We start from the raw sequence: 52,111 nt of genomic DNA, 5'->3' as shown, positions 1-52,111 counted from the left end.
ACAACCGAGCGGCGCCCCCCCGTTCCGGGGGGCCCCGAATCTTCACTGTGGAGCTAAGGAGAATTGAACTCCTGACCTCCTGCATGCCATGCAGGCGCTCTACCAACTGAGCTATAGCCCCTTGTTTCTCTCTGCCGCCGGGCCCCTTCTCAGTTTCCCTTGCCGGTTCCCCCTGGCGACATCGAGAACATTACACGGCCCTGACCCAACTCCCAAAATCGGTTTCTCAGGGGTCGGTTTGTCCGTTTCAGCCCGTCAGGCGCGGGCGAACTGGTAGAACCGCTTGAGCGTGCAGTGCTCGTCGAGGAGCCGGCCGTAGATCGGCTCGCCCTCCAGCTCCCGGTACGTCTCGATCGGGTCGCCTTTTATGATCAGCGCCCGTGCGCATTCCTCGCACCAGTACTGGTAGTCGGCGTTGACCGGGTCCATGTCCCGCACGATCGGCGTGCCGTTGTTGCACCAGTCGCACCGCCGCCGGTGTGCACCCATCCGTCAGCGACTCCCTCCCGCGTCGGGCCGTCGACTCCCCCGCCGGCCGTCCGATTCTGCCACGCGGGTACGCGGCAGGTCAGCAAGCGCACGGGGATCAAACGTCAAGGATCCCGCCCCCTGTTGGGGACGGGATCCTGATTGTGGAGCTAAGGAGAATTGAACTCCTGACCTCCTGCATGCCATGCAGGCGCTCTACCAACTGAGCTATAGCCCCGCTCTCCGCCTCGCTCCCCCGTTTCCGGTGTTCTGCGCTGCGAACAAGAAGAACTCTAGCCTGTGACCGGCCCGAAAGCGAAATCCGGGTCCCGGCGGCCTCCGGACGTGGCCCGGCCGCAGCTCAGTCGTCGTCGCCGAGCACCGGTTCCGGCAGCGTGCCGGCGTTGTGCTCCAGCAGGCGCCAGCCGCGGGCGCCCTCGCCCAGGACGGACCAGCAGCAGTTGGAGAGCCCGCCCAGGCTCTCCCAGTCGTGCGCCGCGAGCCCGAGCAGCCGGCCGATGGTCGTACGGATCGTGCCGCCGTGGCTGACCACGACGAGCGTGCCGCCCTGCGGCAGCCGCCCGGCGTGCTCCAGCACCACCGGGGCGGCGCGGTCGGCCACCTCGGTCTCCAGCTCGCCGCCGCCGCGGCGGACGGGCTCACCGCGCTTCCACGCCGTGTACTGCTCGCCGTGCTTCTCCAGGATCTCGTCGTGCGTGAGTCCCTGCCACTCACCGGCGTACGTCTCCCGCAGCGCGGCCGTGTGCGCCACGGACAGGCCCGTGACGGCGGCCAGCTCCGCGGCGGTGGCGGAGGCGCGCTGGAGGTCGGAGGCCACGATGGCGTCCGGCTTCAGGGAGGCGAGCAGCCGGGCGGCGCGGCGCGCCTGCGCCACACCGGTCTCGGTCAGCGGGATGTCCGTGGAGCCCTGGAAGCGGCGCTCCAGGTTCCAGGAGGTCTGGCCGTGCCGCCACAGGACGACCTTCCGGCCGGTGCGGGCGGCCGGGGCCGCGCCCTCGCCCGTACGGGCGCTCGTGCTCGTGTCGGGGCTTGCGCTCAGAACAGATCACCGTCCAGGTCGTCGCCCTGCGCCTCGCGCAGCTTCGCGTACTCCTCCGCCTTGCCCTTGGTGAGCTTGGCGTCCTCGGGCAGCTCGATCTCGGGGCAGTCCTTCCACAGGCGCTCCAGCGCGTAGAAGACCCGCTCCTCGCTGTGCTGGACGTGGACGACGATGTCGACGTAGTCGAGCAGGATCCAGCGGGCGTCGCGGTCGCCCTCGCGGCGCACCGGCTTGGCGCCGAGCTCCTTGAGCAAGCGCTCCTCGATCTCGTCGACGATCGACTTGACCTGGCGGTCGTTGGGCGCCGAGGCGAGCAGGAAGGCGTCGGTGATCGACAGCACGTCGCTGACGTCGTACGCGATGATGTCGTGCGCGAGCCGGTCGGCCGCCGCCTGGGCGGCGGTGGTGATGAGCTCGATGGAGCGGTCCGTGGCGGTCACTGGCCATGCTTTCGGGTTGGCGGGCAGATCCCTACAAGGGTCTCATGTACCGCCGACGCCACCCGCGCGAACGTCCGGCGCGGGCGGCGGTACCACGGGCTCCCCTGCCGGAGCCCCGACCGGGACCGGGTCAGGACGGCTCGTAGTCCTTGCCCAGGGTCACCACGACGTCGGCGTTCACGGCGTTCTCGCCCTTCTTGACCACCGTCTCCGGCAGCCCCAGCGTCTTGGCGACCTCGACGGCCTTCGCGCGCTGCGCCTCGTCCTGGTACGTGATCTGCGTCGCCGGCTGGGTCGCGGCGGCCTTGCCGCCTTCGACGAACGTGTAGCCGCCGTTGATCAGCGCGGCCTTCGCCGCCGTCTGCGTCTTCTCGTCGCCGCTGGCGTCCCGCAGGCCGACGCGCGGGGCGGTGCCCGCCTGGGCGGCCGTGAAGCTGCCGCCGAGCACCTCCTTGACCACGTTCTTGTTGGCGTCGTCGGTGAGGGTGCCGTCCGGCTTCACGCCGAGCACGTCGGTGCGGTACCCGGAGGGGCCCTCCTTGGCGTGTTCGCCCAGCTTGGACAGCATGGTGCCGAGGGTCTGGGCGTTCAGCGACGGGTCGAGGATCTGACCCATGCTCTCGACCGTCAGCGTCGCCGACTTCGGATCGCCGGGGACCTTGCGGAGGGTGCCGTACAGCACCTTGCCGAGGCGCTCCAGCTGCTTGGCCTCCGGCTCGTTCTTCGCCCGGTGGGTGGCGTACGCGACGGCCATGGCGCCGCTGAGGTGCTGCTTGGCGCCCTGGGCGACGGCCGGGGCCTTGACGGCGTCGTCGGCCGGGACCGCGGTGTCGGTGTCGACGTCGATGCCGCCGACCAGCTCGACCAGGTTCTCCAGGAACGGGGTGTCCAGGCGCCAGGTGCCGCCGATGCGGGTGCCGAGCACCGAGTCGAGGGACTCGCGCACGCCGAGGCCGCCCTCCTCGACGGCCTTGCCGAGCGGGGTGCCCGTGCCGTCGTCCTTCGGGACGCCGAGCGTGTTGGGCAGCAGGACGGTGGCGCCCTTCTGCGTCGTCACGTTGTCGACCAGCAGGGCGGTGGAGGTGCCGCCCTTCTTGGTGTTGTGGACGTGCACGACGATCATGTCGCGCTTCTGCGGCCCGGCGGCGGCCACGGCGTCCTTCTGCCGGCCGGGGCCGTCGAGGAAGGGCAGCTTGCCCGCGTACCAGAGGTAGCCGATGCCGCCGATCACGAAGAGGACGAGGACGACGATCAGGGCGATCACCCGGTTGCGGCCGCGGCGGCGGGCCTCCTCGCGGCGCTCGGTGCGGCTCTCGGTGAACTTGAGCCAGTCGATGACGTCCTCGGAATCCTCGTCCGGCTGGTCGAGGAAGGCGAACTGCTCGGTGCGGTAGTCGGGAGCACCGTCGGCCCCGTCACCGTCACCGTCGCCGGCCCCGTCGTCGGCGCGGCGCGGCTCGGGGACCAGCGGGGTCCGGGACTGCCCCGGGGCGGCCGCGGGCACTTCGGGCTCCCGGTCGGCCTGCTGGGGGATCCACTGCTGGGCTTGGAGGGTCGGCTGCGGCTGCTGGGCCTGCGGGGCCGGGTGGGACTCGTAGCCGCCGTACCCGTCGTAGCCGCCTTGACCGCCGTACCCGTCGTACCCGCCGTGGCCGTCGTAGGTGCTCTGGCCCGGTGCCGGCGGCTGGTTCTGCGGGGCGGGCCGCGGTGGCTCGTAGTACTGCTGCTGCCCGCCGTAGGACGGGCCGCCGCCGGAGCCGTAGTCGTACGGCCGGCCGTACGCGTCGTACTGCGGCGCCTGCGGCGCCTGCGGCGCCTGCGGTGCGGCGGGCTGCGGGGGCGCCTGGCCGTACACGGGCCGCCCGTACGCGTCGTAGCCGATGAGCTGCTGCTCCTGGGAGGCGTACGGGTCGTACGGCTGCTGTCGATCGTTCACCGCGGGCCCCTATCTGTTCCGGAAGCTCAGGCTCCCCGATACAGCTCACGCTTGTCGATGTAGCGCACCACACCGTCGGGCACCAGATACCAGACCGGGTCGCCCTGTGCTACCCGGGTGCGACAGTCCGTGGACGAGATCGCCAGCGCGGGCACCTCCACGAGGGAGACCCCGCCCTCGGGCAGCCCGTCGTCGGTGAGGACGTGGCCCGGCCGGGTGACCCCGATGAAGTGGGCCAGGGAGAAGAGTTCGTCGGCGTTCCGCCAGGTCAGGATCTGCGCGAGGGCGTCGGCACCGGTGATGAAGAACAGGTCCGCGTCCGGGTTGAGCGCGCTGAGGTCCCGCAGGGTGTCGATCGTGTACGTCGGACCGGGGCGGTCGATGTCGATGCGGCTCACCGAGAACTGCGGGTTCGAAGCCGTCGCGATGACCGTCATCAGATAGCGGTCCTCGGCGGGGGACACGGCCCGCTGCGACTTCTGCCACGGCTGACCGGTCGGTACGAACACCACCTCGTCGAGGTGGAACAGGGCGGCCACCTCGCTGGCGGCCACCAGGTGTCCGTGGTGGATCGGGTCGAATGTCCCGCCCATCACGCCGAGCCGGCGCTTGACCGGACCGGTAGGCATCTCCTGCTCTCCCATGAGCGCAGAGCCTACTGGCCCGGCGGAGCGGTGCGGGCTCGCATTCGAGCGCGTGCGCGAGCGGGGCTCAGCGGTCGCGGTTCAGGCGCGTGGTCACCCAGAGCATCAGCAGCAGGATGACGAGGGCGCCACCGCCGGTCAGGTAGGGGTTCAGGCTGTCGTGGTTGCCGCCGTGCTGCTCGGCCCCCTCCGAGGCGAGGAGAACCAGGGAGTGGGCGGTGGACGTGAGGCTCATCAGGGAGATACCTATCGAGTCGGGGAGCGGGCGGAGACTTCGCTCACATCGTATGCGGGGGCCTGGGGCACGCTCGCGCCGACTCAGGCGTTGGAGAGGATAGACGCAAGTGAAGAGCTGGCCGATCAAGGGGGAGGCGTCATGAGCGGGACGGTTTTCGAGAAGGCACCGGCACGGGACCGCAGGAGGTTCCCCGGGATCTCCTCGCGGGCGTACGAGCACCCGGCGGACCGGTCCGCACTGGTGGCGCTGCGCAAGCTGAGCGGGTTCGACACCGTGTTCAAGGCCATGAGCGCGCTGCTGCCGGAGCGCAGCCTGCGGCTGCTGTTCCTGTCGGAGTCGGTGCGCGTGGGCGAGACGCAGTTCCCGCACCTGTACGAGATGCTGCGCGACGCCTGCTACATCCTGGACGTGGACAAGGTCCCGCAGATGTACGTGCAGCAGGATCCCAAGCCGAACGCGATGTGCATCGGGCTGGACGAGCCGATCATCGTGGTGACCACGGCTCTGGTGGAGCTGCTGGACGAGGAGGAGATGCGGGCGGTCGTGGGCCACGAGGTGGGCCACGCACTGTCGGGCCACGCCGTGTACCGCACGGTGCTGCTCTTCCTGACGAACCTGGCGCTGAAGGTGGCGTGGATCCCGCTGGGCAACGTGGCGATCACGGCGATAGTGACCGCGCTGCGGGAGTGGTTCCGCAAGTCGGAGCTGTCGGCGGACCGGGCGGGCCTGCTGGTCGGCCAGGACCCGCAGGCCTCGATGCGCGGGCTGATGAAGATCGCGGGCGGCAACCACCTGCACGAGATGAACGTGGACTCCTTCCTGGCCCAGGCCGAGGAGTACGAGCAGAGCGGCGACCTGCGCGACTCCGTGCTGAAGATCCTCAACATGCTGCCGCGGACGCACCCCTTCACCACCGTCCGGGCGGCCGAGCTGAAGAAGTGGTCGGAGAGCCGGGACTTCCAGCGGATCATGGACGGCCACTACCCGCGGCGGGAGGAGGACAAGGACGCCTCGGTCACGGACTCCTTCCGGCAGTCCGCCGCGCACTACGCGGACTCGGTGCGCACCAGCAAGGACCCGCTGATGAAGCTCGTGGGCGACATCGCCGGCGGGACGGCCGACCTCGGCGGACGGCTGCGCGACAGGTTCACCGGGGCGAACGGATCCGGGACCGGCTCGGGCTCCGCTGCCGCGGGCCAGGGAGGGGACGCTACCCCCCGGGACTAGCAGCGGTCGTCGCCGCCGGGGCCAGCACGCCGCAGAGGCCGGTGCTGCGCCGCGGGTGTCCGCTGGCGTAGGGGTCGCTCGCGGCGGGGCCGACCGTGGGCGGCCCGGCTCCGGCCGGCAACGGCCGGAAGCCCTCCGCGGGCTCGGGGGAGCAGGCCTGGGGTCCGGCCATGACGTAGGCGGAGACCAGCTCGACCCGCCGGGTCGCGAGGTCCTCCCGGTCGAAGCGCAGCCGCAGTTCGCGTCGGACGGTGAACAGCGAGGCCCCGTCCACGGCGGACGGTCCACCGGTGGCCGGCCGTACGGCGTACACGAAGGTGTGGTCGGTGGTCACCTCCAGCACGTCCGGGGAGACCTCCTCGAAGGCGAGGTTGCCGTTCACCCGGACGCGGGAGTCGGCGACGGCGGCGGTGCCGGGCTCGAAGCGGACCAGCCAGCCGGTGGCCGCGTGCCGCCCGTCGCCGGAGGGCGAAGCCATGCTGCGGTCGAACTGGTCCAGCTGGTCGGGGTCGACCAGGACGCGCACCGGCCGGGTGGCGGCGCCGGCCAGGACGTCCGGGTCGAGGGAGGACTGCACCAGGTAGTCCTTGGCGATGGACAGGGCCGTGACGACCTGGCCGTCGGTGAAGTGCCGGGTGCGGCGCACGGCGGGCAGGGCGATCCCGGCCGCCCCGACGCGGTAGTCGGCCGCCGGGCTCTTCGCGAACAGGTCGACGGGCCGCCCTCCGGGCACCGGGGCGGTGGGCGCCAGGGGGACGACCGTGCTGGTCAGTGGCTCGGTCCTGGTGTCGGGTGCGGACGCGGCGGGATTGCGCAGGCCCAGGTAGACGGCCGAGGCGAAGGCCAGGGCGATGAGCAGCACGAGCAGCAGCCCCTGCCGGGCGGATCGGCTGGGCGTGCCGTTTCCGGGGCGGGCGGAGCCGCCACCGGACCAGAGGGAACGGCTGCGCACGGCGCGGGCGTGCTCGCCCATCCGCTCCTGGGCGGAGAACTCCTGGAGGCGGGCCGCCCGGACGAAGTCCTCGTCGAACACCACGGACCGGTACTCGTACTCGTAGTCGTCCCGCCGGAACTCCTCGTCGCCCCCGCCGAGGCCGTCGGAGGTGCCGTCGGGTGGATCTGCTGGCACGGCCATTGCTTCTCCCGCTGGTCCCGCTTCAGAGAAGCCCCCTGCTCCGGTGAACGGGAGTGGGGTCGTACCTTCAGGGTTGGCGGCCGGCGGGGTCCATAAACGCCCCGACGCCGCTGACTTCCTTCAGCGGGGTGCTGGCGGGCGCGGGAGCGGGCTCGGACTTGCCGGAGGCGCTGCGGTAGACGGCGCTGAAGGCGAGGGCGACCATGCCGAGGCCCATCACGACGGCGAGGACCCAGGCGACCGGGCGCAGCCACGGCGAGCGGCCGCGGTAGGGGCGGAGGCTGCCCCCGTAGGCCCCGTACGGGGCGTCGGGGTGGCCGGGGCCGTAGCCGTACTCCCAGGCGGGGTCGTCCAGGCCGTGGCCGTCGGGGCGGCCGTAGCCGTAGCCCTCGGGGTCCTCGTCGGAGGTCCAGCCACCGGGCAGGGCACGCGCGGCCTCGGCCTCGGCGCGGGCCCGGTCGGCGGCGCGCTGGCGTTCCAGCGCGCTGGGTTCATGGATTTCGGCCCTCCGGACGAAGTCCTCGTCGAGCACCACGGAGGCGAAGTCGAAATCCGCGCCTCCGCGGTCGTCGTCGGGCTCCCCGTTGTCCGGGTGCTTGCCCCCCACGTCGTCCGGCACGGGACCAGCGTAGACCTGAGGGGCTCCCTTGGGCAGGCTGTCAGCCGAAATCCGGCCACACGGAGTTCAGGGGTCCGCTACCGGACGTGACCGTCGCCGGTGACGATGTACTTGGTGGAGGTGAGCTCGGGAAGGCCCATCGGGCCGCGGGCGTGCAGTTTCTGGGTGGAGATCCCGATCTCGGCGCCGAAGCCGAACTGGCCACCGTCCGTGAACCGGGTGGAGGCATTCACGGCGACGGTGGTCGAGTCGACCAGTTGGGTGAACCGGCGGGCGGCGGCCTGCGAGGTGGTGACGATCGCCTCGGTGTGCCCGGAGGTCCAGCGGCGGATGTGGGCGACGGCGTCGTCGAGGGAGTCCACGACGGCGGCTGCGATGTCGTACGAGAGGTACTCGGCCGCCCAGTCCTCGTCGCTGGCGCGCAGCGCGGTCACCTTGGAGTCGCGGGCGGCTTCGAGGACGCGGTCGTCGCCGTGGACGGTGACGCCGGCGTCGGCGAGCGCGTCGAGGGCGAGCGGCAGGAAGGCGTCCGCGATGTCGCGGTGGACGAGGAGGGTCTCGGCGGCGTTGCAGACGGAGGGCCGCTGGGCCTTGGAGTTGATGAGGATGTCCACGGCCGTGCCGAGGTCGGCCTGCGCGTCGACGTAGACGTGGCAGTTGCCGGTGCCGGTCTCGATGACCGGGACGGTGGACTCCTCCACCACGGTCTTGATGAGGGATGCGCCGCCGCGCGGGATGAGGACGTCGACGAGGCCGCGGGCGCGCATCAGCTCGCGGACGGAGTCACGGGACTCGCCGGGGACGAGCTGGATCGCGTCGGCGGGGATGCCCGTGCTCTCGACGGCGTCGCGCAGGATGCTGACGAGGGCGGTGTTGGAGGCGTACGCGGAGGAGCTGCCGCGCAGCAGGACCGCGTTGCCGGACTTCAGGCAGAGGGCGGCGGCGTCGACGGTGACGTTGGGGCGGGCCTCGTAGATGATGCCGACGACGCCGAGCGGGACGCGTACCTGGCGCAGGTCGATGCCGTTGGGGAGGGTCGAGCCGCGGACGACCTCGCCGACGGGGTCGGGGAGGGCGACGACGTCGCGCACGTCGGAGGCGATGGCGCGGACCCGCTCCGGGGTGAGGGTCAGGCGGTCGACGACCGTCTCGCTGGTGCCGGCCGCCCGGGCCTTGTCGGTGTCGACGGCGTTGGCGGCGACGATCTCGTCGGTACGGGCCTCCAGCGCGTCGGCGATGGCCAGGAGCGCGGTGTCCTTGGCGGACCGCGGCAGGGGGGCGAGGGCCGCGGCCGCGGTGCGGGCGCGGTGTGCGGTGGCGAGGACGGGGGAGGTCGTGGCATCGAGCGAGGTCATGCCGCCAGGGTAGTCCCCGGTTCCTCCCCGACCGACGCCCTTTCCACCCCCCGAGACACCCCCAGAGACACCCCACGAGACTCGGCCCGGGGCACGGCCCCGCGCCACGGGCCGGCCCGCCCCGACGGGGGCGGGCGGGCCACGGCGCACCGGCCCCGGGTACGGGGTCGGACCGGCGGCCCCGTCGGCGGTCGGCACGAGCGGCCCCAGGCCACGGGGCGGCACGGCCGGCCCCGGTCCGCGGGGTTGCGCCGGCGGCCCCGCGTCGGGCTGACCCCCGGCCGGGGGTCAGTACGGGTGCACGCCTACCGGGTGGGCCGGGGGCGGGCCGTAGCCCTCCGCCACGCGGAGGTGGTACGTCGCGCGGTCGATGACCTCCAGGCCGACGATCTCCCACGGCGGGAGCTGCGCCGAGGAGCGGTGCTCACCCCAGAGCCGCAGCGCGACCGCCGCCGCGTCGTGGAGGTCGCGTGCCTCCTCCCAGTACCGGATCTCGGCGTGGTCGTCGGCGTATCTGCTGGTCAGGAGGAAGGGATGGTCGTGGGCCAGCTGCTCCAGCCCACGCCGCACCTCCGACAGCGGCGCCGGCTTGCCGGAGACGCTCAGGGTGACGTGCCAGAGGCGGGAGGGTTCGTCGCGTTCGTCCCCGCCGCCGTTGATGCTGGTCAGCGCTCGTCTCACCAGCCGCCTCCTGTCTGCACCACTTCCTGCCGCCGGCATGTCCGCCCCTCACAGTTGACCAGTCCCGGGCCCGCCGCGCGGCGGTTTTGCCGAACCTCAGCCCTGGAGCAGGACCAGATCGTCCCGGTGGACGACCTCGCGTTCGTACTCGGGTCCGAGCTCGCGGGCCAGCTCGCGGGTGGAGCGGCCGAGGAGCTGCGGGAGTTCCCTCGCGTCGAAGTTGACCAGACCCCTGGCCACGGGGCGGCCGTCGGGCGCGCGCAGTTCCACCGGGTCGCCGGCGACGAACTCGCCCTCGACGGCGGCGATCCCGGCAGGCAGCAGGGAGCTGCCGCGTTCGGTGACCGCGGCGACGGCGCCCTCGTCCAGGACGAGGTGTCCCTGCGGGGTCGACGCGTGCTGGAGCCACAGCAACCGGTCCGCGGAGCGGCGGCCGGTGGCGTGGAAGTACGTGCCGGTCGTCCGCCCGGTGAGGGCGTCGGCGGCCTGGGTCGCCGAGGTGAGGACGACGGGGATACCGGCCGCGGCGGCGATCCTCGCGGCCTCCACCTTGGTGACCATGCCGCCGGTGCCGACGCCGGCCTTGCCGGCGCTGCCGATCGACACGTGTGCGATGTCGGCCGGTACGCGCACCTCGTCGATCCGGGTGGTGCCGGGGAGCGAGGGGTCGCCGTCGTACAGGCCGTCCACGTCGGAGAGGAGGACGAGCAGGTCCGCCCGGACCAGGTGGGCGACGAGGGCGGCGAGCCGGTCGTTGTCGCCGAAGCGGATCTCGTCCGTGGCAACGGTGTCGTTCTCGTTGACGACCGGGAGGGCGCCCATCGCGAGGAGCTGGTCGAGGGTGCGGTAGGCGTTGCGGTAGTGGGCGCGCCGGCTGGTGTCGTCCGTGGTCAGCAGGACCTGGCCGACGCGGACCCCGTACCGGGCGAAGGAGGCGGTGTAGCGGGCGACGAGCAGGCCCTGCCCGACGCTGGCGGCGGCCTGCTGGCGGGCCAGGTCGGTGGGGCGGCGGCGCAGGCCGAGCGGGGAGAGGCCGGCGGCGATGGCGCCGCTGGAGACGAGGACGATCTCCTTCTCGCCGCCGCTGCGGGCCTTGGCCAGTACGTCGACCAGGGCGTCCACCCGGTCCGCGTCGAGCCCGCCGGCCGCGGTGGTCAGGGACGAGGAGCCGACCTTGACCACGATCCTGCGGGCGTCCACGACACCTTGCCTAGCCGCTGACACGTCTGTCCCCTTGCCCCTTGCCGTGCTCGTACGTCTGCCACCTCAATCTACGGGGTGGGCGCGGATGGCCGCGCACCGGTTTCAGACCCTGGACGACCTCGGGTCGCCGGGTTCCCGCTCGGGCGCGGGGGCGTCCCCGGTCCGCTTCCGGCCGCCCGGGACGAGGATCTTGCGGGAGAGCAGGAAGGTGAACGGGATGGCGACGACGGCGGCGACGAGCGGCGCGATCCGGGTGTCCATGCCGGCCCAGGTGACGAGGGCGTAGAGGCCGGCGGACTGGATGACGTAGTTGGTGACGTTCGTCAGCGGGAAGAGGAAGAACTTCTTCCAGGTCGGCCGGGTGCGGTAGGTGAAGTAGGTGTTCATGAAGAACGAACCGACCATCGCCAGCAGGAAGGCGAGCGTGTAGGCGAGGAAGTACGGCATCCACGGGTGCAGCAGCAGGTAGATGCCGAAGAAGGTGCCGGTGTTGACGGCCCCGACGAGGCCGAAGCGGAAGATCTGGCCGAGCTGCTCCTTCATGGGTTCAGTGGGCCTCGTTCTTCGCCGGGACGGTCTCCTGGCTGGTCCCCGAGACCGCCAGGCCGCCGCGCTCGCGCTCGGCCGGCGCGTGCGCCGGGCCGTCCGGCTCGGCGCGGACCGCGGCCGGCCGGGCTTGCGGATCGGCGCCGTGCGCCTCCTTGACCAGGAAGTGCGGGCGGCGCTTGGTCTCGTAGTAGATGCGTCCGATGTACTCGCCGATCAGCCCCAGCATGATCATCTGAACGCCGCCGATGCCGACGATGATCGCCACGAGGGTGACGTAGCCGGGCACGTCGACGCCCTCGGTCATGGCCATGACCGCGATCCACACCGCGTACAGGGCGGTCAGCGCGACCAGCGACACGCCTGCCCAGATGCCGATGCGCAGCGGGCGGTTGTTGAAGGAGATCAGCCCGTCCATGGCGTAGTTCAGCAGCGAGCCGAACTTCCACTTGGTCTCGCCGGCCTCGCGCTGGGCATTGCGGTAGTCGAAGTGGACGGTGTCGAATCCGATCCAGGAGAAGAGGCCCTTGGAGAAGCGGTTGTACTCCGGCAGCGACAGCAGGGCGTCCACGGCCGGCCGCGACAGCATCCGGAAGTCGCCCACGCCGTCGGTGAGCTCGACGTCGACCCAGCGGTTGACGCCCCGGTAGTAGAGGCGACTGAGCGCGGAGCGGACCTTCTTGTCGCCCTCGCGGGTCCGGCGGGCGATGATCTGGTCGTGGCCCTGGCGGTAGTAGTCGAGCATGGTCGCGATGAGCTCCGGCGGGTGCTGGAGGTCCGCGTCCATGATCACGACTGCGTCGCCGGTGGCCTCGCGCAGGCCGGCGAGCATGCCGGCCTCCTTGCCGAAGTTGCGGCTGAAGGAGACGTAGCGCGTGTGGTCCCCGTGCTCGGCGGCGATCTTGCGGAGCTTTTCGAGGGTGCCGTCGCGGCTTCCGTCGTCGACATAGCAGACTTCGTAAGCGACGGGCAGGGAGTCCAGGACCCTGCGGATCTCCGCGTCGAAGCTGTCGATCACGGCTTCTTCGTTGTAGCAGGGGACAACTACGGACAGCTTCGTCATGAACACTTCCTGCGGAGTCCGAACGGGTGATTGTCGGCGACCGGACCCGCCACTCACCTCTTCCTCAGAAGTATGCACGCCGGGGTCGGCAGGCCGGATCCGAGCGCGGCACACGGTAGCTTTGACGGGTTAAGCGGAATGAAACGAAGGGATCGAGGTGCACGTGCCTGACGTCTCCGTGGTCGTCATCGTCTACAACGACGCAGAGCGCCTGCCGACAGCCGTGCGGTCGGTTCTGGACCAGACCCTGCACGGCGTCGAAGTCGTGATCGTGGACGACTGCAGCCAGGACCGGTCGTTCGCGGTCGCCCAGGAACTCGAAGCCGCGCACCCCGGGCGGGTGCGGGCCTTCCGGCTGCCCGAGAACAGCGGCGGCTGCGGCGCCCCGCGCAACCACGGCATCCGGCAGGCGACCGGCACGTACGTGATGTTCCTGGACAGCGACGACGTGCTGGAACGAAACGCCTGCCGGAACATGCTGGACGCCGCCGAGCGGACCGGCTCCGACCTGGTCTCCGGCATGTGCGTGCGCGTGCACCTCGACAACCGCTGGGGCAAGACCACCGAGTGGTACCCCTGGATCTACTCGCGCACCCGCACCCTGGAGTCGATCACCGAGGACCCCGACCTCCTGGTGTACGACACCCTCTCCACGAACAAGTGCTACCGGCGCGCGTTCCTGCTGGAGCAGGGCCTGGAGTTCCCGGTCGGCATCCACTATGAGGACCTGCTCTTCTCCGCCCAGGCGTACGTCGCCGCCCGCCGCATCACGCTGATCCCCAACCACGTCTACTACTGGAACGTGGTCGAGAAGGCCGCGACCAAGTCGATCAGCAACCGCCGCCACGAGATCGCGAACTTCGTCCACCGGATGGAGATCCACCGCCGCGTCGACGAGCTGCTGGCCGCCAAGGGCTTCACCGAGATCAAGACGGCCAAGGACGCCAAGTTCCTCAAGCACGACCTGGTGCTCCACCTGCGCGACCTACCGCTGCTCGGCGACGCGTACCGCCAGGAGTTCGCCCGCCTCGCCAACGGCTACCTCGCCGGCATCGACCCGGCTGCCTACGACAACGTCACGCACCTCCAGGCGATCTGCGCCTACCTCCTGGGCAAGGAGGACTGGGACAACCTGCTCCCGGCCGCCGACGCCATGATCAACAAGGGCCGGCTGACCTCGCCGCTCGCCGAGCGCGACGGGCGCGTCTACTGGTGCGCCGCGCACATCGACGACCCGGCCGACACCGAAGCCCGCCGGATACTGGACGTCACCGAGCAGGGCTTCCACACCACCCCGCTCTCCTCCCTCGCCCTCGGCAACCGCCTGACCTCGTACGAGGACGACGGCCGCGGCAGCGTGACCCTGGCCGGCTCCGTCGTGAACCCGCTCGGCCGGATCGCGCCGGAAGCGGAACTGAAGGCCAGCCTGGAGTTCCGGGCCCGCCGCCAGGTCGGCGTGCGGTCCTTCAGCTTCCCGGTGGAATCCGTCCGGCACACCGGTGACACGATCGAGTGGGAGGGCACCGCCGACATCGGCAGCACCGTGCGCCCCCTCGGCATCATCGACGCCGTCTGGGACGTCCGGCTGAAGCTGACCGCCGGCAGCGACCGCCTCACCACCCGCGTCTCCGTCGGCGGCCTCGACCTGGAGTCGGCGGCCCGGCTGCGCGTGCGCCCGCGGCTGACCCGGCTGGTCTCCGACCGCTTCGAGCCCGAGGTGACCAAGAAGGGCAACCTCTCCTACGTCCTGATCGCCGAGGGCCCCGCCGCCGTCCGCACCCAGGCCCTGATCAGCGGCGCCATGCACGGCAGAACCGCCGGCGTGGTCAAGAAGACCCTCCGCCGGGCCCTGCGCGCCCGCCGGAACCTCGGCTCGGGCGAGCAGAAGGTGAAGGTCTACCACGAGGTCTTCTCGAAGCTGCCCATCAAGAAGGGCACGGTCGTCTTCGAGAGCCACATGGGCAAGCAGTACAGCGACAGCCCGAAGGCGATCTACGAGGAGATGGTCCGCCAGGGCGTCGCCGTGGAGGCGATCTGGTCGTACGCGGGCGCCAAGCCCACCGGCTTCCCCAAGGAGGCCACCCTGGTCAAGCGCTGGAGCTGGCCCTACCTGCGGGCCCTGGCCCAGGCCGAGTTCTGGATCGACAACCAAGGCTTCCCGCTGGCGCTGGCCAAGCGCCCGGGGACGACGTACATCCAGACCTGGCACGGCTCCGCCCTCAAGCGGATGGGCTTCCACGAGCCCCGCACGAAGGCCCAGGGCCGCGCCGGCCAGGACCGCTTCCAGGCCGCAGTCAACCGCTTCGACCACTTCCTGGTCCGCTCCGAGCACGACGTGCGCACCCTGGCCAAGGGCTTCCGGCTGCGCGACGAGGTGCTGCTGCGCACCGGCTACCCGCGCAACGACGCCCTCGTCGAGGCACACCGCGCCGAGACCCAGAGCGGGGAGCGGGTCCGCGGACCACTCGCCGCCGAACTGGGCATCGACCCCGCGAAGAAGGTCCTGCTGTACGCCCCCACGTTCCGGGCGAACGCCGACGGCGCCGTGGAAGGCTTCGAGTTCCCCTTCGACGTGGAGGAGTTCGCCGACCGGCTCGGCGACCGCTTCACCCTGCTGGTGCGCACCCACTACCTGAACAGCGTCTCCCTGCCGCCGTCGGTCGGGGACCGGGTCGTCGACGTCTCCGGGCACCACGACATCACCCCGCTGCTGGCCCTCGCCGACGGGCTGATCACCGACTACTCGTCCGTGATGTTCGACTACGCGGTCCTGGACCGGCCGATGCTGTTCTTCGCCTACGACTACGACGCCTACGCGGGCGACATCCGCGGCACGTACTTCGACCTGAAGGAGAAGGCCCCGGGCCCGGTCGTGGCCACGGCGGACGAACTCTTCCAGGCCATCGCCGCCTTCGACGAGGCGGACGCCAAGTACGCGGAGGCGCGCCAGCGCTTCCTCACCGAGTTCGGCGAGTACGACCGCGGGGACGCGGCACGCCAGATCGTCGAGAAGTTCTTCACCAGGAGCGGCAAGTGAGCCAGCAGACCGCCGAGGCAGCCGAGGCCGCAGCGGCCACCGGGACCGCGACGGCCGCCGAAACGGCCGGCGGCCGTGACGTCTTCATCGTCTCCAACAGCGTCGACGAGCTCGGCGGCGTGACGACCTGGTCGCACCAGATGGCCCGGCTCTTCACCGACCGCGGCCACCGCGTGCACCTCGTCGGCATCGCCCCGGTCGCCGAGGAGATCCGGCAGAAGCTGCCGCAGGACCTGCCGTACACGATGACCACCCTGTACGACGCCCACCCGCCCAAGGCACGCCGCCTGCGCGGCATCAAGGGCCGCCTCAACGCCCCCGAGCGGCGCCGCCAGGCGGCCCGGCGGGCCCTGATGCGCGCCAAGGCGGAGGAGCTCAGCGCCCTGCTGCGCACGGCCCGCCCCGGCGGAGTCGTGATCGTCACCCAGGTCTGGGCGATGGAGTGGGTGGCGCTCGCGGACACCAAGGGCCACACCGTCATCGGCATGAGCCACGAATCGTACGAGGCCAGCCAGAAGTCCACCCGTGGCGACCGGGTCCGCCGCCACTACCGCGGGGTCGACCGGCTGCTGGTGCTGACCCCGGAGGACGCGGACCTGTGGATCCGCTCCGGCATGGAGAACGTCTCCAGCATGCCGAACCCGCTGCCGTTCATGCCGGACTCCCCCGCCCCGCGCACCGTGAAGGTCGTCGCGAGCGTCGGCCGCCTCGCCTTCGAAAAGGGCGTGGACCTGCTGCTGGACGCCTGGGCCGAGGCCGCCCCGCAGCACCCCGACTGGGTCCTCAGGATCTACGGCGCCGGTGTGGAGGAGGCCACGCTGCGGGCCCACTGCACCACGCTCGGCATCGACGACTCGGTGGAGTGGATGGGCAGCACGAACGACGTGCTGGGCGCGCTGCGCGGGGCATCGGTCTTCGCGCAGGCCTCCCGGGCCGAGGGCTTCCCGATCACCCTGCTGGAGGCGATGGCCGCGGGCGTCCCCGTCGCCGCGTTCGACTGCGCGCCGGGCGTGCGCGAGATCGTCTCGCACGGCGAGGACGGGCTGCTGGCCCGGCTCGGCAACACGATGGAGCTGGCCGGGCACCTGCGCGTGCTGATGGCGGACCGGGAGCTGCGCGACCGGCTCGGCGACCGGGCGTTCCGGTCCGTACAGCGGTTCTCCGAGACCGAGATCACCGACCGGTGGGAGGAGCTGTTCGCGTTCCTGGAGCGCTGAACGGCCCCCGCCCGGCCTCGGGCCGGCTCCCGGCCCGGACCCGGGCCCGGCCCCGCGGACGAAGCCGCCCGCCCCCTTCGCTACAGGGGGCGGGCGGCTTCGTCCGTGCGAAAAGACCCGGGGCGGCTGGTACTCAGCGCTCCGAGTGGTGCTGGGCGCCCTTGCGGTTGGCCTCCCAGCCCGCCCACGCCGAGGTGATCATCTCGCGGACGTCGTGCTTGGCCTTCCAGCCCAGCTCCGCGTGGATCCTGTCGGCCGAAGCCACGACCTTCGCCGGGTCGCCGGGCCGGCGGGGCACGACCACCGGATCGTGGTCGTGCCCGGTGCCCTCGTTCAGCAGCCGGGCCATCTCCCGCACGGAGACGCCCTCACCGCGGCCGATGTTGACCGTGAGGTCCCGGTACTCGCCCGCGGCCCCCCACTCGGCGAGCTTGCGCGCCGCGGCCACGTGGGCCTCGGCCAGGTCCTCGACGTGGATGTAGTCGCGGATGCAGGTGCCGTCCGGGGTCGGGTAGTCGTCGCCGAAGATCCGGGCGCCCTCGCCGGAGTCGAACCGCTGGAAGACCATCGGGACCAGGTTGAAGACGCCGGTGTCCGCGAGCTCGGGGCTGGCGGCGCCCGCCACGTTGAAGTAGCGCAGGCAGGCCGTCGAGATGCCGTGCGCCTTGCCGGCCGCGCGGACCAGCCACTCGCCCGCCAGCTTGGTCTCGCCGTACGGGCTCAGCGGCGCGCACGGGGTCTCCTCGGTGACGAGGTCCACGTCGGGCATGCCGTACACGGAGGCGGAGGAGGAGAAGAGGAAGTTCCGGACGCCGGCCTCGGCCACCGCACCCAGCAGGACCTGCAGGCCCTCCACGTTCTCGTGGTAGTAGTACAGCGGCTTCTCGACGGACTCGCCGACCTGCTTCTTGCCCGCCAGGTGCACCACACCCGTGATCTTGTGCTCACGGATGGTCTCGTCGAGGACCAGCCGGTCCAGGACCGAGCCGATCACCAGCGGGACGCCCTCCGGGACACGGTCCTCGTTGCCCGTGGACAGGTCGTCGAGGACGACGACCCGCTCCCCGGCCTGCTGCATCGCGCGGACGACATGCGAGCCGATGTAGCCGGCGCCACCGGTGATCAGAAAGGTCATGCGTTTCTCCCGAGTCCGTTTCCGTTGATCTGGGCGGCGGTCCGGAGGCCGCCTGCCGTCTTCACCCCGCCGCGCGGCCTGCCCGGGCCCGGTACAGACGGCTGCGTACGAGGCTCAGCGCGCCCGCAGCGCCCGGCGCGAGCCGCAGTGCCAGGGAACCCCCGGCCGTGCGGAACGGCTGCGCCAGCAGAACACCGTACCTGCTGCTGAGCAGCGCCCTGCGGCGGAGCAGACCGTCGAGGGGGCGCGGGGAGGTGACCAGGGAGCTCCCGTCGGCACAGTCCACGCCCACCTGCACGCTCCAGGCCTGCATCCCGCGCCGGCCCTGGCGGCGCCCGGCGGCGGCCACGGCCGTCAGGTGGAACGGCACCTCGCAGGTCCAGCCGTCGCCGTCGGCGGTGGGCCGCAGCTCCACCGGCCGGTCGAGCACCGGCTCACCGCCCGAGCGGGGCACGAAGCTCAGCCGGACGGTGCGCGGCCCGGCCTGCGCGAGGCGCCCGTACAGGTCGTGCACCCGCACCCGCAGCCGCAGACCGCTGCCGGCCGGTCCGGCGTCGACCGTGACGGGCAGGTCGGCGACCGGCAGCCCGTCCAGCCCGTCGAGGGGTACGGGGAGCTCCTCGCTCCACACCGGCCCGCCGTCGGGACCGGTCGCGTACGGGGGCAGCAGCCGCGGCGGCTCGGCGGCGAACCGGGTGAGCCGGGCGACGTCGGCGGGCGGCTCGGGCGTCGCCCGCAGCACGCGCACGATCCAGCGGGCGTGGGCCCCGGCGGCCTCGACGACGGCGTCGTCGAAGGAGTCCAGGTAGTCGCGGGTGAGGGTCCACCAGGCGGCCTGGTAGCCGGGGTCGGTGCCGAGTTCGCGCAGGTACATGCGCAGGTCGTACTCCAGGAACTTCACCTGGCAGGCCCGGCCCAGCTCCGGGGAGGAGTCGGCGAGGATCCGGTGCGCGGTGCGGTGGGCCTCGATCCGGGAACGCCAGTTGGAGACGTCCTTGCGGTCCAGGGAGATCGACACCTGGGCGGCGCTGCGGCGCACGTGCCACACGTAGACGAGGTCGCCGATGACCGCGATGCGGGGGGCGGCGGCCAGGACGCGCGCGGTGAAGGCGAAGTCCTCGTAGACGAACCGGCCGTCAGGGAAGCGGATCGCGTGCTTCTCCAGGAAGGACCGCTCGTACAGCTTGTTCACGCAGAGGGTGTCGCGGACCAGCTCGGGCCGGTCGGCCGGCCGGTCGATGACGTCGCCCGGGGTGTACAGCCCGGGCACCCAGGGCGTGTCGTGGTACTGCGGCAGCTCACGGCGTACGCAGGCGCCGACGGTCACGGGCGCGCGGTGCTCCTCGGCGGCCCGCAGGAGGGCCTCGGCCGCGCCGGGCGGCAGGACGTCGTCACTGTCGAGGAACAGGACGTACGGGGAGGTCGCGACCGCGATGCCGTCGTTGCGCGGGGTGCCGCACCCGCCGCTGTTCTCCGTGCGGTGCACGACCTTGAGGCGGGGGTGGACGGCGGCCAGCTCGTCGAGCACCCGGTCGGTGCCGTCGGACGAGGCGTCGTTGACGGCGATGACCTCGGCGACGACCGGGCCCTGGGCGAGTGCCGAGGTGACGGCCTCGCCCACGAGCTCGGCGTCGTTGTACGCGATCACGACGACGGAGACGCTGGGAGGAAGGGTGCTGCTCACCCGTGGATCCTAGGCGACCAGGGTAAACATCACCTCAATACCGGCGCCTCCGCCGACGGAACGGCGGGAAGCCAGGTCAGAAGGGACGGAATTCGTCGTACTCCTGCTGGGCGGAATCCTTGCGCTGGGCGTCCTTGTCCTTGCGGCGCTGCGCGGCCGGACGCGGGGCTTCCATGCGGTGGTCCTCGCCGCGGCGGCCGAGCATCTCGGCGCCGGCCATCATCGACGGCTCCCAGTCGAAGACGACCGCGTCCTCTTCGGAGCCGATGGCGACGCCGTCGCCGGCGCGGGCGCCGACCTTCAGCAGCTGGTCCTCGACGCCCAGGCGGTTGAGGCGGTCGGCCAGGTAGCCCACGGCCTCGTCGTTGTTGAAGTCGGTCTGGCGGACCCAGCGCTCCGGCTTCTCGCCGCGCACCCGGTACACGCCCTCGGCCTCGTCGAAGGTGACGGTGAAGCCGGTCTCGTCGACGGCCTTCGGGCGGATGACGATGCGGGTCGCCTCCTGCTTCGGCTTGCGGGCGCGCGCCTTCGCGACGACCTCCGCGAGGAAGTAGGACAGCTCCTTCAGGCCGGTGCGGGCGACCGCGGACACCTCGAAGACCTTGTAGCCGCGCGCCTCCAGGTCGGGGCGGATCATGTCGGCGAGGTCCTGGCCGTCCGGGATGTCGACCTTGTTGAGGACGACGAGGCGCGGCCGGGTCTCCAGGCCGCCGCCGTACTGCGTGAGCTCCTCCTCGATGACGTCGAGGTCGGAGACGGGGTCGCGGTCGGACTCCAGGGTGGCGGTGTCCAGGACGTGCACGAGGACCGAGCAGCGCTCGACGTGCCGCAGGAACTCCAGGCCGAGGCCCTTGCCCTGGCTGGCGCCCGGGATCAGGCCGGGGACGTCGGCGATCGTGTACACGGTCGAGCCGGCGGTGACGACGCCCAGGTTCGGGACGAGCGTGGTGAAGGGGTAGTCCGCAATCTTCGGCTTGGCGGCGGAGAGCACCGAGATCAGCGAGGACTTGCCGGCGCTGGGGAAGCCGACGAGGGCCACGTCGGCGACGGTCTTGAGCTCCAGCACGATGTCGCCGGTGGCGCCGGGGACACCGAGGAGCGCGAAGCCGGGCGCCTTGCGGCGGGCGGAGGCGAGCGCCGCGTTGCCGAGGCCGCCGCGACCGCCCTCGGCGGCGACGTAGGTGGTGCCCTGGCCGACGAGGTCGGCGAGGACGTTGCCCTGCTTGTCGAGGACGACGGTGCCGTCCGGGACCGGCAGGACGAGGTCCTGGCCGTCCTTGCCGGAGCGGTTGCCGCCCTCGCCGGGCTTGCCGTTGGTGGCCTTGCGGTGCGGGCTGTGGTGGTAGTCCAGCAGGGTGGTGACCGACTGGTCGACGACCAGGATCACGTCGCCGCCGCGTCCGCCGTTGCCGCCGTCGGGACCGCCGAGCGGCTTGAACTTCTCCCGGTGCACGGAGGCGCAGCCGTGGCCTCCGTTACCCGCGGCGACGTGCAGCTCGACGCGGTCCACGAAGGTGGTCATGGGTGTTCCTCCAGATACAGACGGGATGTCCCGGACAGACCTTGCTGTCCATTAAACGTGTCTACGTACAAACGCGCCGAGGGCGGACCTCTCTTCCCGGCATGGCGCCGGGAAGAGCTGGGATCCGCCCTCGGGACTTACGAACGCTTGATCAGCAGAAGCTGGATCAGGCGGCCGGAACGATGTTCACGACCTTGCGGCCACGGTGCGTGCCGAACTGCACGGCACCGGCCTGCAGCGCGAACAGCGTGTCGTCGCCACCACGGCCGACACCGGCGCCCGGGTGGAAGTGCGTGCCGCGCTGGCGGACGAGGATCTCACCAGCGGAAACGACCTGACCGCCGAAGCGCTTCACGCCGAGCCGCTGGGCATTGGAATCGCGACCGTTCCGGGTGGACGATGCGCCCTTCTTGTGTGCCATTGCTCAGTCCCTCTTTACTTCGCGGCCGACGGGATGGACGTGACCTTGATCGCCGTGTACTGCTGACGGTGACCCTGGCGACGGCGGTAGCCGGTCTTGTTCTTGTAGCGCAGGATGTCGATCTTGGCACCCTTGGTGTGGTCCACGACCTCGGCCTGGACCTTGATGCCCGCCAGGACCCACGGGTCGCTGGTCACGGCGTCGCCGTCGACCACGAGCAGGGTCGAGAGCTCGACCGTGTCGCCAGCCTTGGCAGTGGAAATCTTGTCAACCTCAACGATGTCGCCGACAGCAACCTTGTGCTGGCGGCCACCGCTGCGCACGATGGCGTACACGCGGATCTCTCTCTCGCTCGCAATGGAAGCCCCTGAAGCCAGCCGTTCCCCGCAGAACGCGATACGGCCTCCCCCGTGCCGCTCGCGGCCCGGGAGGTGAGGTGCTCAGTGGCTGGCGTGCACGTAGACACGCCGACGGTCAAGGTTACGGGGCCGGGTTTACGAGGTCAAACCGGGCCGTGCAGGCCCCGCGGGCGCCTCACGCGGTCGCGGTCCACTCACTGCCCCTCCCCCTCCGGGTCCGACACACCGGAGGTCCCGCCGGGCCGACCCACCGTCCACGTCCCGCTGTCGAAGCCCTCGACGAGGTACCGGCAGCCGGAGAAGTCGTCCTGCGCGAACCGCTGCGGGTCCGCGTCGGCAACCGCGTCGACCGCCACCAGCAGCACGTCGTTCACGTCCCACTGCACTGCGGCGAACGCCCGCGCCTCCGCCCAGGTCATGGGGATCCCGGTCGGCGAGGCCAGGACCAGCCCGCGGAAGTCTTCGGAGTCGAGGCCGCCGGGGACCTCGCCGATGCCGTCCCAGTCGAGCAGGAGCCACGTCCAGGTGTTGTCCGGGACGCGGGTGAGCACCTCGGCCAGGCCGATCTTCCGGCGCTTCCCGTCCCACATGCGGAACCGTTCCATGCCTACTGCGCCCCCCTTCGTTTCCTGCATGCGGATACGGGACCGCCCCGGCCCCCGTGCGGGGGTCGGGGCGGTCCCGATGACGCGGACGGATCAGGCGTCGGCGTCCGTGGCGGGCTCCGCCGCGGCGGCCTTCTTGGTCGCCTTCTTGGCCGTCGTCTTCTTCGCCGTCGTCTTCTTGGCGACGGCCTTCTTGGCCGTCGTCGTCTTCTTCGCGGCGGCCTTCTTCGCCGGGGCCTTCTTGGCCGCCGTCTTGCGGGCCGTCTTCTTGGCCGGGGCGACCTCCTCGGACGGAGCCTCCGCCTCGGTCTCGGACACCGCTGCCGGCTCCGCCTCGGCCGGGGCCGCCTCGACCACGACGACCGCAGCCTCCGCGCCCGCCGGAGATCCGGCCGGAGCGGTGGCCTTGCGGGTGGCGCGGCGCCGCGGACGGGCCGGAGCGGCCTCCACCGCCGGAGCCTCGGCGACCGGGGCCTCGGCAGCCGGGGCCTCGGCCTCGGCGACCTCCGCCGCGGGGGCCTCGACCGGCGCGGCCTCGACGGTCTCGACGGCCTCGGCAACCGGCTCGGGCTGCTGCTCCGGCTCGACCACGACGGCCGGCTCCGGCTCCACCGCCGGGGCGGTCGCCTTACGGGTGGCGCGGCGGCGCGTACGGCCCTTCGGCGCCGCAACCTCGGCCGCCGGAACGGGGGCGGCCTCGACCGTCTCCGCCGCGGCCACCGCCTCGGCGAGGGCCTCGGCAGCCGGCTCCAGCACCGTGTCGGCGGGCTCGGTGACCGGCTCGGCCTCGACCACCGGGGCCGGGGCCGCGGCCTCGACCGGGACGGCCTCCACCACGCGAGCGGCTGCGGCACGCGGGGCGCCCGCCGCAGCGGTCGCCTTGCGGGTGGCGCGGCGGCGGTTGCGGCGGCCGCTGATGCCGGCCGCGGCCTCCGCCTCGGCCGCGCTGCTGTACAGCTCCTCGTCCGGGGCGAACGCCGGCTCGGGCAGCGCCACCGGCGCGGCGAGCTCGGCGGCCACCTCGGCCTCGGTCTCCACCTCGGCACCCGCCTCGGGCGCCTCGGTCGCGGCGACCTCGACGGCCTCGACCTCGTGCTCGTGGCCGCGGCCGCCGCGGCGCTTGGCCCGCTTGCCGCCGTTGCCGGCCGTGGTGGCCGTGTCCATGTGCACGAGCACACCGCGCCCGTTGCAGTGGACGCAGGTCTCGGAGAAGGACTCCAGCAGGCCCTGGCCGACCCGCTTGCGGGTCATCTGGACCAGGCCCAGCGAGGTCACCTCGGCGACCTGGTGCTTCGTACGGTCACGGCCCAGGCACTCCAGCATCCGCCGCAGGACCAGGTCGCGGTTGGACTCCAGGACCATGTCGATGAAGTCGATGACGACGATGCCACCCAGGTCGCGCAGCCGCAGCTGGCGCACGATCTCCTCGGCCGCCTCCAGGTTGTTCCTGGTGACGGTCTCCTCCAGGTTGCCGCCCTGGCCGGTGAACTTGCCGGTGTTGACGTCGATGACGACCATCGCCTCGGTCTTGTCGATCACGAGGGAGCCGCCGGAGGGCAGCCACACCTTGCGGTCGAGCGCCTTGGCGAGCTGCTCGTCGATGCGGTACGTCGCGAAGACGTCGACCTCGGAGGTCCAGCGCTGCAGCCGGTCGGCCAGGTCCGGGGCCACGTGCGAGACGTAGCCGTGGATGGTCTCCCAGGCGCTGTCACCGCTGACGATGACCTTGGAGAAGTCCTCGTTGAAGATGTCGCGCACGACGCGGACGGTCATGTCCGGCTCGCCGTACAGCAGGCTCGGCGACGAGGTCGTGATCTGCTTCGACTTCTTCTGGATGTCCTCCCACTGCGCCTGCAGACGCTCGACGTCGCGGCGCAGCTCCTCCTCGCTCGCGCCCTCGGCGGCGGTGCGCACGATGACGCCCGCGTCCTCGGGGACGATCTTCTTGAGGATGCTCTTCAGGCGCGCGCGCTCGGTGTCGGGCAGCTTGCGGCTGATGCCGGTCATCGAGCCCTCGGGCACGTAGACCAGGTAGCGGCCGGGCAGCGAGACCTGCGAGGTCAGGCGGGCGCCCTTGTGGCCGATCGGGTCCTTGGTGACCTGGACGAGCACGGACTGGCCGGACTTCAGGGCGGACTCGATGCGGCGCGGCCCGTTGGCCAGGCCGAGCGCCTCGAAGTTGACCTCGCCGGCGTACAGGACCGCGTTGCGGCCCTTGCCGATGTCGATGAACGCGGCCTCCATGGACGGCAGCACGTTCTGGACCTTGCCCAGGTAGACGTTGCCGACGTACGAGGTGGCCTCTTCCTTGTTGACGTAGTGCTCGACGAGCACGTTGTCCTCGAGGACGCCGATCTGGGTGCGCTCGCCGGCCTGGCGGACGACCATCACGCGCTCGACGGCCTCACGGCGGGCCAGGAACTCGGCCTCGGTGATGATCGGCACGCGGCGGCGGCCCTGCTCGCGGCCCTCGCGGCGGCGCTGCTTCTTCGCCTCGAGGCGGGTCGAGCCCTTGATGGACTGCACCTCGTCGGTGGACTCGGCCTTCTCCCGGGCCGGGCGGGGCTCGCGGACCTTGACGACCGTGCGCACGCCGTCCTCTTCGGTGGCCTCGGTCTCCACGACCGCGTCACCGGAGCGGCGGCGACGGCGACGGCGACGACGGCTGGAGCTGGTGCCGAGGGCACCGGCCTCATCGGCCTCCGACTCGTCCTCGTCCTCTTCCTCCTCCGCCTCGGCGGCTTCGGCCTCTTCCTCGGCGGTCTCGTCGAGGTCGGCGGCCTCACCGCGGCGGCGGCGACGGCCACCACGGCGGCGGCGGCGCGAGGGGCGCTCGCCGGACTCGTCGGCCTCTTCCTCGTCGAAGTCGGCGGCCTCGGCCTCCGGCTCCTCCTCGGCGAGCTCCGCGGCCGGCGCCTGCGGCGCGGCCTCTTCGAAGTCGGCGGCCTCACCGCGGCGGCGGCGACGGCGACGGCCGGCCGGCCGCTCGGCGGGAGCCTGGACGGCCTCGGCCTCGACCTCGGCGGCGAGCTCCTCCTCTTCCTCGGCCTCCTCCTCGGCCAGGGCCTCGGCGCGGGCGGCCGCAGCGGCGAGGGCGGCGGTCTCCGGGGTCTGGAACATCGGCTCGGTGAAGACCGGGGCCTGGAACACGGGCACGGCGGGACGCGTGACGCGGCGGCCGCGGGCCGGGGCGGCGGGCTCTTCGGCCTCGGCCCGGGCCTCCGGCTCGGCGTGGGCGGCCGGCGCGGCGGCGCGGGTGGCCCGGCGGCGGCCGCGCTTCGGGGCGTCGACGGCGTCGGCGACGGTGAAGGTGGCGGTGGTGGCGGCCTTGGAAGCCTTGGGGGCGGCCTCCTCCTCGGCCACGGCCTCGGCGGCCGGGGTCTCGGCGGCAGCCGGGGTCTCGGCAGCCGGGGCGGACGCGGCACGGGTGGCGCGACGGCGGGTACGCGGCGCAGGAGCAGCGGGCTCCTCAGCGGCCGGAGCCTCAACCGGAGCGGCCTCGACAGCCGCGGGGACCTCGGCGGCCGGAGTCTCACCAGCCGCGGTCTCGGCAGCCGGGGCCGAGACGACACGGGTGGCGCGACGGCGGGTACGGGGCGCAGGAGCAGCGGGCTCCTCGGTAACCGGAACCTCAACCGCAGCGGCCTCGACGATCGCCGGGACCTCGGCGGCGGCTTCGGCCACCGGGGCGGAGACGGCACGGGTGGCACGGCGGCGGGTACGCGGCGCAGGAGCAGCGGGCTCCTCCGCGACCGGAACCTCAACGGCAGCAGCCTCCGCAGCGGCGGCTTCGGCCACCGGGGCGGAGACGGCACGGGTGGCACGGCGGCGGGTACGCGGCGCAGGAGCAGCGGGCTCCTCCGCGGCCGGAGCGGGCTCCGCAGCGGGGGCCTCCGCGGCGGCCGGGGCGACGGCCTCGGCCGGAACCTCGGCGGTGGGGGCGGAGACGGTGCGCGTCACACGGCGGCGCGGCCGGGCGGGGGCAGCGCTCGGGGCGGCTTCCGCAGCGGGAGCGGCGGCCGGAGCGGCCTCGGCGGGAACCTCGGCGGTGGCCTCGACGGCGGTCGCGCCGGGCGGACCGGCCGGACGTGACGCGGCACGGCGACGCCTGCGCGGAGGCAGGTTGTCGCTCGGGCTGCCGTTGTCGACGCCGCCGGTGGTGTTCTTGTTGTCGTTGTCGAGCATGCGGGCGGTTCTCCCGTCACGCTCCCGGGCGCCGCGGCTGACATCCGGTCCGGCACGGCTCCGCACGATCAGCGCGGAACCGGCCTCCGGGGCGCGTTCGCCACACGGGAGCTGTAGTCCATGGCCGCCGGTTCCGTACGCCTTGTCCGTACGGCCTGGCGGAAGTCTTCAGGTGGGTGCGCTGCCCGACCCAGGTGGCTCCCGAGTGCCAGGGCGGCGCGGCAACGGCGTTCCCTACGCGGCGGGACCTTCCGGCGCCTTCGCGTCGGCGGTCACGGCGGCCGTGGGTGAAGCGGCCGTGTCAGCCTCGCGGTCGGGCGCGAGCGGGTCGGTCACCGTGCCGGACTCCTCGTCGAAGAGCCCCTGCGCCAGCCTGGTCACCGCTGCGGGGACCGGCGGCGCCAGGTCGGCCACAGCTCGGAGACCGGACAGGACGTCGTCGGGTCGTACGGCAGGTGTCAGATGCCGAACAACCAGCCGCAGTATCGCACAGGCATTGTCCACCGGCCTATCAGCGGGGACCGGAAGGACCTCAATGGTCGCAACGGCCCCTCGGGTGTCGAAGGTGCGCATGCCGTTCTTGGTGCGGCGCTGCACCTCGACCGTGTCGGCGGCGAGGTAGGTCTCGACCGCGCGGGCGGCCTCGGCGGCGTCCACGCCGTCCAGTCGCAGCTCCCACACGGAGGCGGTGAGCCGGTCCGCGAGCCCGGAGGTGCGGGCCTCGACGGCGTCGATGATGTCGAGGCCGACCGGCATCGACTCGTCGAGCAGCTCACGGAGCTTCTCCGGGTCGCGGTGCTCGGTGAGCCCGATCTCCAGGTACTCGGCCTCGCTGCCGGTGCCGGTCGGGGCGGCGTTCGCGTACGAGACACGGGGGTGCGGGGTGAAGCCGGCCGAGTAGGCCATGGGCACCTCGGCGCGGCGCAGGGCGCGCTCGAAAGCGCGCTGGAAGTCCCGGTGGCTGGTGAACCGGAGGCGGCCGCGCTTGGTGTAGCGCAGTCGGATGCGCTGTGCCACCGGTGCGGGGGGCGGGCCTTCGGGCTGTCGCTTGCCCAGTGGTTCTTCTCCTTGTGCGGGGCGGCGCGGCTCGCGCGCAGCCCTGAGGTCCGGTGAGCCTGCGGGCGGTGCCGTGCCCTCCGGCTCACCCCTGCCGGGTGTGCAGGGAGCGCTCGGGGGCGGGCACGCGGCCCAGGCTGTCGTACTACCCAGAGTACGCGCCCGTGACCTCGCCGGTTCCCGGGCCGGTCACCCGAGGAGGGCTCGCCGCACCTCGGCGCGGACCTGCCGTACGGTCGCCCGGACCGTACGGCCGACGTCCCGCAGGACGTGCCCGACGGGGGTGAGGACGTACTGGTGGACCCGGGCGCAGGGCCACACGATCAGGACCCGCCACACCAGCGCGATCCCCCGCCCCACCGCCTTCACGATCCGCCCGGCCACATGCCAGGCCCAGAGGAAGAGCCGCCCGACCGGCGCGAGCAGGTACGCGTACACCCCGCGCCCCAGCCAGACGAACGCGGCGCCGACGGGAACGAACACCCACCTCCACACCGCCGCCCCGGTCCAGGCGACGCCCCGCCCCACCGGCACGAACACCCACCTCCACACCGCTGTCACGGTCCACACCACGGCCCGCCCCAACGGCAGCAGCAGCCACTGGTACGCGGCCCGGCCCAGCCATACGAGGCCCAGCCCGACCGGCCTGAGCAGGTACCGGTACACGGCGGTGACCAGCCATGCCGCGCCCAGGCCCACGGGCCGCAGCAGCCACCGGTACGCCACCGCGGCCAACCACCCCAGGCCGTGCCCGACCGGCACGAGCAGGTACGCGTACGCGCCCCGCGCCAGCCACGCCACCCCCTGTCCGACGGGCCGGAGCAGGTACCGCCACAACCCCACCCACGGCCAGACGAAGACCAGCTTGAACAGGACGGTCAGCACCCACCCGATTCCGCGCAGCAGTGGTTCGAGGACGTGGGTCCACAGCGGCCCGAGGACGTGCCGGCGCACGGACCGCCCGAACGCGGCGAGCAGGTCCCAGACCACCCGTACCGGGAGCACGATCAACACCGCGACCACCTTGGCGGGGACCCGCAGCACTCCCACGAGGCAGCCGTCGCCCTGCCCGGAGGGCCGTTCGTCGAGTTCCATGCAGGTAAGGACACGTGAAAGCCCCCCGCCGTTGCACCGGCGGGGGGCTTTCACGTACGGGCTGCTCCGGGCTACTTGACGACCGTCAGCGGCAGCAGCTTCTTGCCGGTGGGGCCGATCTGGATGTGCGTGTCCAGCTGGGGACAGATGGACACAGGGCCACATCCATACATACGCTCCGGCCCATGAAGACGTATGCCGTCGAGACGGAGTGGACTGCCTCAGACCTGGCCCTCTTGGAGGACCTGAAGAAGGCAGAGGCACTACTCCCTGCGGACGCTCCGCGCGCCCTGCTGTCCATCCGCCTGTCCGTTCTTACAGAGGACACGACGTCACCGGTACGGCAGGAGCTGGACCTCCGCCTCCTGGCCAGAGAGAAGGGGTGTCGCGTCGTCGGCATCGCCTCTGATCTCAACGTGTCGGCGACGAAGGTTCCGCCGTGGAAGCGGAAGGAGCTGGGCGAGTGGCTCAACAACCGGGCCCCGGAGTTCGATGTCCTGCTCTTCTGGAAGCTCGACAGGTTCATCCGCCGCATGTCGGATCTCTCGACCATGATCGAGTGGTGCGAGCGGTACGGGAAGAACCTCGTGTCGAAGAACGACAGCATCGACCTCGAATCGACCGTCGGCCGGATGATGGTCACGCTCATCGGTGGTATCGCCGAGATCGAGGCGGCGAACACGTCGACACGGGTCGCGTCGCTGTGGGACTACACGCGGACCCAGGACGCGTGGTTCGTCGGCAAGCCTGCGTACGGCTTCGTCACCACGAAGGCGAACGGCAAGCCGTCCCTTGTCATCGATCCGAACGCACACAAGGCGCTGCACTGGGCTCGCCGCATGGCCCTTCGGGGAGTGTCTGCCCGGCGCATGGCTCTCTGTCTCGTCCGCTCCGGACTCATGTCCCCAGGGCTCACTACGTCGACCCTCCTCCGGCGCCTCCGTAACCCGGCGCTCATGGGTTACCGAGTAGAGGAGAACAAGAACAAGGGTGTCCGCCGTTCGAAGCTGATACTCGGACACGACGGCAAGCCGATCAAGGTAGCCGAGCCGATCTTCACCAAGGAGGAGTACGAAGATCTCCAGGAGGCCATCGACAGGCGGGGCAAGAACCAGCCCCATCGCCAGACGCACGGCGCGACGCAGTTCCTGGGAGTCCTCACCTGTGCCGACTGCACGTCGAACATGGTCGTGCACGTCACGACCAACAAGTTCGGCCAGTACCGGTACCTCCGGTGCCAGAAGTGCAAGAGCGGCGGACTCGGCGCACCCGACCCACAGGGTGTGTACGACGTACTCGTCAATGACGTACTGCGAGTCCTCGGCGACTTCCCCGTACAGGTTCGGGAGTACGCGCAGGGGGCGGAGGCTCGGGCCGAGGTGAAGCGACTCGAAGAGGCCATCGCCTATTACATGGCGGGGCTTGAGCCAGGAGGCCGCTACACCAAGACGCGGTTCACTCAGGAGCAGGCGGAGAAGACACTCGACAAGCTGACCGACGAACTGAGCGCGATCGACCCCGAGACCACGCAGGACCGCTGGACGCTCGTCCACAACGGGAAGACGTTCCGCGAAGTGTGGGAGTCCGGCGGCATGGAAGCCATGGCCGAGGATCTGCGCCGCGTCGGCGTCACGTGCGAGGTGACTCGGACCAAGGTCAAGGGCGTGCGCGCTCCCTCCGTGCACCTGCGGCTGAAAATCCCTCGCGACGTGCAAGAGCGTCTCGTCATCAAGAGCGACGAGTTCGCCGCCAAGCTCTGACGGACCCATGCCCCTGCCTCGTCTCACCTGCCGCGAGACAAGCGGGGGCTCGGTCGATCAGGTTGACGACCGAACAACCTGCCGTGTAAGAAGATCCCCCGCTCCTTCGAGGAGCGGACACCGTAGCTCCCGCCGTGTGACGGCGGTAAAGCTGGCCACTCCGTGAGAGGCCGCCATCCAGAGGGCTGGCAGGGGAAGCAGGAGAGCACCCCGAGCGCGAACGGTACGCGCGACTTCCACTCACTCGCCGAGGCGTAGCCACGTGCTGCCCTGGGCCACCGCCAGGAGGTCGCACCCCTTGATCATCACGAGCGAAATCATCTGGACCTGTGAGGCGTGCGCATCGCCCCTCATCGACGGACAGGCGCACGCCTGTGGCACCACCAACACCCCTGCCTGAACCAGCCCTGCTCATCCTGACCGCCCCACAGACAGAAGGGAGGCACATGCGCCCGCCATCCCGGCGGGGGTCATCGGCGCACGCTGCGCCACACAGGAAGCAGGGAGGTAGGCAACCCCTTGGGTGCCATCAAGGACATGGGGCGACAGCTCCACCAGATCGAGCGTGTCCCCTACGAGGACGCGTTTCTCATCGGTGATCTCCTCACCACCCGGACCACCATCCTGTCCGGGGAACCGAAGGCCGGTAAGACCCTGCTCAGCGCGGGCATGGGTACAGCTCTACTCAACGGTGAGCCGACGTTCCTCGGGCAACCCGTGCTCCGGAAGCTTGATCACATCGTGTTCGGCTTGACCGACGACGGCGCGCCGGAGGAACTGAAGGAGCGGCTGCACGGGGCCGTGCCCGACGATGCGGTGACCATCTTCCCGGTCGAGGACCCTGGCGACCCCCGTTACTGGGCGGGCATCGCTACGGACCTGGCGGAGATGCGGCCGGGGCTGTTCGTCCTGGACAACGTCATCGGCGCACTCGCCCCGGGCGAGGACATCTCGTCCCCCGTCACGGCGCAGCGCATCATGCGGAGCGTGCGCCCGATCAGTGAGGCAGGCATCCCAACCCTGTTGGTTACGCACACCCCGAAGGGGGCGGCGGAGGGGATGAACGTCGCCTCCTCCCCGATCGGCGGACGCGCCATCGCTGCCGGTGCCCGTGGGCTGATCACGCTACGGAACTCCGGCAAGCACGGACGGCGCATCCAGACCGCGAGCAACCGGGCCAGGGAAGACCTGGACATCGCCGTCAGCGTGCGGCCCGCCGGCTCGCACAGCGAGGTATCCGTCTGGAAGCGGGCAGAGCCCGGACTCAAGCTCGTCAGTCTGCCGAAGGCAAAGCCGTGGGACGAAGACCTCGTTGCCCGCGTGGTCGAGGAGCAGCCGGAGGAGACGACGTACAAGGCTGTCGCGCAGCGGTACGCGCCCATCGTCGGGAGGAAGTGGGAGACGGTACGGCCGAAGCTCAGCGACGCCCTTGCACGCGAGGGCGGGCGCTGGGTGAGGAAGCCTGCCGACACAGCATCCCGGCATGACGTTCGAGGCGTAGACGCGAAAGGAGCGGGTCCGCTGGTACAGCGGGACAGTCTGCTCATGGATGCGCCGCATCCCGTCGCGATGGATCTGCCGCCACTCGACGTACATCGACTCTGCGTTTCGGGACGCAGCGATCAGATCGGCCGCGTGATCGTCAGCCCCGCAGGCAGCGCACCAGGCACGGATGTCAGCGTCCGAGGGTGGTGTCTTCCCCCGCGCGATCCGGGATGACTTCGGCTTGTGCCAGCCGCACCGAGCGGCCAGCTCATGCCCTGACAGGCCAGCGTCTTGCATGAGGCCCTGCAAGCGGGCAGCCACAGCGGCTCGTGCCGCTTGGGCGCTGGAGAGTGGAGAAGAAGGCATGAGCTGACCGGTAAGGAATCAGACGGCGTACTTCTCGTGCGGGATGGCTCGCTCCCACACCGCTTCGAACGCCGACGCGCACAGATCAACTGCGGCAGGGTCTTCCGTCTGGTCCGTGTGGACCCACCGGCCGACGCCATCGAAGACGTTGAACTGGACAAGGCGGCCGTCGAACAACCAGAAGTCGTTGCCCGGCAGGGCAAGGCCCGAGGCGTTGCGACGGGGCAGCCAACGGATCTGCTCCCCGGCAGCCACGTTCGTGAAGGTGCCCGAGTGCTCGAAGGCGATGTAATCACTGACGGGCTCCGAGACGATGCGGGCACGTCGGATGACAACACCGTTGGCCGTGACCTCCTGAACGAGGTCGAGCCACGGACGCCACCACGAACCCCGGTCCTCCGGGTCGAGTCGGCGCCCTTGCTTCCACGCGGCGAAGCCTTCGATCTCGTTCTCAACGCCGTACGTGTCGCGCATCTCAAGATGCACGGCTGACTCCTGCACTGACCTGATGAGGTCAGAGAAGTCAGTCAGACTCTGCGACACGGAGCGCCTCCCTGAGAAGCGGGATCATCCGCTTCGGAACCCTGATCACCGACTCATGCCCGGGGATCGGCACATCCCGCGAGCTCTCGCCCGTGGTCCGCTCGTCTGCCGTCCACCCCTGGATCACAAGATCCTTCGACTCCTGGTCCACCCACACAGCGGGTGATCCGTGATCTCCGGACTCGGGATCTTTACCGACGAACCGTAAGGCCATGGTGTCCCTCCCTGTCGAGCGCGTTGCGCCTGGTTGCACGACCTTCACTCTGTCGGAACCTGCGGGTCAAGAGGGCATGTTCACCCCGATCCGACCCGATGCTGTTCATCGGCGCCACGCAGAAGGCGCCCGGACCTTTACGGCCCGGACGCCTCTTTTCAGCTACACCCACTCGACCGCCGAGACGATGCCCGGATCTTGCCGAGGAGCAGGGAGCGGCGTGCGCCGCACAGGGCGGGAAGCCTGCTCGCGCTCCTTCGTCCCGAGTCCTCGAAGGATCTCGGTACGCTCCGCCTCGCTCATGCCAGCGAGCGTCTCAGCCATCCTCTGGACGGCACCGCCGCTGGTCACGGCTACTTCTTGACCTCAAGCGGGAGCAGCTTCTTACCGGTCGGTCCTACTTGTGGCCATGTGTCGAACTGAGGGCAGACGCCGCAGTCGAAGCACGGGGTCCAGCGGCAGTCGTCGACCTCGGTCTCGTCGAGGGCGTCCTGCCAGTCCTCCCAGAGCCAGTCCTTGTCCAGGCCGGAGTCCAGGTGGTCCCAGGGCAGGACCTCCTCGTACGTGCGCTCGCGCGTCGTGTACCAGTCGACGTCCACGCCGTGCGCGGCGAGGGCCTTGTCGGCGCTCTGCATCCAGCGGTCGTAGCTGAAGTGCTCGCGCCAGCCGTCGAAGCGGCCGCCGTCCTCGTACACGGCGCGGATGACGTCGCCGACGCGGCGGTCGCCGCGGGAGAGGAGTCCCTCGACGATGCCCGGCTTGCCGTCGTGGTAGCGGAAGCCGATGGAGCGGCCGTACTTCTTGTCGCCGCGGATCTTGTCGCGGAGCTTGGCCAGGCGGGCGTCGGTCTCCTCGGCCGACAGCTGCGGCGCCCACTGGAACGGGGTGTGCGGCTTGGGTACGAAGCCGCCGATGGACACCGTGCAGCGGATGTCGTTCTGGCCGGAGACCTCGCGGCCCTTGGCGATGACGTTGACGGCCATGTCGCCGATCTGGAGCACGTCCTCGTCGGTCTCGGTCGGCAGGCCGCACATGAAGTACAGCTTCACCTGGCGCCAGCCGTTGCCGTAGGCGGTGGCGACGGTGCGGATCAGGTCCTCTTCCGAGACCATCTTGTTGATGACCTTGCGCATGCGCTCGGAGCCGCCCTCGGGGGCGAAGGTCAGGCCGGAGCGGCGCCCGTTGCGGGTGAGCTCGTTGGCCAGGTCCACGTTGAACGCGTCGACGCGGGTCGACGGGAGGGACAGGCCCACCTTGTCGTCCTCGTAGCGGTCCGCGAGGCCCTTGGCGATGTCGGCGATCTCGGTGTGGTCCGCGGAGGACAGCGACAGCAGGCCGACCTCCTCGAAGCCGGTCGCCTTCAGACCGCGGTCGACCATCTCGCCGATGCCGGTGATGCTTCGCTCCCGCACGGGGCGCGTGATCATGCCGGCCTGGCAGAAACGGCAGCCGCGGGTGCAGCCGCGGAAGATCTCGACGGACATCCGCTCGTGCACCGTCTCGGCGAGCGGGACGAGCGGCTGCTTGGGGTACGGCCACTCGTCGAGGTCCATGACGGTGTGCTTGGAGACCCGCCACGGCACGCCCGACCGGTTCGGCACGACACGCCCGATGCGACCGTCGGGCAGGTACTCCACGTCGTAGAAGCCCGGGACGTAGACGCCGCCGGTCTTGGCGAGGCGCAGGAGCAGCTCCTCGCGGCCGCCGGGGCGCCCCTCGGCCTTCCAGGCGCGGATGATCTCGGTGATGTCGAGGACGGCCTGCTCGCCGTCGCCGATGACCGCGCAGTCGATGAACTCCGCGATCGGCTCGGGGTTGAAGGCCGCGTGGCCGCCCGCGAGGACGATCGGGTGGTCGACGGTGCGGTTGCGGGCCTCCAGCGGGATGCCCGCGAGGTCCAGCGCCGTGAGCATGTTGGTGTAGCCCAGCTCCGTGGAGAAGGACAGGCCGAACACGTCGAAGGCACCGACGGGGCGGTGGCTGTCGACGGTGAACTGCGGCACCTTGTGCTCGCGCATGAGCTCTTCGAGGTCGGGCCAGACGCTGTAGGTGCGCTCGGCCAGGACGCCCTCGCGCTCGTTCAGTACCTCGTAGAGGATCATGACGCCCTGGTTGGGCAGCCCGACCTCGTACGCGTCCGGGTACATGAGCGCCCAGCGGACGTCACAGGAGTCCCACGGCTTGACGGTGGAGTTCAGCTCACCACCGACGTACTGGATGGGCTTCTGCACATGCGGGAGCAGAGCTTCGAGCTGTGGGAAGACCGACTCGGACATCACGCGACTTTCGTGAAGCGGGCAGGGGGCGACTCTCAAGCGTAACCCGAGGCGTCGCCGGTGCCGGACGTCGTGATCCCGGTCTACGGGGCGAGGGCCTCCCGCAGGGCGGGGTCGGAGGCCTTGTCCCAGATCTCCGGAAGTTCCCGTTCGTGTGAGGCGGCGAGGGCCTCCTCGCGGGCGTAGAGCACGCCCCAGCTGAAGGCGGACTCGCCCGCCGCGGCCGCCTGCTCGGCGAGGCCGTGCAGCGCCTCGCGGGCGACGACGCTGTCCTGGTGGTCGCCGAGGAGCGTCTGGACGGACTTCATGGCCTTGGCCTGGCGGTCGGCCGGCTTGCCGAGTGCGGGTGCGGCGGCGTCTGCCGCGTACCGGGCGCGCTTGGCGGCCTTGCGGGCGTCGTGCAGGGCGTGGTCGCGTTCTTCGCCGGGTTCGAGGGTGAAAACGTGCTCGATCCGCCCGGCGAGGCGCTTGTAGTCGCGGAGCACCGCCTTGGGCAGGGCCTTCCCGGCGGGCTTGGCGGCGGCCGGCAGCAGCGGGGGGTCGGCGAGCAGCGCGTCGAGGGCGTCGAGGAGGGCCAGGTGGCGCGGGGAGTCGAGGCAGGCGAGGGCTCGGCGTCGGGAGGCGGCGCGGCGGCCGTTGTTCCAGGTGCGCAGGCGACCGCGGACGGGGCCGAGGCGCAGGGTGCGCGGGAGGTCTTCGAGGCCGGCCTGGAACCGTTCGTGCAGGACTTCCTGGTCACGGTCGACGCCGAGTTCCTGGCCGAGGTGGCGCAGTTCCTCGCCGATGGGGTCGGTGACCTCGCGGTCGAGGATCTTGCGGTAGGTCTTGAAGGCGCTGCGCATCCGGCGGGAGGCGACCCGCATCTGGTGGACGGAGTCGGGCAGGTTGCGGCGTACGGCGGGGTCCTGGGCGACGAGGGCGTCGCGTTGTTCGCGCAGGTACGCGAGGACGTACGCGCCGGCGGTGCCCCCGTCGGGGCCGGGTTGGGGGCGGGGGGCGGGTTCGGTGCCGGTCTCGGCGAGGGCCCGGGCGAGCTTGGAGGGTGCGTCGCTGACGCGGATCCCGGCCTTGCGGAACTTCTTTTCGACGGCGTCGAGGAGGGCGGGGTCGACGCCGTCGGCGAGTTCCACCTCGACCTCGGTCCAGGTGGCGACGGCTCCGGCGGCCTGGGCGGCTCCGATCGCGGCGACCGCTTCGGATGCTTCGGACGCTTCGGACGCCTCGGCCGTGTCTGCGGCTCCGGCGGCCCCGGCGGGCTCGGCCTCGGCGCGGACCCTGTCGGTGGAGAGCTCGGCGAGCAGGGCACCGTCGGCGTCGAGGAGGTGGCTGACCTGCCGCGAGGAGAGCAGCCGGACCTGCGGCCTGAGGCCGCCGTCACGGACGCGGGAGCGGACGAGGGCGGCGAGCGAGCGGGGGACGGTGTCGCTGAGCGGGGCGGCGACCTCGTCGCGGACGCCCGGGGAGACGGGCAGTTTGAGGTGCCAGCCGGCGTCGGCGCCGCCGGTCCGTCGCCTGAGGGTGAGCCCGTCGGCGGCGAGCCGCTGGTCGGGGGTGTCGTAGTAGACGGCGTCGAGGTCGATCGTGCCCTGGTCGGCGACCTCGGCGATCCCGGCGGTGCCGGTCAGGTCGGGGATCCCGCGCCGGGCCGCCTTGCTCGTCTCGAACTCGAACTTGCGCTCAATCTCCCGCTTCGTATCCGCCATGCATCGAACTTAATCCTGAACGAATCACGACGGGAGGGTGAACGGCCACCGAACGCCCGATCGGCTGTGAAACGACCGAAGACCACCCCCGTTAGGCCGACAACGGCCGCTGCACCTTGATGGACTGCAGCAGGCCGATGGCCACCCACACCGCGAACATCGACGAGCCTCCGTAGGACACGAAGGGCAGCGGTAGACCCGCCACCGGCATGATCCCGAGGTTCATCCCGATGTTCTCGAAGGACTGGAAGGCGAACCAGGCGATGATCCCGGCGCAGACGATCGTCCCGTACAGCTCGGTGGTCTCGCGGGCGATCACGCAGGCCCGCCAGAGGATCACGCCGAGCAGCAGGAGGAGCAGCCCGCCCCCGACGAAGCCCAGTTCCTCCCCCGCCACGGTGAACACGAAGTCGGTCTGCTGCTCGGGGACGAACTGGCCGGTGGTCTGCGAGCCCTTGAACAGCCCGGAACCGGTCAGGCCGCCGGAGCCGATCGCGATGCGCGCCTGGTTGGTGTTGTAGCCGACGCCGGCGGGGTCGAGGTCGGGGTTGGCGAAGGCCGCGAAGCGGTTGATCTGGTACTCGTCGAGGATGCCCAGCTGCCAGACGAGGACGGCACCGGCCACGCCCGAGCCGAGCAGGCCGAGCACCCAGCGGTTGGAGGCGCCGGAGGCCAGCAGCACGCCGAGCACGATGACGACCATGACCATGACCGAGCCCAGGTCGGGCATCAGCATGATGATGCCCATCGGGGCGGCGGCCAGGCAGAGCGCCTTCACCACGGTGCGGTGGTCGGGATGGGCGAGGTCGCCCGCGTCCACCCGCGCGGCCAGCAGCATCGCCATGACCAGGATGATCGTGATCTTCACGAACTCGGAGGGCTGGAGCGAGAAGCCGCCGCCGAGCACGATCCACGCGTGGGCGCCGTTGATGGTGGCGCCGAGCGGGGTGAGCACGGCGATGATCAGCACGAGGGAGATCCCGTACAGGATCGGGACGGCGCCGCGCAGGGTCCGGTGGCCGAGCCAGATCGTGCCGATCATCAGCACCAGGCCGATGCCGGTGTTCAAGGCGTGCCGGACCAGGAAGTAGTACGGGTCGCCCTGGTTCAGCTGGGTGCGGTTCCGGGTCGCCGACCACACCAGCAGGCTGCCCAGGAGGGACAGGGCGAGCGCGGAGAGGATGATCGGCCAGTCGAGGCGGCGCAGCACGGAGTCGCGCGAGGTCAGTTTGGCCATCCCGCTGCGCTCGGGCGTGTAGCGGGATACGGAGAACTTGTTGGCGGTCTGCATGGTCGCTCTTCGGCTCAGTCGTGCCACGACGGGGGCTGGGCGGGGGGACCGGCGAGCGCGGGCGGCGCCAGTTCCTCCGGGGACGGGGGCACGTACGGCTTGATCTCGGGTGCTGCGATGGAGCCGTCGGGCTGGATGGTGGGCAGTTTGGACTCGGGCCGGGGCAGCAGGGCCCGAGCGGCGTCGAACTCGCCGGCCATGTCGTATCCGTACATGGCGTTGTAGATGTTGCGCACGGCGGGTCCTGAGGCACCGGATCCGGTCCCGGCCTGGGAGATCGTCATCACGATCACGAAGTCGTCGGTGTACGTGGCCAGCCACGAGGTGGTCTGCTTGCCGTAGACCTGGGCGGTGCCGGTCTTGGCCCGCATCGGGATCTTGTCCTGCGGCCAGCCGCCGAACCGCCAGGCGGCGGTACCGCCGGGCTCGACGACCATGCGCAGGCCCTTGTCGAGATCGTGGATGGTCTTGGCGTCGACCGGCAGCCGGCCGTGGGGCGTGGGCTTGACGACGTCGACCCGCTTGCCGTCGGGGCTGATCACGGCCTTGCCGATGGTGGGGTCGAAGAGGGTGCCGCCGTTGCTGATGGCGGCGTAGGCGGTGGCCATCTGGATCGGGGTGACGAGCACGTCGCCCTGGCCGATGGCGAAGTTGATGCTGTCGAAGGCCTTCAGCTGGTTGCCTTCGAGGCAGCTCTCGTAGGCGATCTGCTCGACGTAGGTGCCGCCCTTCTTGCCCTGCTTGCACCAGGCGTCCTTGTTGGCCTTCCAGAAGTTCTTCTTCCACTGGCGGTCGGGGATGCGGCCGGTGACCTCGTTCGGCAGGTCGATGCCGGTCTCGGAGCCGAGTCCGAACTCGCGGGCGGTCCGGTAGAACCAGTCGTGGGCTTCCTTCTTGGGCTTGAGGCCGCCGTCGCGCTGCCATTCCTTGTGGCCGAGGGCGTAGAAGACGGTGTTGCAGGAGAACTTGAGGGCCTCGCCGAGGGTGATGGGGCCGTGCCCCTTGGACTCGAAGTTCGCGAAGCTGCGGCCGCCGAGGCTGTAGGAGCTGCTGCAGTTGTACTTGCTGTCGAAGGGGTAGCCGGCCCGGACGGCCGCGCTCGCCGAGACCACCTTGAAGATGGAGCCTGCCGGGGCCTGGCCCTGGATGGCCCGGTTGAGCAGCGGGTAGTTGGAGTTCTTGCTGGTGAGCGCGGCGTAGTCGGTGCCGGAGATGCCGCCGACCCAGGTGTTGGGGTCGTAGTCGGGCTGGGAGGCCATGGCGACGACGCGGCCGGTCTTGGCCTCCATGACGACGACGGCGCCCGAGTCCGCCTCGTACTTGCGGCCGGTGATCTTGTCGGTCTGCTGGCGGACGGTCTTCATCGCCTGCTGGAGCTCGTACTCGGCGACGGCCTGCACCCGGGCGTCGATGCTCGTGACGAGGGTGGATCCGGGAACGCCCGGGTCGGACTTGGTCTGGCCCATGACCCGGCCGAGGTTGTCGACCTCGTACGAGGTGACCGTCGCCTTGCCCCGCAGCTGCTTGTCGTACGTACGCTCGATCCCGGAGCGGCCGACCTGGTCGGAGCGCAGGTGCGGCGAGTCGGTGTCCTTCGCCTTCTGGATCTCCTCGTCGGTGACCGGCGAGAGGTAGCCGAGCGCCTGGGCGGTGCGGGCGCCGCCGGGCGCCGGGTAGCGGCGTACGGCGGTCGGCTCGGCGGTGATGCCGGGGAACTCCTCGGGGCGCTCGCGGATCTGCAGGGCCTGTTGGGTGGTGGCTTCGGAGGTGACCGGGATGGGCTGGTAGGGCGAGCCGTTCCAACAGGGCTTGGGGGTCTTGGAGTCGCAGATGCGGACCTTCTCGATGACTTCCTTGGGGGACATGTCCAAGACGGCGGAGAGCCGGGTCAGGACGCCCTTGCCCTTGTCCTTCATCTTCATCAGCGCCGTACGGCTGGCGGACACCACGAGCCGGGTCTCGTTGTCGGCGAGGGCGACGCCGCGGGCGTCGAGGATGGAGCCGCGGACGGCGGGCTGGACGACCCGCTGGACGTGGTTGTTCTTCGCCTCGTCGTAGTACTCGCCGCCGTTGCGGATCTGGAGGTACCACAGGCGTCCGCCGAGCGTGCAGAGCATCGAGAAGATGAGGACCTGGAGGATGACGAGCCGGATCTGCACCCGGGGGATCCGGCCGGTCTCGGGGGTGTTGGTCACGGGCCCTGCCCCTTCACAGCTTCTTGACGCTCTTCACGCTCTTGACGCCCTTCACTCCCCTTATCCGTCCGGCGCGGTTGGCCCGGTTGCGGGCCGTCATCAGGCGCAGGCCGCCGCGTTGGCTGCCGATGCGCAGGCCGGTGCCGCCGGCGAGCCAGCCGGAGGAGACGTCGGTGGCGGCTGCTTGGCCGCCGCCCGCCTCGACGGCCATCGGGTCGCTCTCGGCGCGCCGCGCGAGGGCCATGACGAACGGCACGGCGAACGGCGCGAGCAGCAGGTCGTAGACGGTGGCGGTGAACAGCAGCCCGCTCAGGCCCACGTGGCGGGCGGCGGTGTCCCCGACGAGGGCGCCCACGCCGGCGTACAGCAGGGTGGAGCCGATGGCGGCCGCGACGACGGTGAGCAGTGGGCCCCAGGCGGAGCGGAACCGTCCGGTGTCGGGGCGGACGAGGCCGGCGGCGTAGCCGATGACGCACAGGACGAGCGCGTACCGTCCGGCGGCGTGGTCGGCGGGCGGGGCCAGGTCGGCGAGGAGGCCGGCGGCGAAGCCGACGAGGGCGCCGCCGACGTGCCCGTAGACGAGGGCGAGGGCGACGACGGTCAGCAGGACCAGGTCGGGTACGGCGCCGGGCAGTTGCAGCCGGCCGAGGACGCTGACCTGGACGACGAGGGCGACCAGGATGAGCGTGGAGGCGAGCAGGATCCGGTTGAAGCGCATGGCGGTCTGCTCCTACTCGTCGGCCGGACCGGCGGACGCGCCGGCGGACGCGGACGGGGACGGGGTCACCGTGACGGTGACCGTCGGCGTGGGCACGGCCTGGGGCTTGGGCGGCAGGACGGCGTCGCGCGGGTCCTCGCGCGGGGGCGTGACGACGACGCCGACGATGTCCAGGCGGGAGAACCCGACGAACGGGCGGACCCAGACGGTGCGGGTCAGGTCGCCGCGCGCGGGGTCGACCTTGACGACCTCGCCGAGGGGGACGCCGGGCACGAAGGGCTTGTTGCCGCGGGAGCCGAAGGTGACGAGCCGGTCGCCGGGGCTGATCTTGGCCTTGCCGTTGAGCATCTGGACGGACAGGGCGCGGTCGCCCTGTCCGGTGGCGAAGCCGAGCTCGCCGGTCTTCTCCAGGCGGGTGCCGACGGTGAAGTCGGGGTCGTTGGCGAGCACGACGGTGGCGGTGTCGGGGCCGACGGTGGCGACGCGGCCGACGAGGCCGTCGCCGTTGATGACGGTCATGTCGCGTTCGATGCCGTCCTTGCTGCCGGCATCGATGGTGACGGTCCAGGAGAAGCCCTGGGCCGCTCCTATGGCGATCACCTCGGCGCCCTTGATGCCGTACTGTCCGGCGCCGGCCCGCTTGAGCATCTCGTCGAGCTCGTGGATGCGGCTGCGGGTCTGGTCCTCGCTGCCGAGTTTGGCCTTCAGGGCGGCGTTCTCGCGCTCCAGCACGGCGAGACGGCTGTGCCGTTCGCCGGAGTCGCGTACCGCTCCTATGGCGTTGGCGACCGGATCGACGGCCGTCGCGACGCCCTTCTCGACCGGTCCGAAGACCGCCGCGGCGGCCTGACGGGCGCCGTCGACCGGGGACTCCTCTCCTGCCCTGATGTCCACCGTGATCAATGCGAACGCGATGGCGATCAGGAGCACCAGGAGCAGCCGGCTTTCTCGTGTGTCCCTCACGTGCGGCGGCCGTGCCTTCCTTTTGTAGATGGTCGAGCGGCTGAACGGCTCCGGTGGAGCCGGGGCTTGCACCGGACTGTTGCCTGTATATCAACGATCCGCCGCACGGGCGCGGCAGCACCCATACGGCGGATCCTTGAGTTCCGCTTGTCCCCCGGGCGGCCGGGGGTGCCGGTCAGCGCCGGGGCTGGGCGTCCAGGACCTGCTGGAGCGCCTCGAACTCCTCCACGCACTTGCCCGAGCCCAGGGCGACGGAGTCCAGCGGGTCCTCGGCGATGTGGATCGGCATGCCGGTCTCCCGGCGCAGCCGCTCGTCGAGGCCGCGCAGCAGGGCGCCGCCGCCGGTCAGGACGATGCCGCGGTCCATGATGTCGCCGGAGAGCTCCGGCGGGCACTTGTCGAGGGTGGTCTTCACCGCGTCCACGATGGCGTTGACCGGCTCCTCGATGGCCTTGCGGACCTCGGCGGCGGAGATGACCACGGTCTTGGGCAGTCCGGAGACCAGGTCGCGGCCGCGGATCTCGGTGTGCTCGTCCTGGTCGAGGTCGTACGCCGACCCGATGGTGATCTTGATCTGCTCGGCGGTCCGCTCACCGAGGAGGAGGCTGTACTCCTTCTTGATGTGCTGGATGATCGCGTTGTCGAGCTCGTCGCCGGCGACCCGGATGGACTGCGCCGTGACGATTCCGCCGAGGGAGATGACCGCGACCTCGGTGGTGCCGCCACCGATGTCCACGACCATGTTGCCGGTGGCCTCGTGCACGGGCAGGCCCGAGCCGATGGCCGCGGCCATGGGCTCCTCGATGATGTGCACCTGACGGGCGCCGGCCTGCGTGGACGCCTCGATGACGGCGCGGCGCTCCACCCCGGTGATACCGGAGGGGACGCAGACCACGACGCGCGGGCGGGCCAGGTAGCGGCGCTTGTGGATCTTGAGGATGAAGTACCGGAGCATACGCTCGGTGATCTCGAAGTCGGCGATGACGCCGTCCTTGAGGGGCCTGACGGCGACGATGTTGCCGGGCGTGCGCCCGATCATCTTCTTCGCCTCGGAGCCGACCGCCAGAATGCCACCGGTGTTCGTGTTGATGGCGACCACGGACGGCTCGTTCAGGACGATCCCCCGGCCCCTCACGTACACCAGCGTGTTGGCGGTCCCGAGGTCGATCGCCATGTCACGGCCGATGAACGACATGTTGTTCCCCTTGTTCCCCATGAGGAGCGTCTGGCCTTCCAGTTGATAGCGGCTGCTGTCAGGTCGGCGAGGTGGGTGTGTGGGTGGAGGCCCCATCGTAGTGCCGAGGGTACGGACATCGCGCGACGGGACTCCGGCAATCCCGCCGGAACGGATACCCGCCCCCTTAGTGGTGACGTCGTGTCCTGCACATGCGTTCCCGCACGGGCCCGGCCATACCGAAGGGCGACCGAAATTACTTCGGTCGCCCCAGGTCGTGAGCGCTATTCGGCTGATGTCGCGTCAGGACGCGTCCGTCGGGGGAACCCCGCGGGGAGACCCGTCAGAGGGAGGGGAAGAACAGCTTCAGCTCGCGCTCCGCGGACTCCTCGGAGTCCGAGGCGTGGATCAGGTTCTCGCGGGTGACGGTGCCGAAGTCGCCCCGGATGGAGCCGGGCGCGGCGGCGATCGGGTCGGTCGGCCCGGCCAGCTGGCGCACGCCCTCGATCACGCGCTCGCCCTCGACGACGAGGACGACGACCGGGCCGCTCGCCATGAAGCCCATGAGCGGCTCGTAGAAGACCTTGCCCTTGTGCTCGCCGTAGTGGGTCTCCAGGGTCTCCTGGTCGAGGGTGCGCAGCTCCATGGCCGGGATGGTCCAGCCGGCCTTCCGCTCGATCCGGCCGATGATCTCGCCGACCAGGCCGCGACGGACGGCGTCCGGCTTGAGGATGACGAGCGTGCGCTGGGACATGTTGCTGCTCCTTGCGGCAAACGGGTGCGGTGGTACGAGGCTACAGCCAGCCGGCGGGCGTGCTGCGCGGAGCCCCGGGCCCGAGCGGGCCCGGGGCTTCGCGGCTGGCGCCTCACCTGGGGCTCCGCGGCCGGCGGCTACGCCTGGGCTTCGCTCTGCGCGGCCCAGCGGGCCTTGGCGGCGTCGATCTTGCGGCCGTAGTGGATCGAGCACCACCACAGGCCCGCGAACACGGCCCCGAGGAAGAACATCATCGGCACCACGAACCCGCTCACGATCAAGCCGATCTGCAGGGCCCAGCCGATCTGCACCGCGCCCGGACGGGACAGCATCCCGCACAGCAGCACGGACAGCAGCATGGCGATCCCACAGACCGTCCAGACCGTTGCCTGGGTCAGGTCCGGGTTCTTCATCGCCACCAGCCCGGCGAAACCGATGACGAAGAACTCGCCGATCAGCGTCGAGGCACACAGCGTGCGCATCCGTCAGCCCCTCTTCAGCAGCAGGCGGGCCTCGCCCACCGTGATCACGGAGCCGGTCACCAGGACGCCGGCCCCTCCGTACTCGGCCTCTTCCTCCGCCAGGGTGATCGCCGCCTCCAGGGCGTCGTCCAGCCGCGGCTCCACCTGCACCCGCTCCGCGCCGAAGACCTCGACCGCCATGGCGGCCAGTTCGTCCGCGGACATCGCCCGGTGGCTGGTGTTCTGCGTGACCACGACCTCCGCGAAGATCGGCTCGAAGGCCTCCAGGACCCCCCGGACGTCCTTGTCGTCGCTCACGCCCACGACGCCGACCAGCCGGCTGAAGCCGAACGCCTCGGTCACCGCCTCCGCCGTGACCTGCGCGCCCGCCGGGTTGTGCGCCGCGTCCAGGATCACCGTGGGGCTGCGGCGGACGACCTCCATCCGGCCCGGCGAGGTCACCGAGGCGAAGGCCCGGCGCACGGTGTCCACGTCCAGCTCCCGGGCCTGCTGCGCGCCGACCCCGAAGAAGGCCTCCACCGCGGCCAGCGCCACGGCCGCGTTGTGCGCCATGTGGGCGCCGTACAGCGGGAGGAAGATCCCCTCGTACTCGCCGCCCACGCCGCGCAGCGTCAGCACCTGCCCGCCGACGGCCACCTCGCGGGACACGACGCCGAACTCCATGCCCTCGCGGGCCACGGTCGCGTCCACCTCGACGGCCTTCTTCAGCAGCACCTGCGCCGCGTCCACCGGCTGCTGCGCCAGGATCACGGTGGCGTCCTGCTTGATGACGCCCCCCTTCTCCTGGGCGATCTCGCCGGGAGTGGAGCCGAGCCGGTCGGTGTGGTCCAGGCTGATCGGAGTGATCACCGCGACCACGGCGTCGATCACGTTGGTGGCGTCCCAGCTGCCGCCCATGCCGACCTCGACGACGGCCACGTCCACGGGTGCGTCCGCGAACGCCGCGTACGCCATGCCGGTGAGGACCTCGAAGAAGGACAGCCGGTAGTCCTGGGCGGCGTCGACCATCTCCACGTACGGCTTGACGTCGCGGTACGTGTCGACGAACCGCTCCGCGGTGATCGGCGCCCCGTCCAGGCTGATGCGCTCGGTGATCGACTGCACGTGGGGGCTGGTGTACCGGCCGGTGCGCAGCTCGAAGGCGTTCAGCAGGGCCTCGATCATGCGGGCCGTGCTCGTCTTGCCGTTGGTGCCGGTGACGTGGATGGAGGGGTACGCGTGCTGCGGCTCGCCCAGGACGTCCATCAGCGCGGCGATCCGGCTGACGGAGGGCTCCAGCTTGGTCTCGCCCCAGCGGGTGGACAGCTCCTGCTCCACCTCCCGCAGCGCCTGCGCCACCTCGGGGTCGAGGGGCGCCGCGGGGAACGGGTCGCCCTGGGGCGGTCCGGCCTGGGCGCGCAGGGTTCGGCTGCCGGCCTCGATCACCGCCAGGTCGGGGTCGCGGTCGGACTCCTCCGCCACGATCCGGTCGAACATGTCGAGGGTGTCGTCGCGGTCGTCGGGGCCGTGGCTCTCGGGCTGCTGCTCACTCACAGGGCCAGTCTACGGACGGGGGGCGGGAGGGCGGCGCGGCCCTCGGCTCCGGCCGGTGCGCGCAGGACCCGGGTGCGGCTACCCCCGGGGCAGGGTCGCCACGACGAGGTACGCGTCCCCCGTCCGGGTGGCCGTCAGGGTGCCGCCGAGGCTGTGCACGCGCTCGGACATGCTCGCCGTGCCCGATCCCGCCGAGACCGGGGCGCGGGCCGGGCTGCCGGCGGGCAGCGTGTTGCCGACCGAGATCCGCAGCCGGTCGCCGTCCGCCTCGATCCGTACGTCCACGGTCTGGCCGCGGGCGTGCTTGGCGGCGTTGGTCAGGCACTCCTGCACCACCCGGTAGACGGCCGCCTGCCGCAGCGGCGACAGCTCGTGGACCTGCGGGTCCAGGCCGAGCCGTACGGGTGAGCCGGCGCGCCCGCTCTGCTCCGCGAGGGCCGCCAGCCCGTCCACGCCCGGGGTGGCGTCGGGCTCGCCGCGCTGAACGATGATCTCGTTGAGGACCAGGTGGGCCCGGCGCGCGGTGTCGGCGAGTTCCTCGAAGTCCTTCGCGTGCGCCGTCTCGCGGGCCCGCACCGACAGCACCTCGGAGCGCACGGTGAGCAGGGTCAGCTCCCGCCCGACGAAGTCGTGGACGTCGCGGGCGACCGAGGTGCGCTCCTGCTGCACGGCCTGGAGCACGGCCGATTCGGCCTCGCGGGCTTCGAGCTCGCGGACGAGGTCGTGGCGGTAGGCGGCGATGCCGACGGCCGAGGCGAGCACGCCGATGGGCACGACGATGCTCAGGAAGGCGCTGAGGGTCTGCACCCGCGGTTCGGGCCAGCCGGGCACGCTGAACACCGCCAGCGCGAACGCCACGTAGCCGACGGTGGCGAGCACGGCGGCCCGGCGCCCGCGGTAGCGGCCGACCGAGTAGAGGGCGAACTGGACCAGCGTCAGTTCGTGCAGCCAGCCGATGAACAGCAGGGCGGTGAGGTACGGGATCCAGGGCACCCGGCGCCGTACGACCAGGGTGGCGGCCCCCGCGGCGAGGACGGCGGCGGCCATGGGGCCGGTCAGCGAGTTGTCCGCGGCGGCCAGGCCCGGCAGGTCCAGGGCCATCAGGGCGAGGCAGCCGAGCGCGGTGAGCACCTCGGACGCCCGCTGGGTGCCGGACCAGCCCTCGGCGAGCCGGCGGCAGGTGGCCGCGGCCCACTGGTACGCCGAGACGACGGGCTGGACGCGCATGCCTTCCATCATCCGTGGTCCCCGCCGGGGACCTAACCGGCCAACCCGGACAAAAAAGTGATAATCGGCACGCCGGGTGGCGCGTGCGACCAGCGGCGCAACAGGGCGAGGGCCCCTGCACCGGCGCTCGGTGCAGGGGCCCTCGTACGCGCACGCGTGCCTACGGCCGTGGCGCGGCCTCAGCCCCGGTTCGGCCCCGGCCTCAGCCTCGGCTTCGGCCTGCTAGGCGGCGGGCAGGGCCTCCAGCTGGGCCTGGATCCGCGCGATGTCGGCCTCGGCCTTGGCCAGGCGGCCCTTGATCTTGTCCACGACGTTGTCGGGGGCCTTGGCCAGGAAGGCCTCGTTCCCGAGCTTCGCCTCGGCCTGGGCCTTCTCCTTCTCCGCGGCCGCGAGGTCCTTGGAGAGGCGCTTGCGCTCGGCGGCCACGTCGATGGTCCCCGACAGGTCGAGCGCGACGGTGGCCCCGGCGACCGGCAGGGTGGCGGTGGCGCTGAAGCCCTCGCCCTCCGGCTGGAGGCGCAGCAGCTGACGGATGGCCGCCTCGTGCGCGGCCAGCTGCGTACCGGCCAGGTCGAGCCGGGCCGGGACCTTCTGACCCGGCTGCAGGCCCTGGTCGGCGCGGAACCGGCGGACCTCGGTGACGACCTGCTGGAGGTTCTCGATCTCGGCCTCGGCGGCCTCGTCGCGGAAGCCGCTGTCGGACGGCCACTCGGCGACCACGATGGACTCGCGGCCGGTGAGCGTGGTCCACAGGGTCTCGGTGACGAACGGGACGACCGGGTGCAGCAGCCGCATCAGCACGTCCAGGACCTCGCCGAGGACCCGGCCGGAGGCCTTGGCGCCCTCGCCGCCCGCGAAGAACGTGGTCTTCGACAGCTCGACGTACCAGTCGAAGACCTCGTCCCACGCGAAGTGGTAGAGCGCCTCGCTGAGCTTGGCGAACTGGAAGTCCTCGTAGTACGCGTCGACCTGCGCGACCGTCTCGTTCAGGCGGGACAGGATCCAGCGGTCGGTGGCGGACAGCTGCTCGGCCGGCGGCAGCTCGCCCTCGACCGTCGCGCCGTTCATCAGCGCGAAGCGCGTGGCGTTCCAGATCTTGTTGGCGAAGTTGCGGGAGGCCTGGACCCAGTCCTCGCCGATCGGGACGTCGGTGCCCGGGTTGGCGCCCTTGGCCAGGGTGAAACGGACGGCGTCGGAGCCGTACTTGTCCATCCAGTCCAGCGGGTCGACGACGTTGCCGAACGACTTCGACATCTTCTTGCCGCGCTCGTCGCGGACCAGGCCGGTCAGGGCGATGGTCTTGAACGGGGCCTCGCCGTCCATCGCGTACAGGCCGAACATCATCATCCGGGCGACCCAGAAGAAGATGATGTCGTGGCCGGTGAGCAGGACGTCGGTGGAGTAGAACTTCGCCAGGTCCGGGGTCTTCTCCGGCCAGCCGAGCGTGGAGAACGGCCACAGGCCGGAGGAGAACCAGGTGTCGAGGACGTCGGTGTCCTGGTGCCAGCCCTCGCCCGCCGGCGGCTGCTCGTCGGGGCCGACGCAGACGATCTCGCCGTTCGGGCCGTACCAGATCGGGATCCGGTGGCCCCACCACAGCTGGCGCGAGATGCACCAGTCGTTCATGTTGTCGACCCAGTCGAAGTAGCGCTTCGACATGTCGGCCGGGTGGATCGCGACGCGGCCGTCGCGGACGGCGTCACCGGCGGCCTTGGCCAGCGGGCCGACCTTGACCCACCACTGCATGGACAGGCGCGGCTCGACGGTGGTGCTGCAGCGCGAGCAGTGGCCCACGGAGTGCATGTACGGGCGCTTCTCGGCGACGATCCGGCCCTGCTGGCGCAGGGCGCCGACGACCGCGGAACGCGCTTCGAAGCGGTCCAGGCCGAGGAAGGGACCGTGGACGGTGATCACACCGCGCTCGTCCATGATCGTCATGGAGGGCAGGTCGTGGCGCTGGCCGATGGCGAAGTCGTTCGGGTCGTGCGCCGGGGTCACCTTGACGGCGCCGGTGCCGAACTCCGGGTCGACGTGCGTGTCGGCGACGACCGGGATGGTGCGGTCGGTCAGCGGCAGCTTGATCTGCTTGCCGACCAGGTGTTTGTAGCGCTCGTCGTCCGGGTGGACGGCGACGGCGGTGTCACCGAGCATGGTCTCGGCGCGGGTGGTGGCGACGACCAGGGTGTCCTCGCCCTCGCCGTACGTGATCGAGACGAGCTCGCCGGCGTCCTCCTGGTACTCCACCTCGATGTCGGAGATGGCCGTCAGGCAGCGCGGGCACCAGTTGATGATGCGCTCGGCGCGGTAGATCAGCTCGTCGTCGTACAGCTTCTTGAAGATGGTCTGGACGGCCTTGGACAGGCCCTCGTCCATGGTGAAGCGCTCGCGCGACCAGTCCACCCCATCGCCCAGCCGCCGCATCTGGCCGAGGATCTTGCCGCCGTACTCCTCCTTCCACTGCCAGACGCGCTCGACGAACTCCTCGCGGCCCAGGTCGTGGCGGGACTTGCCCTCCTCGGCGAGCTGCTGCTCGACCTTGTTCTGGGTGGCGATGCCGGCGTGGTCCATGCCGGGCAGCCACAGGGCCTCGTAGCCCTGCATGCGCTTGCGGCGGGTCAGGGCGTCCATCAGCGTGTGCTGGAAGGCGTGGCCCAGGTGGAGGGAGCCGGTGACGTTCGGCGGCGGGATGACGATGGTGTACGCGGGCTTCTCGCTCGCGGCGTCGGCGGTGAAGTACCCACGCTCTACCCAGCGCTCGTAGAGCTTCCCCTCTACCTCGGCCGGCGCGTACTGGGTCGGCAGTTCGGAGTTGGGGGTGCTGGGTGTCTGCGTGTTCTCGGTCACGGGCACAGTTTAGAGGCGTAACGGTCCGGTACTGAAACCGGCAATCCCGGGGGCCGGGGCACTGTGCCCATCCCCCGTGAGCCAGGATGTGTGGACTGCATAAACATCCTGAAGGGGGACGCGGGTATGAGCTACAACCAGCCGGGGCCGTACGGAGGCCCGCCGCCGCAGCAGCCGGGACCGTACGGCGCCCCGCCGCCCCCGCCGCCCGGCCCGGCCCCCGGCCCGTACGGCCAGCCCGCCCCCCAGCCCGGCTACGGCTACCCGCAGCAGCCCCCGACGGCCCCGATGGGCTTCCCGCCGCAGCAGCCCCCGCCGCCGCCCGGCCCGGGCTACCCGCCGCAGCCCCCGTCGGCCCCGATGGGCCTCCCCCCGCAGCAGCCGCCCTACGGCTACCAGCAGCCGGGCATGCCGCCGCAGCCGTACGGTGCCCAGCCCCCGAAGAAGTCGAAGGCGGGCGTGGTCATCGCCGCGGTCGTCGCGGTGGCGGTCATCGCGGGCGGCGGCTGGTACCTCCTGGGCGGCGGAGGCGGCACCATCGACGAGGCCACCAGGGGCTACAAGCTGGTCGCCCCGGAGACGGTCGGCGAGTTCAAGAAGAACCCCAAGTCCCAGCCGAATTCCTTCAGCGACAAGGAGCGCAAGGAGGCCGAGGCCGTCGGCGTCAAGAACCCCACTCAGGTCAACCAGAAGTACCAGGCCGGCGACCCGAGCAACCCGCTGGCCGCCAAGGCGCTCAACTTCGAGGGCGTCTACGGCGACATCGCCGAGCCCGAGAAGGCGGTCGATGCCTACTTCGCCCTGGCCAAGGCCAACACCAGCGAGGGCACCAAGACGACGGTCGAGCTCATCGGAACCCCCAAGGCGATCACCCCGAAGGGTTTCAAGGGCGCGGTGATGAAGTGCCAGGAAGCCAAGTACACCACCAAGGACCCCTCGACCAAGGGCCCCAAGGAGTTCACGCTTCCGATCTGCATCTGGGGTGACCACAGCACCCTGACTATGGTCGGTGCGAGCGACGCGGCTGCCATCCTGGCGGGCCAGAAGGGCTACACCATGGAGCAGGTCGCGGACCTCGCGGCAAAGCTCTACAACACGGCCCGCGTCAAGTCCTGATGGGGCCGGCGGCCGGCACAGCCACATGTCACCGTGCCGGCCACGGCCACATCAGGCCTCTCCCGCCAAAGAACACGCCTCGACGGCGTCGCCCTTGCTGACTCCGATGTCGACCAGCAGGACGTAGCAGCCAGAGAAGGCTCCCATTTCGGTGCTGGCGCCAAAGCCGCAAGCACCCTCCACCTTAGGGCCGACGTTGTAGCCCGCTTCGTGCAGGTAATACTGACAGTCACCCTGATCGGCCGACGCAGGTGCAGCTGTTAGGAGCGGGAGTGCGGCGGCGGCAAAAACCGCAGCCAGAACACCACCTGCACGCTTCTTCATGTTCATGTCTCGTTCCTCTCAAGGAAGACTATTCGAGACGAAGTTGATCATTAAAAGCGCCGCCGCGGTGGGAAGTTGTGGCGATGTCCGATAATCGACTTGGATGGTCCCGAACGCGAGGAGGGGCGCCCCCCCCGGAGCGGGGGGCCCCCCCCCCCCGGGCGGGGGGGGGGCGATACGTGGGGCGCTGGCCCCACAGACAAGGGGGGCCC

At 71.1% G+C, this 52,111-nt stretch carries 41 protein-coding genes, 2 tRNA genes and 2 pseudogenes; 6 read left to right on the top strand and 39 right to left on the bottom strand.

Annotated features, from left to right (window positions below; all coding sequences use genetic code 11):
• Positions 1-48 precede the first annotated feature (48 nt).
• From ACFVGY_RS16610 to ACFVGY_RS16575, 8 genes are all read right to left on the bottom strand, one after another.
• A tRNA-Ala gene (locus ACFVGY_RS16610) sits at positions 49-121 on the bottom strand.
• Between the two features lie 134 nt (positions 122-255).
• Positions 256-489, bottom strand: coding sequence for a hypothetical protein (locus ACFVGY_RS16605; protein ID WP_382646438.1), 234 nt, complete (start codon positions 487-489; stop codon positions 256-258).
• A gap of 144 nt (positions 490-633) precedes the next feature.
• Positions 634-706 (bottom strand) — tRNA-Ala (locus tag ACFVGY_RS16600).
• A gap of 123 nt (positions 707-829) precedes the next feature.
• A complete protein-coding gene (locus ACFVGY_RS16595; protein WP_385677264.1) occupies positions 830-1,444 on the bottom strand; it encodes a histidine phosphatase family protein in 615 nt (204 codons plus the stop codon).
• A gap of 80 nt (positions 1,445-1,524) precedes the next feature.
• Positions 1,525-1,968 carry a ribosome silencing factor gene (rsfS, locus tag ACFVGY_RS16590; protein ID WP_360622294.1) on the bottom strand — a complete coding sequence of 148 codons (444 nt, stop codon included), beginning with the start codon at positions 1,966-1,968 and terminating at the stop codon, positions 1,525-1,527.
• A 130-nt stretch (positions 1,969-2,098) separates the two neighbouring features.
• Positions 2,099-3,904: an LCP family protein gene (locus ACFVGY_RS16585; protein WP_385677197.1), complete on the bottom strand. Its 1,806-nt coding sequence runs from the start codon at positions 3,902-3,904 to the stop codon at positions 2,099-2,101.
• Positions 3,905-3,930: 26 nt separating this feature from the next.
• Positions 3,931-4,548: a nicotinate-nucleotide adenylyltransferase gene (gene nadD, locus ACFVGY_RS16580; RefSeq protein WP_385677194.1), complete on the bottom strand. Its 618-nt coding sequence runs from the start codon at positions 4,546-4,548 to the stop codon at positions 3,931-3,933.
• Between the two features lie 67 nt (positions 4,549-4,615).
• Complete coding sequence (locus tag ACFVGY_RS16575) at positions 4,616-4,783, bottom strand: hypothetical protein (protein WP_360622288.1); 168 nt, start codon at positions 4,781-4,783, stop codon at positions 4,616-4,618.
• A gap of 141 nt (positions 4,784-4,924) precedes the next feature.
• Between ACFVGY_RS16575 and ACFVGY_RS16570 the strand changes: the two genes are divergently transcribed.
• Positions 4,925-6,013, top strand: coding sequence for a M48 family metallopeptidase (locus ACFVGY_RS16570; RefSeq protein WP_385677191.1), 1,089 nt, complete (start codon positions 4,925-4,927; stop codon positions 6,011-6,013).
• Here ACFVGY_RS16570 and ACFVGY_RS16565 read toward each other — a convergent pair.
• The 7 genes from ACFVGY_RS16565 to ACFVGY_RS16535 form a co-directional block, all read right to left on the bottom strand.
• A complete protein-coding gene (locus tag ACFVGY_RS16565) occupies positions 5,997-7,148 on the bottom strand; it encodes a hypothetical protein (RefSeq protein ID WP_385677189.1) in 1,152 nt (383 codons plus the stop codon). The two genes, ACFVGY_RS16570 and ACFVGY_RS16565, sit on opposite strands and share 17 nt — an antisense overlap.
• Before the next feature lie 67 nt (positions 7,149-7,215).
• Entirely contained in the window at positions 7,216-7,767 is a 552-nt protein-coding gene (locus ACFVGY_RS16560; protein WP_385677186.1) for a hypothetical protein, read from the bottom strand.
• 77 nt (positions 7,768-7,844) lie between these two features.
• A complete protein-coding gene (locus ACFVGY_RS16555; protein ID WP_385677183.1) occupies positions 7,845-9,122 on the bottom strand; it encodes a glutamate-5-semialdehyde dehydrogenase in 1,278 nt (425 codons plus the stop codon).
• A gap of 288 nt (positions 9,123-9,410) precedes the next feature.
• Positions 9,411-9,803: a hypothetical protein gene (locus tag ACFVGY_RS16550; RefSeq protein ID WP_385677181.1), complete on the bottom strand. Its 393-nt coding sequence runs from the start codon at positions 9,801-9,803 to the stop codon at positions 9,411-9,413.
• A 96-nt stretch (positions 9,804-9,899) separates the two neighbouring features.
• Positions 9,900-11,027, bottom strand: a complete 1,128-nt coding sequence (gene proB, locus ACFVGY_RS16545; protein ID WP_385677178.1) for a glutamate 5-kinase — start codon at positions 11,025-11,027, stop codon at positions 9,900-9,902.
• 81 nt (positions 11,028-11,108) lie between these two features.
• Positions 11,109-11,549, bottom strand: coding sequence for a GtrA family protein (locus tag ACFVGY_RS16540; RefSeq protein ID WP_385677175.1), 441 nt, complete (start codon positions 11,547-11,549; stop codon positions 11,109-11,111).
• A gap of 4 nt (positions 11,550-11,553) precedes the next feature.
• Positions 11,554-12,615, bottom strand: a complete 1,062-nt coding sequence (locus ACFVGY_RS16535) for a glycosyltransferase family 2 protein (protein ID WP_385677172.1) — start codon at positions 12,613-12,615, stop codon at positions 11,554-11,556.
• Between the two features lie 157 nt (positions 12,616-12,772).
• On the opposite strand from ACFVGY_RS16535, the gene ACFVGY_RS16530 reads away from it, so the two are divergent.
• Positions 12,773-15,652: a CDP-glycerol glycerophosphotransferase family protein gene (locus ACFVGY_RS16530; protein WP_385677170.1), complete on the top strand. Its 2,880-nt coding sequence runs from the start codon at positions 12,773-12,775 to the stop codon at positions 15,650-15,652.
• A gap of 86 nt (positions 15,653-15,738) precedes the next feature.
• Positions 15,739-16,869 carry a glycosyltransferase gene (locus tag ACFVGY_RS16525; RefSeq protein ID WP_385677261.1) on the top strand — a complete coding sequence of 377 codons (1,131 nt, stop codon included), beginning with the start codon at positions 15,739-15,741 and terminating at the stop codon, positions 16,867-16,869.
• Between the two features lie 133 nt (positions 16,870-17,002).
• On the opposite strand, the gene galE is transcribed toward ACFVGY_RS16525, so the two are convergent.
• The 9 genes from galE to ACFVGY_RS16480 form a co-directional block, all read right to left on the bottom strand.
• Positions 17,003-18,004 carry a UDP-glucose 4-epimerase GalE gene (gene galE, locus ACFVGY_RS16520; protein WP_385677167.1) on the bottom strand — a complete coding sequence of 334 codons (1,002 nt, stop codon included), beginning with the start codon at positions 18,002-18,004 and terminating at the stop codon, positions 17,003-17,005.
• Between the two features lie 61 nt (positions 18,005-18,065).
• Entirely contained in the window at positions 18,066-19,688 is a 1,623-nt protein-coding gene (locus ACFVGY_RS16515) for a glycosyltransferase family 2 protein (RefSeq protein WP_385677164.1), read from the bottom strand.
• Positions 19,689-19,764: 76 nt separating this feature from the next.
• Positions 19,765-21,210, bottom strand: coding sequence for a GTPase ObgE (gene obgE, locus ACFVGY_RS16510; protein WP_385677161.1), 1,446 nt, complete (start codon positions 21,208-21,210; stop codon positions 19,765-19,767).
• Positions 21,211-21,376: 166 nt separating this feature from the next.
• Complete coding sequence (gene rpmA, locus ACFVGY_RS16505) at positions 21,377-21,631, bottom strand: 50S ribosomal protein L27 (RefSeq protein ID WP_008738950.1); 255 nt, start codon at positions 21,629-21,631, stop codon at positions 21,377-21,379.
• A gap of 14 nt (positions 21,632-21,645) precedes the next feature.
• The gene (gene rplU, locus ACFVGY_RS16500) at positions 21,646-21,966 is read right to left on the bottom strand and encodes a 50S ribosomal protein L21 (RefSeq protein ID WP_114057537.1); all 321 of its coding nucleotides are present in this window, start codon (positions 21,964-21,966) and stop codon (positions 21,646-21,648) included.
• 218 nt (positions 21,967-22,184) lie between these two features.
• Positions 22,185-22,595, bottom strand: coding sequence for a hypothetical protein (locus ACFVGY_RS16495; protein WP_385677157.1), 411 nt, complete (start codon positions 22,593-22,595; stop codon positions 22,185-22,187).
• Positions 22,596-22,688: 93 nt separating this feature from the next.
• The gene (locus ACFVGY_RS16490) at positions 22,689-26,780 is read right to left on the bottom strand and encodes a ribonuclease E/G (RefSeq protein WP_385677155.1); all 4,092 of its coding nucleotides are present in this window, start codon (positions 26,778-26,780) and stop codon (positions 22,689-22,691) included.
• 234 nt (positions 26,781-27,014) lie between these two features.
• Positions 27,015-27,797, bottom strand: coding sequence for a TIGR03936 family radical SAM-associated protein (locus ACFVGY_RS16485; RefSeq protein WP_385677152.1), 783 nt, complete (start codon positions 27,795-27,797; stop codon positions 27,015-27,017).
• Positions 27,798-28,025: 228 nt separating this feature from the next.
• Positions 28,026-28,931, bottom strand: a complete 906-nt coding sequence (locus ACFVGY_RS16480) for a hypothetical protein (protein ID WP_385677149.1) — start codon at positions 28,929-28,931, stop codon at positions 28,026-28,028.
• A gap of 185 nt (positions 28,932-29,116) precedes the next feature.
• On the opposite strand from ACFVGY_RS16480, the gene ACFVGY_RS16475 reads away from it, so the two are divergent.
• Together ACFVGY_RS16475 and ACFVGY_RS16470 are read left to right on the top strand one after the other, a co-directional pair.
• Positions 29,117-30,691 carry a recombinase family protein gene (locus ACFVGY_RS16475; RefSeq protein ID WP_385677146.1) on the top strand — a complete coding sequence of 525 codons (1,575 nt, stop codon included), beginning with the start codon at positions 29,117-29,119 and terminating at the stop codon, positions 30,689-30,691.
• A 537-nt stretch (positions 30,692-31,228) separates the two neighbouring features.
• Positions 31,229-31,729 (top strand): annotated as a pseudogene (locus ACFVGY_RS16470) (AAA family ATPase); the annotation flags it as partial.
• 438 nt (positions 31,730-32,167) lie between these two features.
• Here ACFVGY_RS16470 and ACFVGY_RS16465 read toward each other — a convergent pair.
• The 14 genes and pseudogenes from ACFVGY_RS16465 to ACFVGY_RS16400 all read right to left on the bottom strand — a co-directional run.
• Positions 32,168-32,542 (bottom strand): annotated as a pseudogene (locus ACFVGY_RS16465) (helix-turn-helix domain-containing protein); the annotation flags it as partial.
• Positions 32,543-32,560: 18 nt separating this feature from the next.
• Positions 32,561-33,085: a DUF6879 family protein gene (locus ACFVGY_RS16460; protein ID WP_385677143.1), complete on the bottom strand. Its 525-nt coding sequence runs from the start codon at positions 33,083-33,085 to the stop codon at positions 32,561-32,563.
• Between the two features lie 567 nt (positions 33,086-33,652).
• Positions 33,653-35,578, bottom strand: a complete 1,926-nt coding sequence (locus tag ACFVGY_RS16455) for a TIGR03960 family B12-binding radical SAM protein (RefSeq protein WP_385677140.1) — start codon at positions 35,576-35,578, stop codon at positions 33,653-33,655.
• 80 nt (positions 35,579-35,658) lie between these two features.
• Entirely contained in the window at positions 35,659-37,278 is a 1,620-nt protein-coding gene (locus ACFVGY_RS16450; RefSeq protein WP_385677138.1) for a CHAD domain-containing protein, read from the bottom strand.
• A gap of 91 nt (positions 37,279-37,369) precedes the next feature.
• Positions 37,370-38,569 (bottom strand): rod shape-determining protein RodA, encoded by a 1,200-nt coding sequence (rodA, locus tag ACFVGY_RS16445; RefSeq protein WP_385677136.1) that lies wholly within the window; start codon positions 38,567-38,569, stop codon positions 37,370-37,372.
• Positions 38,570-38,583: 14 nt separating this feature from the next.
• A complete protein-coding gene (gene mrdA / locus ACFVGY_RS16440) occupies positions 38,584-40,764 on the bottom strand; it encodes a penicillin-binding protein 2 (RefSeq protein ID WP_385677133.1) in 2,181 nt (726 codons plus the stop codon).
• Positions 40,765-40,777: 13 nt separating this feature from the next.
• Positions 40,778-41,482, bottom strand: a complete 705-nt coding sequence (gene mreD, locus ACFVGY_RS16435; protein ID WP_385677130.1) for a rod shape-determining protein MreD — start codon at positions 41,480-41,482, stop codon at positions 40,778-40,780.
• A gap of 12 nt (positions 41,483-41,494) precedes the next feature.
• Positions 41,495-42,445, bottom strand: a complete 951-nt coding sequence (gene mreC / locus ACFVGY_RS16430) for a rod shape-determining protein MreC (protein ID WP_385677127.1) — start codon at positions 42,443-42,445, stop codon at positions 41,495-41,497.
• 175 nt (positions 42,446-42,620) lie between these two features.
• Positions 42,621-43,640 (bottom strand): rod shape-determining protein, encoded by a 1,020-nt coding sequence (locus ACFVGY_RS16425; RefSeq protein WP_360622546.1) that lies wholly within the window; start codon positions 43,638-43,640, stop codon positions 42,621-42,623.
• Between the two features lie 322 nt (positions 43,641-43,962).
• Positions 43,963-44,373 (bottom strand): nucleoside-diphosphate kinase, encoded by a 411-nt coding sequence (ndk, locus tag ACFVGY_RS16420; protein WP_385677124.1) that lies wholly within the window; start codon positions 44,371-44,373, stop codon positions 43,963-43,965.
• A 137-nt stretch (positions 44,374-44,510) separates the two neighbouring features.
• Positions 44,511-44,855: a DUF4233 domain-containing protein gene (locus tag ACFVGY_RS16415; RefSeq protein WP_385677121.1), complete on the bottom strand. Its 345-nt coding sequence runs from the start codon at positions 44,853-44,855 to the stop codon at positions 44,511-44,513.
• A 3-nt stretch (positions 44,856-44,858) separates the two neighbouring features.
• Complete coding sequence (locus ACFVGY_RS16410; protein ID WP_385677258.1) at positions 44,859-46,331, bottom strand: bifunctional folylpolyglutamate synthase/dihydrofolate synthase; 1,473 nt, start codon at positions 46,329-46,331, stop codon at positions 44,859-44,861.
• Between the two features lie 135 nt (positions 46,332-46,466).
• Positions 46,467-47,615, bottom strand: coding sequence for a sensor histidine kinase (locus tag ACFVGY_RS16405; protein WP_385677118.1), 1,149 nt, complete (start codon positions 47,613-47,615; stop codon positions 46,467-46,469).
• A 222-nt stretch (positions 47,616-47,837) separates the two neighbouring features.
• On the bottom strand, positions 47,838-50,459 hold the full coding sequence (locus tag ACFVGY_RS16400; protein WP_385677115.1) for a valine--tRNA ligase: 2,622 nt from the start codon (positions 50,457-50,459) through the stop codon (positions 47,838-47,840).
• A 126-nt stretch (positions 50,460-50,585) separates the two neighbouring features.
• On the opposite strand from ACFVGY_RS16400, the gene ACFVGY_RS16395 reads away from it, so the two are divergent.
• Positions 50,586-51,575 carry a hypothetical protein gene (locus ACFVGY_RS16395; protein WP_385677112.1) on the top strand — a complete coding sequence of 330 codons (990 nt, stop codon included), beginning with the start codon at positions 50,586-50,588 and terminating at the stop codon, positions 51,573-51,575.
• A gap of 51 nt (positions 51,576-51,626) precedes the next feature.
• Here ACFVGY_RS16395 and ACFVGY_RS16390 read toward each other — a convergent pair whose 3' ends face one another.
• Positions 51,627-51,905, bottom strand: coding sequence for a hypothetical protein (locus tag ACFVGY_RS16390; RefSeq protein WP_385677110.1), 279 nt, complete (start codon positions 51,903-51,905; stop codon positions 51,627-51,629).
• Positions 51,906-52,111 lie beyond the last annotated feature (206 nt).

The organism is Streptomyces sp. NPDC127106 (assembly GCF_042677605.1).
Taxonomy (GTDB): domain Bacteria; phylum Actinomycetota; class Actinomycetes; order Streptomycetales; family Streptomycetaceae; genus Streptomyces.
This window is presented reverse-complemented; position numbering and strand designations above follow the sequence as displayed.

Bases quoted from the DNA above. Each gene is read 5' to 3' on its own strand.
- mreD (WP_385677130.1), bottom strand. From the start codon at position 41,482: ATGCGCTTCAACCGGATCCTGCTCGCCTCCACGCTCATCCTGGTCGCC.
- nadD (WP_385677194.1), bottom strand. From the start codon at position 4,548: ATGGGAGAGCAGGAGATGCCTACCGGTCCGGTCAAGCGCCGGCTCGGC.
- ACFVGY_RS16425 (WP_360622546.1), bottom strand. From the start codon at position 43,640: ATGTCGTTCATCGGCCGTGACATGGCGATCGACCTCGGGACCGCCAAC.
- ACFVGY_RS16480 (WP_385677149.1), bottom strand. From the start codon at position 28,931: ATGGAACTCGACGAACGGCCCTCCGGGCAGGGCGACGGCTGCCTCGTG.
- ACFVGY_RS16495 (WP_385677157.1), bottom strand. From the start codon at position 22,595: ATGGAACGGTTCCGCATGTGGGACGGGAAGCGCCGGAAGATCGGCCTG.
- rpmA (WP_008738950.1), bottom strand. From the start codon at position 21,631: ATGGCACACAAGAAGGGCGCATCGTCCACCCGGAACGGTCGCGATTCC.
- ACFVGY_RS16410 (WP_385677258.1), bottom strand. From the start codon at position 46,331: ATGTTCGACCGGATCGTGGCGGAGGAGTCCGACCGCGACCCCGACCTG.
- ACFVGY_RS16390 (WP_385677110.1), bottom strand. From the start codon at position 51,905: ATGAACATGAAGAAGCGTGCAGGTGGTGTTCTGGCTGCGGTTTTTGCC.
- ACFVGY_RS16565 (WP_385677189.1), bottom strand. From the start codon at position 7,148: ATGGCCGTGCCAGCAGATCCACCCGACGGCACCTCCGACGGCCTCGGC.
- ACFVGY_RS16575 (WP_360622288.1), bottom strand. From the start codon at position 4,783: ATGAGCCTCACGTCCACCGCCCACTCCCTGGTTCTCCTCGCCTCGGAG.
- ndk (WP_385677124.1), bottom strand. From the start codon at position 44,373: ATGTCCCAGCGCACGCTCGTCATCCTCAAGCCGGACGCCGTCCGTCGC.
- ACFVGY_RS16555 (WP_385677183.1), bottom strand. From the start codon at position 9,122: ATGACCTCGCTCGATGCCACGACCTCCCCCGTCCTCGCCACCGCACAC.
- ACFVGY_RS16405 (WP_385677118.1), bottom strand. From the start codon at position 47,615: ATGCGCGTCCAGCCCGTCGTCTCGGCGTACCAGTGGGCCGCGGCCACC.
- ACFVGY_RS16415 (WP_385677121.1), bottom strand. From the start codon at position 44,855: ATGCGCACGCTGTGTGCCTCGACGCTGATCGGCGAGTTCTTCGTCATC.
- ACFVGY_RS16570 (WP_385677191.1), top strand. From the start codon at position 4,925: ATGAGCGGGACGGTTTTCGAGAAGGCACCGGCACGGGACCGCAGGAGG.
- ACFVGY_RS16540 (WP_385677175.1), bottom strand. From the start codon at position 11,549: ATGAAGGAGCAGCTCGGCCAGATCTTCCGCTTCGGCCTCGTCGGGGCC.
- ACFVGY_RS16475 (WP_385677146.1), top strand. From the start codon at position 29,117: ATGAAGACGTATGCCGTCGAGACGGAGTGGACTGCCTCAGACCTGGCC.
- ACFVGY_RS16490 (WP_385677155.1), bottom strand. From the start codon at position 26,780: ATGCTCGACAACGACAACAAGAACACCACCGGCGGCGTCGACAACGGC.
- rodA (WP_385677136.1), bottom strand. From the start codon at position 38,569: ATGCAGACCGCCAACAAGTTCTCCGTATCCCGCTACACGCCCGAGCGC.
- ACFVGY_RS16395 (WP_385677112.1), top strand. From the start codon at position 50,586: ATGAGCTACAACCAGCCGGGGCCGTACGGAGGCCCGCCGCCGCAGCAG.
- ACFVGY_RS16450 (WP_385677138.1), bottom strand. From the start codon at position 37,278: ATGGCGGATACGAAGCGGGAGATTGAGCGCAAGTTCGAGTTCGAGACG.
- ACFVGY_RS16535 (WP_385677172.1), bottom strand. From the start codon at position 12,615: ATGACGAAGCTGTCCGTAGTTGTCCCCTGCTACAACGAAGAAGCCGTG.
- obgE (WP_385677161.1), bottom strand. From the start codon at position 21,210: ATGACCACCTTCGTGGACCGCGTCGAGCTGCACGTCGCCGCGGGTAAC.
- ACFVGY_RS16605 (WP_382646438.1), bottom strand. From the start codon at position 489: ATGGGTGCACACCGGCGGCGGTGCGACTGGTGCAACAACGGCACGCCG.
- galE (WP_385677167.1), bottom strand. From the start codon at position 18,004: ATGACCTTTCTGATCACCGGTGGCGCCGGCTACATCGGCTCGCATGTC.